The organism is Arcicella sp. LKC2W (assembly GCF_034931005.1).
GTDB lineage: Bacteria > Bacteroidota > Bacteroidia > Cytophagales > Spirosomataceae > Arcicella.
Genome location: NZ_JAYGIN010000032.1, coordinates 1 through 55551, shown reverse-complemented (window position 1 = coordinate 55551; position 55551 = coordinate 1). Strand labels below are relative to the sequence as shown.

At 32.2% G+C, this 55551-nt stretch carries 28 protein-coding genes; 14 read left to right on the top strand and 14 right to left on the bottom strand.

What is annotated here, in order from left to right:
• The first annotated feature begins 266 nt into the window (after positions 1–266).
• The 9 genes from VB796_RS21650 (at position 267) to dcm (ending at position 24323) form a co-directional block, all read left to right on the top strand.
• Positions 267–500, top strand: coding sequence for a hypothetical protein (locus VB796_RS21650; protein WP_323348680.1), 234 nt, complete (start codon positions 267–269; stop codon positions 498–500).
• Between the two features lie 838 nt (positions 501–1338).
• Positions 1339–1584, top strand: coding sequence for a hypothetical protein (locus tag VB796_RS21645; protein ID WP_323348679.1), 246 nt, complete (start codon positions 1339–1341; stop codon positions 1582–1584).
• 494 nt (positions 1585–2078) lie between these two features.
• Positions 2079–9695 carry a SpvB/TcaC N-terminal domain-containing protein gene (locus tag VB796_RS21640; RefSeq protein WP_323348678.1) on the top strand — a complete coding sequence of 2539 codons (7617 nt, stop codon included), beginning with the start codon at positions 2079–2081 and terminating at the stop codon, positions 9693–9695.
• Positions 9696–9918: 223 nt separating this feature from the next.
• On the top strand, positions 9919–10473 hold the full coding sequence (locus tag VB796_RS21635; RefSeq protein WP_323348677.1) for a hypothetical protein: 555 nt from the start codon (positions 9919–9921) through the stop codon (positions 10471–10473).
• Between the two features lie 5 nt (positions 10474–10478).
• A complete protein-coding gene (locus VB796_RS21630; RefSeq protein WP_323348676.1) occupies positions 10479–11522 on the top strand; it encodes a hypothetical protein in 1044 nt (347 codons plus the stop codon).
• Between the two features lie 32 nt (positions 11523–11554).
• On the top strand, positions 11555–20989 hold the full coding sequence (locus tag VB796_RS21625; protein ID WP_323348675.1) for a neuraminidase-like domain-containing protein: 9435 nt from the start codon (positions 11555–11557) through the stop codon (positions 20987–20989).
• Between the two features lies 1 nt (position 20990).
• Positions 20991–21311, top strand: coding sequence for a nucleotidyltransferase domain-containing protein (locus VB796_RS21620; protein WP_323348674.1), 321 nt, complete (start codon positions 20991–20993; stop codon positions 21309–21311).
• A 140-nt stretch (positions 21312–21451) separates the two neighbouring features.
• The gene (locus VB796_RS21615; protein ID WP_323348673.1) at positions 21452–23104 is read left to right on the top strand and encodes an Alw26I/Eco31I/Esp3I family type II restriction adenine-specific DNA-methyltransferase; all 1653 of its coding nucleotides are present in this window, start codon (positions 21452–21454) and stop codon (positions 23102–23104) included.
• Positions 23097–24323 carry a DNA (cytosine-5-)-methyltransferase gene (dcm, locus tag VB796_RS21610; protein WP_323348672.1) on the top strand — a complete coding sequence of 409 codons (1227 nt, stop codon included), beginning with the start codon at positions 23097–23099 and terminating at the stop codon, positions 24321–24323. The genes VB796_RS21615 and dcm overlap by 8 nt, the downstream gene beginning before the upstream one ends.
• Here the strand turns inward: dcm and VB796_RS21605 are convergent.
• Positions 24320–26017, bottom strand: coding sequence for an Alw26I/Eco31I/Esp3I family type II restriction endonuclease (locus VB796_RS21605; RefSeq protein ID WP_323348671.1), 1698 nt, complete (start codon positions 26015–26017; stop codon positions 24320–24322). The genes dcm and VB796_RS21605 overlap by 4 nt on opposite strands.
• Positions 26014–26241: a helix-turn-helix transcriptional regulator gene (locus VB796_RS21600; RefSeq protein ID WP_323348670.1), complete on the bottom strand. Its 228-nt coding sequence runs from the start codon at positions 26239–26241 to the stop codon at positions 26014–26016. Before VB796_RS21600 ends, VB796_RS21605 begins: the two co-directional genes overlap by 4 nt.
• A 543-nt stretch (positions 26242–26784) precedes the next feature.
• On the opposite strand from VB796_RS21600, the gene VB796_RS21595 reads away from it, so the two are divergent.
• The 4 genes from VB796_RS21595 to VB796_RS21580 all read left to right on the top strand — a co-directional run bounded on the left by VB796_RS21595 (position 26785) and on the right by VB796_RS21580 (position 38742).
• Positions 26785–27696: a hypothetical protein gene (locus VB796_RS21595; protein WP_323348669.1), complete on the top strand. Its 912-nt coding sequence runs from the start codon at positions 26785–26787 to the stop codon at positions 27694–27696.
• Between the two features lie 30 nt (positions 27697–27726).
• On the top strand, positions 27727–28971 hold the full coding sequence (locus tag VB796_RS21590) for a hypothetical protein (protein WP_323348668.1): 1245 nt from the start codon (positions 27727–27729) through the stop codon (positions 28969–28971).
• 3 nt (positions 28972–28974) lie between these two features.
• Positions 28975–37995 (top strand): hypothetical protein, encoded by a 9021-nt coding sequence (locus VB796_RS21585; RefSeq protein ID WP_323348667.1) that lies wholly within the window; start codon positions 28975–28977, stop codon positions 37993–37995.
• A gap of 180 nt (positions 37996–38175) precedes the next feature.
• A complete protein-coding gene (locus VB796_RS21580; RefSeq protein WP_323348666.1) occupies positions 38176–38742 on the top strand; it encodes a recombinase family protein in 567 nt (188 codons plus the stop codon).
• A 43-nt stretch (positions 38743–38785) separates the two neighbouring features.
• Here the strand turns inward: VB796_RS21580 and VB796_RS21575 are convergent, their stop codons facing one another.
• From VB796_RS21575 to VB796_RS21520, 12 genes are all read right to left on the bottom strand, one after another.
• Positions 38786–40576 (bottom strand): hypothetical protein, encoded by a 1791-nt coding sequence (locus VB796_RS21575; RefSeq protein WP_323348665.1) that lies wholly within the window; start codon positions 40574–40576, stop codon positions 38786–38788.
• 2 nt (positions 40577–40578) lie between these two features.
• Entirely contained in the window at positions 40579–42135 is a 1557-nt protein-coding gene (locus VB796_RS21570; protein WP_323348664.1) for a response regulator, read from the bottom strand.
• Between the two features lie 4 nt (positions 42136–42139).
• Positions 42140–42640, bottom strand: a complete 501-nt coding sequence (locus VB796_RS21565; protein ID WP_323348663.1) for a hypothetical protein — start codon at positions 42638–42640, stop codon at positions 42140–42142.
• A gap of 5 nt (positions 42641–42645) precedes the next feature.
• A complete protein-coding gene (locus VB796_RS21560; protein WP_323348662.1) occupies positions 42646–46263 on the bottom strand; it encodes a hypothetical protein in 3618 nt (1205 codons plus the stop codon).
• Between the two features lie 2 nt (positions 46264–46265).
• The gene (locus VB796_RS21555; protein ID WP_323348661.1) at positions 46266–46610 is read right to left on the bottom strand and encodes a cupin domain-containing protein; all 345 of its coding nucleotides are present in this window, start codon (positions 46608–46610) and stop codon (positions 46266–46268) included.
• Between the two features lie 37 nt (positions 46611–46647).
• Positions 46648–47763, bottom strand: a complete 1116-nt coding sequence (locus tag VB796_RS21550) for an ABC transporter substrate-binding protein (RefSeq protein WP_323348660.1) — start codon at positions 47761–47763, stop codon at positions 46648–46650.
• A gap of 70 nt (positions 47764–47833) precedes the next feature.
• Entirely contained in the window at positions 47834–48478 is a 645-nt protein-coding gene (locus VB796_RS21545) for an ATP-binding cassette domain-containing protein (RefSeq protein WP_323348659.1), read from the bottom strand.
• Between the two features lie 14 nt (positions 48479–48492).
• Entirely contained in the window at positions 48493–49302 is an 810-nt protein-coding gene (locus VB796_RS21540) for an ABC transporter ATP-binding protein (RefSeq protein WP_323348658.1), read from the bottom strand.
• Between the two features lie 9 nt (positions 49303–49311).
• Positions 49312–50181: a branched-chain amino acid ABC transporter permease gene (locus VB796_RS21535; RefSeq protein WP_323348657.1), complete on the bottom strand. Its 870-nt coding sequence runs from the start codon at positions 50179–50181 to the stop codon at positions 49312–49314.
• A 2-nt stretch (positions 50182–50183) separates the two neighbouring features.
• The gene (locus VB796_RS21530) at positions 50184–51053 is read right to left on the bottom strand and encodes a branched-chain amino acid ABC transporter permease (RefSeq protein WP_323348656.1); all 870 of its coding nucleotides are present in this window, start codon (positions 51051–51053) and stop codon (positions 50184–50186) included.
• Positions 51054–51422: 369 nt separating this feature from the next.
• The gene (locus VB796_RS21525; RefSeq protein WP_323348655.1) at positions 51423–52409 is read right to left on the bottom strand and encodes a Tn3 family transposase; all 987 of its coding nucleotides are present in this window, start codon (positions 52407–52409) and stop codon (positions 51423–51425) included.
• Positions 52393–54516 (bottom strand): DUF4158 domain-containing protein, encoded by a 2124-nt coding sequence (locus tag VB796_RS21520; protein ID WP_323348654.1) that lies wholly within the window; start codon positions 54514–54516, stop codon positions 52393–52395. Before VB796_RS21520 ends, VB796_RS21525 begins: the two co-directional genes overlap by 17 nt.
• Before the next feature lie 151 nt (positions 54517–54667).
• Between VB796_RS21520 and VB796_RS21515 the strand changes: the two genes are divergently transcribed.
• A complete protein-coding gene (locus VB796_RS21515; RefSeq protein WP_323348653.1) occupies positions 54668–55267 on the top strand; it encodes a master DNA invertase Mpi family serine-type recombinase in 600 nt (199 codons plus the stop codon).
• The last annotated feature ends 284 nt before the right edge of the window (positions 55268–55551 follow it).

Sequence of the window (55551 nt, the reverse complement as noted above, 5' to 3'; positions counted from 1 at the left end):
ATACGAGTGGCTTGAATTTAATGCTTACTTGTCATTCGATAGACTCAAAAGGAATCTAAAAACAATACTTGATAACGTAGGTAAGAAATTTAACATTCAATTTGTCTAATTACTTATGTACCAGTTTAGAACAAAACAGGGCGATAAATTCTATACGTTTTTTAGTCCCGAAGAAATTAGTAAATATATACATTTTGATAGTTATGATGAGGCAGGTAATTCAAAAGTGATAGAAAGAAAAAACGTGAATTTCGAGAGTTTTAAATATGATAAATGCTTTTGAGGTGGACACTAATCAAAATATAATCCTTGTGAACGTAAACGGTCAAACCGTTCACGTTTCAGAATCTGATAAAACGTTATCCTTTGCCCTTAAAATTCAAGAAAAACTTGAAAATTGTAAAAGTGATAACGGATTAGGAAGCGAATTGTACGATTTTGCAGCAGACCTGAGTAAACAATTAAGGCAAATGAAAACCAAACAGATGATTGAAAACTAAGATGATAGTTAATCTGTTTTTAATTTGAAATAAAAAATGGAGATTTAAAGGAATGGCTCAACATCAATCCTTTGAATTTCTATTTGAAAAACCGCCCGCACGCTGTGCCAGTCTGGCTGAATGTTTATGTTTACCGCCCCATCCGTTTTGACAGAGCCACCGCACAAAAGCTATTCAAAACCAATGGGGCGGAGAAAAAACGACCTTCAAGAAAACCGCTCATTATCTATGCTATACCTATATTTTCTTGAAAGTCTAAAAATGCCCTCGCTAAATTGGCGGTTAAAAACGAAATAATGTTCCCTTTCACAAGCCCTACAATACACTATTTCATTCTTAGCATCCAATTTTCCTACGCTCAAAAGCGGTTTTCAAAGGCAGAGTCTTTCGTGTGAGTTTCAAAACCATTTTCTCAGTGCCACCGCTAGAGCCTACGAAAACCGTTTTGGAACATAATTACGAGCATACTCCCACAAACTGCATCCACACAAACTTTCCAAACACATCCCACCGCAAGTTTTGAATGGCAGCATTTTGTGTGAGCAAGCTCTTTGCCTACGCACAAGCCTTGTAAATCGCATTACATTTAGGGAAAATCCAAAGACCATCTTCTCAGAACCTTTGCAAAACCTTACGAAGACCGTCTTTGAATAAAAAAAGCAAACGTAAATTCCTTGAAATATACGCACCTGCCACCGTTCAATTTACAAGGAACATACCCTTGCTTGCCTGACTTTATGCCCAGCTTACAAATTGCCATTAAATGCTGTTTTTACTTGAAATTAAGCAATTTTTTGAGTAAATTTAAGGTAGAAAATATCTCAATATTTAAGGAAAAATGAGTACCATATTCAGCAATATCAAACTTCTGACACTTTACGATACCAAGCGTAAGAAAATTCGTGTTCGCCCGATGGAGGGACAGAATATTCCTGAGCTTTGGGTGAGTTTTTCGAGAAAACAAAGAAATCAAATGAATATTGGGATGGTGTTTCAAATGGATGTGAAATTGATTGAATCGGAGAGAAGGAAGCCCTACCTCATAGCGACAAAGAAGATTTTAGGGCAATTGAGTTTGTTTTAAAAAAAGCAAATCAAAATTTGTATGAATATTCTTCCTTTGAAAAATATAACTTAAAATCTTTGTACTGTATTTCAGATATTTTTGACAATATCTCTTTTTCTACCTAATTTTTTCTGTCGGGTTTTGGAATGGAAACCCGTTTGAGAGAATGTGATACTATTGAAAAAAATTAATGATTAGGTTCAACTTGATTACCATGCGAATACCCCAAATTGAAATAGAAAGGCTTTTCAAAATCAAAAAATAGAATATATGGTCGCTTTAACCTGAAGAGTTATTCTAACATTACTCTTTAGGTATGAAGTAAAATAGTAATTGCTAACAAAATTTGAAACATAAAGATCTGTTGTACAAACAAATTTTGAAGTGCTTTAAAACACTTAAATCCTGAGTAAATTAAAAATACCTACCATTAAATAAATATTAGATTGGATATTTAAAAGTTTATTTTAGATTTATATCATCTTATTTCCTACCTCCCTAATTGCTAAATTATGGAATCATACAACAAGCAAAATACAGGTAATGATAAAGGGGCAGGGAATAAACCTTCTCCACAAAATAATTCTAAATTAAATACTTTAGAAACCCCTCAAATATCCTTACCCAAGGGTGGTGGAGCAATAAAGGGTATTGAAGAAAAATTTCAAGTAAACGCTGTTAATGGCACTTCTTCATTTGATATTCCTCTCCCATTAAGTTCTGCTCGACTTACACCAAGTATTGGTTTAGGATATAGTTCAGGAGGTGGCAACAGCCCTTTTGGTTTAGGTTGGCAGTTAGGAATCCCATCAATCACTCGCAAAACAGATAAAAATTTACCTAAATATCAAGATGAAGTTGAGTCCGACACTTTTATTCTTTCAGGAGCTGAGGACTTGGTAAGGATTTTAGAGAAACAACAAAATGGCGAATGGAAAAGAACTATCAAAACCAAGGCAGATAATGATGTCAGCTATACAGTGTTTACCTATCGTCCACGTGTTGAAGGATTATTTGCACGAATAGAACGGTGGGTAAATAATTCGACAGGTGAATCACATTGGAGAACCATTTCTAAAGGTAATATACATTCTTACTATGGACTTACTGAAGAATCAAGAATAGCAGACCCCAAAAACCCTAAAAACGTATATGAATGGTTGCTTTGCAAAACACATGATGACAAAGGAAGTATCTGCATATATAAGTATAAGAAAGAAGATTTTGTAGGCATAAATAATAAACTAAATGAGAAGTACCGTAAAAACAGTTGTACTCAAACGTACTTAAAAACTATTTTTTATGGAAATAAAAAACCTTATTATTTAGGAGAAACACTGCCCCAAGAGGATGAAACGGATTATATGTTCAAAGTCGTTTTTGACTATGGAGAACATGATATTTCTGAGAATATCCCTCAAAATATTGACCAAGAAAAAACAACATGGACTTGTAGAAAAGATCCGTTTTCAACTTATCGTTCTGGTTTTGAAATCAGAACGTATAGACGGTGCAGTAGAGTTATGGTTTTTCATTGCTTTGATGAATTGAACCATAGCCCTTATTTAACTAAATCATTACAACTTTTTCATGACGATAATTTAACATTAGTAAGCTCAAACCTAAAAATTGATGGTTTTTCTTTTTTGGTTAAAGCACGGCAGAATGGTCACTTGTGGAATACTACGACCAATACATACAAAACTAAATTTTTACCAGAAATTGAAATTAAATATCAACAGCATGAATGGAACACGGAAATTAAATCTTTAACGCCAGATAATCTTGCCAATTTACCCGTAGGGCTTGGCGATAAACGATATTTATGGATTGATTTATTTAATGAGGGTATCTCTGGAATTTTGACTGAACAAGCTGGATCATGGTATTACAAAACGAACCTTGGCAATGCAACATTTTCAAATGTACAACCAGTTGCCTATACTCCTTCGTTCCGTGGCTTAGGGAAAAACCTTGCGATTCAAGAATTAGAAGGTAACGGTATTAAATATTTGGTACAATTGGACAATGAACCGAAAGGTTTTTTCAAGTTTTCGGAAGAAGATAATTGGGAGCCTATGCGAACTTTTGAAACACTTCCTAATATTGAAGGGGCGAATATGAGGGCATTAGATTTGAATTCGGACGGAAAGGCTGATTTATTAATTTCTGATGAAAATGGTTTTCAATGGTATGAAGGTTTAGGGGAAAAAGGATTTAAGATAGGACAAAAAGTCTTCAAAGAGATTGATGAAGAAAAAGGTCCTGCCATCGTATTTGAAGACAGGCAACAGTGTATTTTTTTAGCAGATATGTCGGGAGATGGTTTAACTGATATTGTTCGCATAAGAAATGGCGAAATCTGTTATTGGCCAAATTTAGGTTATGGTAGGTTTGGAACTAAAGTTGGAATGGAAAATGCTCCTCACTTTGATTTTTCAGATACTTTCAATCCAATCAATCTTCGTTTAGTAGATATTGATGGCTCAGGAACTACTGATATTATTTATTTGGGTAAAAATGATTTTAGAGTTTGGATGAATCTCAATGGCAATGAATGGACAACAGAACCTCAAATCATAAATCCTTTCCCAGCCATCCATAACCTTTCTGATGTAAGCGTTTTGGATTTTTTAGGCTCTGGTACTGCAAGCATTGTGTATTCTTCATCAATTGCCACTGAACCTTTACAATACATTGATTTAATGGGTAGTAAAAAACCGCACGTTTTCAATGGTTATCAAAATAATTGCGGTAAAGAAGTATCTATCGAATATAAACCTTCTACCTTTTTTTACCTAAAACATAAAAAAGAAGGTAAAAAATGGATTACCAAACTCCCATTTGTAGTGCATTGCATTTCAAAGGTACGATCAGAAGATAAAATACGAAAAACTGTTTTTACGAGTTCGTATTCTTATAGTCATGGTTATTTTGATTTTGTTGAAAGAGAATTTAGGGGTTTTGCCAAAGTTGAACAATTTGATACAGAAGATTTTGAGCATTTTAAATTAAATGATGCCAAAAATGTAGTAGAAGAGCAGTTTCATCAACCTCCTGTTAGGTCAGTTTTCTGGTTTCATACGGGTGCGTTTTTAGGTGGAAAACGTATTTTGCATCAATGTCAAGAGGAGTATTTTAAAAACACAAACTTTGCCGAATATAATGTACCTGAACCCATACTTCCAGTAGGACTTTCTTCCGAGGAAATCCGAGAGGCTTTAAGAGCCTGCAAAGGCTTGCCTTTACGAAGTGAAGTTTATTCTAACGATAATACCGATAAAAGCCTTTTACCTTATTCTGCTTCGCAATCGGCTTTCGAGATACGCATAATACAACCACAAGGCGAAAATCGTTTTGCTTCATTTTTGATCGTTCCTTCCGAATCAATCAGTTATGGATATGACCGAAATCCTGCCGATCCACATATTTCCCAATCATTTGTTTTGGATACTGATGATTTGGGAAATACTACTAAATCTGCCTCAGTAGTATATCCTCGTGTAACTCGACCAGCAGACACCCCAGATAAAGTTTGGGAAGAACAAAATAAAATGCACATCAGTTATGGTGAGGCATTGTTTACGAAAGATATAGACACTGATACGATTTACCGACTTAGAGAAGGTTATGAATCTCAATCCTTTGAAATAGCAGGCATCAATCAGCCCGCATATTTTTTCTTCAAAAAAGAAAATTTAAAAACCCTAATAACAACTGCTAATCAAATTCTTTTTGAAGAAGAATTTACAAATGGTGTCCAAAAGCGATTATTAGCTCATAAACGAGCCTATTTCATGAACGATGGTTTTTCAGGAGCAAGACCTTTGGGCGAGCTTTCTCCTCTGGGAATTGGCTTTAAATCACATCAATTAGCTTTCACTAAAAATTTAGCAACAAAATATTATGGTGCAAAAGTTACTAACCAAATGTTAATAGATGCCAAATACATTCATTCTGAAAATGATGAACATTGGTGGACACCTTCAGGTGATTATATTTTTGCAGATGACCCTAAAAGTAATTTTTATACACCTGTTGGAGCAAAGGATTTGTACGGAAATAAGGGTTTTGTTGAATTTGATAAATATACTTTACTCACAAAAAGTACTATTGATGCAATAGGCAATAAAGCTACGGCAAGAAATGATTATCGAACGCTTTCTCCAACTTTAATGACTGATCCCAACTTGAATCGGGCAGCAGTAGAGACAGATGAATTGGGAATGGTTATCAAGTCGGCTATAATGGGTAAAGAAGGAAGTAACGATGGTGACACCATAGCTGACCCAACTGCAAGGCTTGAATATGACCTATTTAATTGGCAAAACAATGGTAAGCCAAATTTTGTCCACACTTTTGCCCGTGAAAAACATGGATCTGCTAATCCTCGTTGGCAAGAAAGTTACACTTACTCTGATGGGGGTGGTGGGGTAATTATGGGTAAAAGCCAAGTGAATGCTGGTAAAGCAAAACGTTGGAATACCCAAACCAAAGTAGTTGAAGATGTTGAAGCAAATCCTCGCTGGATTGGTAATGGAAGAACTATTATTAACAATAAAGGCAATGTTATCAAGCAATTTGAGCCGTATTTTAGTACAACTTTCGAGTATGAAAGTGAAGATGCTTTGGTAGAGACTGGCATTTCGCCAATTATGTATTATGATGCCGTTGGTAGGAATATCAGAACCGAAATGCCCAACGGGACATTTACGAAAGTGGAGTTTGATGCTTGGCATTTTAAATCATTTGATGTAAACGATACTGTAAAAGACAGCCAATGGTACGTTGACCGTGGCAGTCCCGACCCATTGGTGTTTTTGGCTGAGCCCTCTGACACTGAACAAAGAGCAGCTTGGTTAGCAGCTAAACATTACAATACCCCCGCCACAGTTCATACTGATTCTTTGGGTAGAACTTTTTATGCTATTTCGGATTATGGAAATGGTAAAACAAGTGTGGTTTTCTCAGAAAATGATGCCACAGGAAGATTTTCAAAGGCTTTTGACCAATTAGGACGAATGGTTTCAGAAAGTTATGTAAATCTTTTGGGGCAAACTATGTATGGCAAAAGTGCTGAAAAAGGAGAAAATTGGGTATTTGCGGATGCAATGGGGCGTTTGGTGAAAATTTGGGATAATAACGTTAGGGAGTTTCGTACCACATTTGATACCCTACACCGCCCAATTAATACTTATGTGAAGGAAGGTGCAAAGGAAACTCTCTTTGGGCGAATCGTATATGGCGATTTATTTCCAAATGCTGAAGCACAGAATTTGAAAGGCAGAGCCTATCAAATGTACGACCAAGCAGGTGTAATAACCGTAAAAAACATTGATTTTAAAGGCAATGCTACAAGAGCAGAACGAAGATTAACCAAAGAATACAAGCAAATAATTGACTGGCGAATTTTAGAAAATATTAATGATATTAATAATATTCAATCAGCAGCAAATACTTTATTGGAAGATGAAGTATTTGCATCATCAGCAACAGTAGATGCTCTGGGCAGACCTATTTTGGTTACTTTACCAGATAATTCTGTGATTCAACCCAAATACAATGAAGGCAATGGTTTGGAGTCTTTGGGTGTGAAAATTAAAGGAAATGGGGCATTTATCAATTTCTTGGAAAGTCAAGATTATGATGCTAAAGGGCAACGACAATATGCTAAGTTTCACAATGGAACGATAACCAAATATTTCTACGACCCTCAAACGTTTAGATTAACCAATTTGGTAACTATACCAAATGTTGGAGCGAATGTTAATCAGGCTTTTCAAAACTTAAAATATACTTTTGATCCAACTGGGAATATTACCCAAATTAGAGATGATGCACAACGAACACATTATTTTAAAAATGACGTAGTATATCCTGAAAGTAAGTTTGAGTACGATGCCGTTTACCAACTAACTAAAGCCACTGGAAGAGAACACGCTGGCTTAGGTGGAAACGTACAACGAAATGACCAAAATATACCATTTATTAACCAACTACCACATCAAAATAATACAGATGCAGTTAGACTTTACACAGAAAATTATGAATATGATTTATTGGGTAATATTAAACGCCTCCAACACCGAGCCGATGGAGCTAATTGGAATCAACGCTACCAATATGCTTATGATTTAGACCCTAATAACCGTACAAACCAACTAAAAGCCACCAGCACTCCAGGCGATGCCGATGGGGTATTCTCCAATAATTATACTTACGATTTTCATGGAAATATGACCCAAATGCCACACTTAGGTCAATTAGTTTGGAATTTTATGGATCAGTTGAATGAGGTAAATTTAGGCGGTGGCGGCAAGGCTTACTATAATTATGGACAAGGCGGAAACCGCATTAGAAAGGTAATTGAACGCATTGGAGGGAAAAAAACAGAACGAATTTATCTGGGAGCAGTAGAGATTTATCGAGAAAGACAAGGCAATAACCCTATAAATTTAGAACGATACACCATTAACATTGCTGACAATACAGGCAAAATAGCCCAAGTTGATACTAAAACGATTGATGCTAACAACAGCGACACTTTTAATTTACTCAACCAAAACAATATACGCTACCAATATGGTAATCACCTTGGCTCGGCAGCTTTAGAAACCGATGAAACAGGGCAAGTAATTTCTTATGAAGAATACCACCCTTACGGCACATCAGCCTATCGAGTAGCAAAGCCCGATAAAGACGTTAGCCTAAAACGCTACCGTTTTAGTGGCAAAGAAAGAGATGATGAAACAGGCCTCTATTATTTTGGAGCAAGATACTACGCCGCTTGGCTTGGCAGATGGACAAGTAGCGACCCAGCGGGGTTTGTAAGCGGGTTTAACTTATATAGATATTGCAGTAATAACCCAGTTATGTTTTATGATCCTAATGGAATGGAGGAAAAAAAACAGGGGAAGTTAACACATAAATCTGTTGAAGGATATGATGGACTTTCAGATGATCAAATTAAACATTTGCAATCAGGTGGTTTTTTAATAGGAGGAAAACCATACTCAAAAGAAGATGGTGATAGAATAATTCAACAAAGATTAAAGTCTGGTGTTGACGTAACGGTACAAAAAAGAGGACAGTTTGAAGATTCAAGTACTGGAGATGATGAAGCAGTTACAGTTGTAACAGCCCGGAGTAAAAAAGTAGGAGGAGATTCAACAGGTTCTCAATCAAGCTCATTAACAGATATTCCATTAAGGTCAGCCTTGCAATCTGCTCCAACAGATACTGTAGCTACGCCTTCTATACCCAAAGTAGATTTACCACAAGCACCTCCAGGGACTGATTTTGAAGGTGCGGAATCTACTGCTAGAGCAAATTATAGAGCTAATGCAGCCTCATCTGGCAACCCAATGCAACCTGGTGAACAAGTACAGCACTGGTTTAAATGGAGAGAAGGTCGGAGAACAAATTTAGACCCAGCCATTACCAATGACCCAAGAAATCTCAGTCCTATCCAATCAACTAATGCACGAAGTTTTGGTACTTTTTCGATTGGAGGAAGAACTTTTGGTAATCCACATACTTATGCCGATAAGGGATTGATTCCTGCAATTCAGAGATTTTACAACAGAACTATCAGTGGTTTTACTACTGATAGGACTCGAAGTGTTATGGCTGGGAGAGGAGCAAGAGGTTTAATGGAGGGAACCATGGGACCTAGACCGCCTTATATGAATGTTGGAGCAATGATAGGAGGAGTTGTCGGAGGAATTGGCTTAGGATTAGCACGAGGTTTAGTCCCCTTATTTGCAGAGGCAGAAATTGGTATTCAATATGCTGGAATGGTTGCTGTTGCAAATGGTGTTGGAGCGGGAACGATTATAGGAAAAGTAGCTTTGGTTGCGGAAGCTGCACCTGCAGCATTAGCTAGTACAGCTTTGGCTGCTGCTGCGGGCGGATATATTGTAGGAGATGTTGTAGAAAACTATGTAACGAATGCAACGGGTAGCCGAACAGCGGGTGTTGCAGCAGGAACTGGTGCAGGAGCATTGGCTGGTGCAGGGATAGGGGCAGCAATTGGAACGTTTATTTTTCCTGCTGTTGGAACAGCAGTAGGAGCTGTTGTGGGTGGGATTGCTGGAGGGATTGCTGGCTTTATAGGCTCATTTTGGTAAAAAAGGATACACTTAATAAATTACAATCAAAGATTTGAAGTATAACAGTTTTTCGTGTTAATGAATTAGGTTGTAACAGCGTGATTGTTGAAATGGGTGTTTTACAATGAAACTAAATTTTCCTAAAATAAACAATAATATCATGCAAGACGAAATAAAAAATCTAATAACCAAATATTTGTCGTACCAAGATGCAGTTGTTCCTGAAAAAAGGAAAGAGAAAATGGTAGCAGATGGTCTGGCTCATGAAAGTAGTCCCCAATACGCCTACTCATTAAAAGAATTATTTGAAAAATATAGTGAATACAGGATTCATGAACTTGCCAAATCTCTGCATAACGATCTACTGAGTAAAATTAAATTTTTCGAAATTATCTCAGAATATGGTTTAAGCCTTTCATGGGTCTATTGGGATATTGCCAAGCAATATTATTTTTACAAAAACCCTCATCTTCAAAAATCTCCGATATTATACCCACCTAAAAACCCTATGGAAGATAAAAATATACAGGAAGAAATCGTTTTGAGGCAGTTAGGGTGGGAAATATTTCGTCAAAGAGAAAATGAAGAATTATTGAAAAAGATTTCAAATGAAAAAATTGTAATGGATTACATTAAAAAAACACCAAAAGAAGGCGGTCAATTGAGGTCTTGGGACTACAAAAATTTTGGTGGTTTCTTATCAACAGTGGAAATAAGTTTTAAAATTAACAGAAAAGTTGTAACCAACGGATTTACAGAAGTAGCAGAATGGATTCCCGTTCAATTTAAAAAATAATTACCATGAAACCATCAGATTTTTTCATAAGCGTAACAGATTTCTTCTCGGTATTGCTACCAGGGGCAATGCTTACATGGTTTTTGAATGGAGTATTTTATTCACATTCGCTATCTGTGATTTTTCCAATTCCAGTCTCAGAAACTGGTAAATGGGGAGCATTTTTGGTAGTAGCTTATGTTTTAGGAAATTTGATATTTATGCTTGCTTCCTTTTTGGATAAATTTTATGATAAAAATTTAAGAAAACTAAACCAAAAAGACCCGTATGATTTGGCATACAAAACGGCTCGAAATATTCAATCAAATTTTATCAATTCAGATGAATTAGCTTCGGAATTGACCAGAAATGGCTTTATTTCAATAAGTCACTATAATGAATGGAGAACAAATCCTAAAAGAGAAATAATCAATACTTTTAAATGGATTCAATATTATTTTCAGTTCAAACACCCAGAAGCCTTAGCCGAAATAAAGCGAACCGAAGCCGACTCCAAGTTTTTCAGAAGTTTGGTCATTACTTTTCTCATGTTCTCCATTTTCTTATTTAGGGAGCAAAATTCACTTTATGGAACAATATGTTTTCTTTTTGCCTTGCTGTGTTTTTACAGATATGGTGAGCTAAGATTCAAAGCAACCGAAAAAGCCTATCAATTATTTATTACATACGGAAATTTAGAACCAAAAGAATTCAAAATACCAGTTGATAAAACCTTAACACTAAAGGAAACAGAATTAAAAAAAGAGCTTAAAAGTGATTTTACCAAAGAATTTGCTGCTCAAATTGAACATATTTCTGAGGCTGGATTAGTACCACTAAAACAAGTAGTATTTGAAAAAGGGATGTTTGCTGATTCAACATTTAAAGTTGAAAAAGACCAAAATTGGTACTGTTTATCTGGCAAAGGAATATTTATCTTACATCAAAATAATCAAAAAGTTGAATATTTTATTCAACCAAACTCAATAACTTATTTTTCAGCGAATAGTGAGTTTTCAATCGCTAATTCCCACGACGATTCTCTAAAGTTTTTGGTCAAAGATTTTTAACCTTTTATTCACATTGTAAACAATTGATTATCATGGCAAATAGTAACCATTTATACATTGTCAGTGGTTGTATCACTGATAAACAAAACAAACAACCAATAGAAGGTCTAAAAGTATATGCATTTGACTTAGATCCTAAAACTCCCGAGAACCCGCTTGGAACATTTGCTATGACTGATGTTCAGGGAAGGTATAAAATTGAATACACTGAAAAGGACTTCCGAATTGATGACATGGAAAGCGGTGGACCAGATTTAATTATTAGAGTTTTTGATGGTGACACTTTATTAGGTGAATCAAAGATGAGACGTAATTCTAAAAGAGAAACTACCATAGATTTATCAGTAGAATATGTCAAAAGTGACCCAAATGAACCCAAACGAAAAGTTTTTGGAATTGTTCGTGATAAATTTGGGAAGCCTCTAAATAATGTCATTTTGAACATATTTGATAAAGACCTGCGTAATCAAGAATTATTAGGAAAGACTCAAACGAATGAAGGTAAATACGAAGTTTTCTATACAAAAAGTCAATTTAAGAAATCCGAAAAAGAATCGGCTGATATATTGATTGAAATTCATAACCAAAAAGGGGAACGTATTTATAAATCATCAATATTTTACAATTCCCCTGATGAATTTGAAAAAAATATTAGCTTGGATAATGTTGAATTTAAAGGAGATTCGGAATGGGAGACTTTATCAAAAACACTGACTCCATTATTGGATAAATTATCCCCTCTCGAACTAAGAGAAGATGATAATTTTCAAGATGTTTCCTTTCTTTCGGGTGAGTCTGGGCGGAGTTTACTAATAATTGGGACATGGATAATTTCTCATCATCTCGAAGACAAAACAAATAAAGAAGGATTAAAAATTAAAGCATCTACTTTCTTTGGATTTATGCGTCAAGGGCAGCCAGCATTGTTATATGATTCATTGTTAAAAGATATTCAAGACTTGGATAGGGTAGAATTAATAAAGGATACTTTACTTAGAAAATTGTGTGATATAAATCCAGAGATACAAAAACAATTGATAGAAAAAGCCCTTATTGACAATTTGATACCTGCTGAAACAAGTAAAAACATAGATGCTATACTTAAAAACCTTAGCGATTTCAAGTTGCGTTTTGCGGCTGATAATTCATTTGGTGCTGGAAAAGGTACTATCAAGCAACTTCTACAATTAACTCCCAATGCTGATAAAAAACAAACAGAATTTGTTAAGTCTTTTGTTGAACATAATGGCTCAATGAGTGACTTTTGGGAAAATGTAGAAAAAGAAAAAATATTTACACCAGAAATAATAAAGGATGTAAAGTTGAATTTTGAATTAGGAGCTTTAACGCAAAATCATATTCCTTTGGTTGCTGAATTAAATAAACAGTTTAAAAAACAAGAAATTTCTTCTAAAAGAGCTTTAGCAAAATTTAATAGCAATGCTTGGATAGAAATTTTTAAAAGGGAAGGAGATAATGGAAAACCGATTGGTGTTCCATCAAATATCGATGGGAAAAATGAAGAAGATAAATACAAAACATACGGGGCGATTTTAGAGCAACGTTTTGAGCGGTCTTATCCTACCACTTCATTTATGGCAAAATTGGAACGGAATAAAGAAAGCCCAGTTTCAGAAAAAGAAGGTGTGGTGAAATTTTTGGACAATAATCCTAAATTTCATCTTGATCGTTTTCGTATTGACCATTACATTGCTGAAAATGAAGAATCTTTAAAGGACATAAAGAACAAAGACCTTGTGGTTCAACAGTTAAAATCTATACAAAGGGTTTTTAAACTTAGTCCAAAACATATAGTTGTTGATGCCTTATTAAGTAAAAATATAGAATCTGCACAACAAATTTATTTCATGGGCAAAGAACAGTTCGTTGCTTCATTAAAAGATACTGGTGTTAATAAAATAGAAAGTAAAAAACTTTACCATAAATCTGAAAATGCCTATGCAATGGCTGTTAATTTATATGGCAGCTACAATCACACCGTTAATGGAGTAGCTCCAGCGGGAGCTGCTCAGTATTTTCTTTCAGCGGAAGACCAAGAAAAGATAAAAACTTTGCCAAACCTTCAAACACTTTTTGGCTCAATGGATTATTGTGAATGTACACACTGTCGTTCTGTATATAGTCCTGCCGCCCATTTTGTGGATATTTTACGTTTTCTTGGAGAAAGAAATACAAATGGAACAGGGATTAACCTTAATAAGAAAGTCAATCGAGTTTTATTAGACCGAAGAGCAGATTTGGGGGAAATCGAATTAAGTTGTGAGAATACAAACACACCTATGCCTTATATTGATTTAGTTAATGAAATATTAGAGGATGTTGTTTCTCCACCCGTTCCAAAAGTGCTAAACAATGCAATTGAAGGTGATTTGTTATCTGGTACAATCAAAGTATCAGTTCTAAATGAGTTAAATGCTAAAGCATTACCTATCAGTGTAGCAGCAGATGTTTATACACAAGATAGCAGAAATCAGTGGGCTATAAGAGACAAGAATAACGCCTATAAATTATTCAAACCAGCAGGGGGTAATTTGCAAATTTTACCTACGAAACAAACTCATTTAAGTGCAACTGAACTAAGAGCAAATCCAGAATATACAAACATAGGTACTTATGATAAATTGTCTCAGCAGGTTTTTCCTTTTGGTTTACCTTTTAACTTGTGGTATTTACAATCAAGAACCTATTTAAATCATTTGGGTTTATCGCAATTTCGATTATTTGAATTATTCCAACATAAATTGGATGATAATGTAACATTTGTTCCTGAAAATTTACAAATTGACTGTGCTTGGTTAGGCATAAATGAGACTGAGCGTAAAATTATCACTGGTACACTTGTGGGGAAACAATCTTGGGATTTTTGGGGATTATTGCAAAATGGTAACAATTTACCCCACCCATCAACCCCAACAGATATCACAACTAATATTAGAGGAACATGGACTGCAGTGTTACAAAATGTTTCATTAATGCTTCATCGAACAGGATTGACTTACAAGGAGTTATTGCAATTATTGGATTTGAAATTTATTAACCCAACTCAAAGTATAAAAATAAACGATAATATAGATGTTAATGCCTCAAACTGTGATACTACTAAATTTGTTATTATTGGTTTAACCCCAAATGCACTTGACAGAATACACAGATTTATTCGATTATGGCGAAGATTAGGGATAAGTATGTGGGAGTTGGATATGTTATTACCAGACATGAATCCTGATGCAAATATAACGGACAAACAAATTACAGATACCGCACTTCAGGATATTTCTAAAATGAGTCATATCAAGGAGAAGTTTAGTTGGGAATGGAGTGAGGTAATGGCACTTTATAATAATATTGACCACAGCATATATCTTGATAGAAATAAGTCAGAGGAACAGACAATACAGACACTTTATCAGAAACTATTTCGCAATAAACTGGTGGATGCTACAGCAGTATTTCCTGAAAGCCCAAAACTGATTAGTGGTCCAATACAAGGGGACTCCTCAAATTCTATTTCGGATAAAATCCCAGGAATTCTTGCTGCATTCCGTATTAATGAAGAAGAATTAAATTTGATATTATCTGATTTAACATTGAATACAACAAGTCAGCTTGATTGGGCAATTTTGAGTCAAATTTACCGAATTACAATCTTAGCAAAAGGGTTGGACTTAAAAATAAATCAATTTTTAAGTCTAAAAAAATTAGCAGTATCAAATCCTTTCGATAGTACCAGCAATACTTTAGCATTTATTGAATTATCAGAAACAATTACTAAGTCTGAATTCTCCGTTTTAGAATTAGACTATTTACTTGCCAATAAATTTAAGGTTAATTCTGGGCTTGCTTTGGAAGATAAGGCAATAATATCTACTATAAAAGCGATTCGTGATGGATTACAAAAGATTGTTATTGACCTTAGTTTAAAATCAGAAGAAACACTTGAAGCCTATATAAAAAGCAAGTTAGGATTATTACCTACTCTTATAAAAGATAGTGACCAAACTAAAGCACTTGCTATAATAAATGGTACGTGGGTTGATTCGATAACTGAAAATAGAGATGATTTAATAGATATTTATTTTAAAGATATTTTAGATTTACCTATCGCCAAAACAAATTTTGCTTCAATTCCACCTTCTGGTACTGGAATGACAAGCGAAAACAGATTTAAATATTTTCAGCCTGCTCTACTAAGTTTCTTGTTGAAAACTCAGAAAGAAATATACATTAAACAGAAGATTTCGGAATTATTTCAATTGGAAGTACCTATTGCAGATTTTTTGCTTAGTACATTAAAAGTTGAGGGCTCTACTCTCTCACTTTTGGAGAATTTGAATACTGAAAAACTCCTTCAAAAAGTGGATAATGATTATCAATTTTCAATCAACGAAGTAGAATTTTTAGATTGTTTTAAATCTCTAAAAATGATTCATAAAAATTCATTGGTAATAAGTAAACTAAAAATTAAAGTCGAAGAACTAAAATGGTGGATTGAAGGAACTCATGCAAATGACTTAGGGTGGCCACATCCTAAGGACTTCCCTATTGAAGCAACAGTTCCAGTACCAATGGAGAAATGGATTAATATGTCCGTATTTTTTGCCTGGAAAAATCAATTACCTCAATCAGAATTAACAGCCTTTGAGTTTTTAAATAAACTTTTGGATGGAACTGTTGATGCTAATGCAACTACAACAGCTTTGTCCAATCTTGCTACTTGGAATAATGTAGATATTTCCTTTTTGATTACTTCTTTTAGATGGGATGTCAAAAATAAACTTAAAGATTCTTCTGCAATTATCAGGCTTTCGAAATGCGTTGATGCACTACTTCGTTTAGGCATTAATGCCGAACGAGCGATTGATTGGGCTATTCCAGAACCTACCTTCGAGATTGCTGAAAACATGAAACAAACAGTAAAATCTAAGTACGATTTAGTTCAATGGCTGGAAGTAATCAAACCTTTGCAGGATGTATTTCGGGAGAAAAAAAGAGATGCCTTGGTAGGGTATTTGATTTATCAGCCCGACCTGAAATGTATGGATACTAATGCCCTTTATAGTTATTTTCTTATTGATGTAGAAATGAGTGCTTGTATGCTTACTTCAAGATTAAAGCAAGCTGCTGCATCAGCCCAATTGTTTGTACAACGTTGCCTGTTGAACTTGGAGGAAGATATTATGGTAAGGGCAGAGAAAACGGACCCCTCTGATACATTAGCTGATTCTAAATGGAAACAATGGAAATGGATGAAATATTATAGAGTTTGGGAAGCTAATCGTAAGGTATTTTTATACCCCGAAAACTGGATTGAACCAGAACTTAGAGATGAAAAATCGCAATTTTTTAAAGACCTTGAGAATGAATTGATGCAGAATGACATAAACCGAGATACTGCTGAACAAGCCTATTTAAACTATTTAGAAAAATTAGATAATGTAGCTAATCTTGAAATACGGACAATTTATAATGAAATTAATGGTGATGAGTCCATCATGCACGTGTTTGGTAGAACTCGTAGTAGTTTAGCTCCTGAATATTATTATCGTAAAAGAATTAATAATGGACGATGGACTGCTTGGGAAAAAACTGGATTAGAAATAGCTGGGAATCATTTAGTAGCTGGTATTCACAACCGTCGTCTATATTTGTTGTGGCCCCAATTCTTGGAAAAAGCAATAGAACCTACTTCTTTCAGCATTCCAGATAGTAAAGCAGGAACACAGATAAATGCAAAACCTAATAGATATTGGGAGATTCGATTGTTTTGGAGTGAATTAAAAAAAGGCAAATGGACTCCCAAAGTTCTCTCAGATACCTATGAAATAATTTATCAATCTGAAACCAGTCAAGCAAATCCATCAAACATATCATTAAGAACCAGATTAAAACCACATATTGAGGTTAGAATGTATAACCAAACCGCCTTGGATAGTGCTCCGATTGGTCAAATAACAAACGTTTTTCAAAAATTAGGCAAACAGCTTGTTGCAAATAATAATGAAGTTAATACTGAACATTTAATATCTGCACCATATAGTATTTTTAAAAATGGTTTGTTGAATCATACTTCTAACTCTTATTTCTTTTATAATTCAATAAAGGAAGAATTTGATAAGCCTCACATTCTTCAAGCTACACAGGATGCTGAGACAATTCGTTTACTTAATGCAATTTCACCTGATAATAGTAATTCAGTAATTGACTCAAAGGCGGCTATTTTTGAAAGTAATGGGACATTTTCTTTTTGGGATAGTGCCAGGACTTATTTCGTTGATTATAGTACCGTTAATTCAGTGGAATATATCTCAGGAAACCCTCATAACAAAGTATCATCAAACTTTAATTTCTATATCCATTATCATCCGTTTGCTGAATTATTTATAAAGGAATTGAATATTTGGGGAATAAAAGGATTATTAAATCGCCGTATTCAAGTGAATCCTGAAAATATTCCAGGTTGTCCTCCCATTTTTGATTTTAATTCTTATGTTCCTGATGCTAATAATATTGGAAAAAACTATGAATTACCAGATAAGACAAAATCATATCCAATAGAGGATGTTGATTTTTCGTATAATGGAGCATATTCAATTTATAATTGGGAGCTATTTTTTCATGCACCTTTTCATATTGCTAATAAGCTGGCAAATAATCAACGATTTGAAGAAGCATTAGAGTGGTATCATTATATTTTTAATCCGACAAATATTGATAATGCTGTAAATGATCCAAATACTCCACAACAAAAATATTGGATTACTAAACCTTTTTATGAAACTACCAAAGCGGATTATTACAAACAAAAAATAGAAACTCTGATGCTTGCGATTGCAAAAGGTGATGCAGAGTCTCAAAATCAAGTGAAAGAATGGCGTGATAATCCATTCAACCCCCACTTGATTGCACGTATGCGAACCGTTGCTTATCAAAAAAGTATTTTGATAAAATATATACAAACCATTATTGCATGGGGTGATCAATTGTTTCGTAGAAATACCAGCGAGACGATTAATGAAGCAACACAACTTTATATTTTAGCCGATGTAGTTTTAGGTAATCGTCCCAAGAATATTCCTAAGAAAGTTAACAATCCAATAAAAACTTTTTATCAGTTAGAAAAAAGTGGGATAGACGTTTTTGGTAACGTGTTAATGGAAGTTGAGAACCTATTGCCAAGCGTATCTTCTTCAAGTTCTATGGGAGAAGAAAGCCCTGAGTTACCGCATTTGAATGTTTTATATTTTTGCATTCCAAATAACGAAAAACTCCTTACATTATGGGATACTGTGGCGGATCGCTTACTCAAAATACGCTCTTGCATGAATTTTGAAGGAAAAGTGCAGCAATTACCGCTGTTTGACCCACCCATCGATCCAGGTGCCTTAGTGAGAGCCGCCGCAGGAGGATTAGACCTGAGTTCAATATTAAATGAATTGAATGCTCCTTTGCCATTATACCGTTTCAATTTTATGATTCAACGTGCATTAGATATGTGTAATGAGGTAAAATCTCTTGGAGCTGCCATGTTATCGGCATTAGAGAAAAAGGATGCGGATACATTTTCTCTTTTACGTTCGACCCATGAATTAATAATGATGGATGCTGTTAGGGATGTAAAAAATAAACAAATTGATGAATCTTTAAGGACTTGGGAAAGTATAATTGAAGGGGAAAAAGTTACTCAGGAACGAAAATCTTATTATGAACGACTTAAAAATGATGGATTAAGTGGATTTGAAAAGGCCAGTCTCTATTTAACAGTAGGTGCAATAACTGCAGAAACTGTTGGAACAGTTCTTAATTTTTTAGGTTCTGGAACAAGCCTTATCCCAGAAGTTACTGCAGGAGCTGCAGGATTTGGTGGGTCACCTACTTTACATGTGACTTTAGGAGGTAAAAGTGTAACAGATGGTTTGAGTAAAGCTGCAGATGTCTCAAAAGGAATAGCTCAAATTTTACAAATGAGTTCAGGGATGACTGCAACAATGGCAAATAACAATCGACGTGAAGAGGAATGGGATTTCCAAAAACGCCTTGCAGAAAAAGAATTACCTCAAATAGATAAACAAATTGTAGCAGCAGATATTCGCAAGCAAATGGCTGAAACGGAATTGCGAAATCATGATAAACAAAAAGAAAATTTGGACAAAGAATTAGAGTTTATGCGTTCAAAATTCACAAATCAAGAATTGTATGATTGGATGATTAACCAAATTTCGACGGTTTATTTTCAAAGTTATCAATTGGCGTACGACATCGCAAAAAGAGCCGAACGTTGTTTTAGATATGAATTAGGATTGAGTGATTCTAATTATATCCAATTTGGATATTGGGACAGTTTAAAGAAAGGCTTACTTTCAGGAGAAAAACTGTATTTTGATTTAAAACGCCTGGAAACAGCCTATTATGAGCAGAATAGACGTGAATATGAATTGACGAAACACATTTCATTATCGCAAATTGATCCAGTTGCTTTATTGAAGATACGTCAAAATGGGGAGTGTATCGTTGATATTCCAGAGACTTTATTTGACATGGACTATCCAGGGCATTATTTTAGAAGACTCAAATCTGTTAGTTTGTCAATCCCGTGTATTGTTGGACCTTTCTCAACGGTTGCTTGTACACTAACACTTACAAGTAATAAACTTAGGAAAGACTCCTCTTTACAAGGAGGTAAATATGAACGTGATTTTACAAATGATGATATTCGTTTCCGTGATGAAATCGGTGCCATTCAATCTATAACGACAAGTGGTGGACAAAGCGATAGCGGAATGTTTGAATTGAATTTTCGAGATGAAAGATATTTACCATTTGAAGGTGCAGGAGCAATTAGTAATTGGCATATTAAATTAAACAAAGACTTCGCTCAGTTTGATTTGAATACTATTTCAGATGTGATTATTCATCTAAATTATACCTCAAGAGAAGGCGGTGAATCTTTGAAGACCCAAGCTATTAAAGAGTTCAATAAGAAAATGAATAGTATAGCTTTAGCTGAAAATAAAAAAGGTTTATTTCGAGTGTATGATATTAGAAGAGAATTTTCTAATGAATGGCATACTTTTTTAAATCCAGCCATTGCAGCAGATGGACAGCAATTGGTGATGAATAATTTGCAAGAACGATTACCTTATTTTACAAAAAACTTTAGAAATAAAAAAGTATCTAAAATAGAAGTAGTTGCATTAATGAAGGATAATACCAAAATATATAAAGTAATGGTTTCACCTATTGGAAATACTGAGGCGGATTTATTGAGTATGTCTAAGGGAGAAGTATATAAAGGTCTTCATAATGTTTCGAAAGACTTGACGGGAAGCGAAGTTGACTTAAATAACTGGACGATTAAAATCAAAGAAAATGGTATTAATGATTTTAAATCATTACCCCACGATGCTATTCAAGAATTATTTTTAATAATCAACTATTCAATTTCATAAAATGCTAAAAGAAATAGAAATACAGAGCTTAATAGATAAAATTGTTCAAAGAATTCATCCAGAAAAGGTGATAGTTTTTGGTTCTTATGCAAAAGGTTTAGCTACCAATAAAAGCGATTTGGATATTTTTATTATTAAAGAAACGGACTTGCCTATGATAAATAGAGGGAACGATTTAAAGCCGATACTATCGAATTATCTTATTCGAGTTGATATTCACATTTATACCCCAGAAGAGGTTACGGAATACGGCTCTGAGGATTATTCATTTGTACATTCAGTTATGCAGACAGGAAAAACGTTTTATGAAAAGACAGTTTAAAATTTTCAGGGTCGGGGAAAGTATTTTGGCTAAAAATTAAATGCTTTTGAAGGCGCAAAAATATAATTTTATTGACGTGTACTTGTTTGTTTATCTCGTGATTTATAGTTATTTTTGCATACTATAAAAGGCATATAATTTTGAATCACATAAAAAATATCAACTCTTTAGGAAGTCAAGTTTCTGAGAGTCTAATAGATAAACTTACAGGTCGCTATTTTACTCATGAAGTTTTGGCTAAAAATGCTATTCAAGATTTATTAATTCATTCAAGGAATTCAGTATTTTCAAATAGCCTCGTTAAAATAGCCGATCCATTTGCTGGAGATGGACGAATGATTTATTGGCTGATTGAAGAGTGGGGAAAGTTAAAACTACCAGTAGTTCATTGGGAGGTGTACTTATGGGACATAAATGAGATTGGTCTTAAGGTTGCTGAAATTAAGATGGAAAAATTAATAGAAAAAGGATTTAAGATAAACTATTTTATTGAAAATGAGGATGCTTTTAAATTAACGTCAAACTATAATGATACTTTTGACATTGTGATAACAAATCCTCCTTGGGAATTATTAAAACCCGACAGTAAAGAACTAAGTTGTTTATCAGAAAATGAAAAAGCTCTTTATATAAAAGAGTTAAAGTATTATGATGATTTTCTTGCAAAAGAATTTGTATTATCTCAACCAACTAATAAATTTGCTGGTTGGGGGACTAATTTATCAAGAGTAGGGTTAGAAGTAAGTTCATTAGTTGCCAAACCCGATGGATTAGTATTAATTGTTTTGCCAGCATCTTTTTTTGCAGATGATCAATCAAGAAATCTTAGAGAATTCATTTTTTCAAAATCTACGGTACTCGATATTTCTTATTATCCCGCTGAGGCAAAATTGTTTGGCAATGCAGATATTAGTTCATCAACAATGGTTTTTAGAAAGAGAGAAAAAAGTGCTATTAGCATTAATATCTCTCTATATAACAAGTTTCTTTCTCTTGAAAATAATGATGTATTGAATCTTAAACATTCTACACTAAGAATGACAGGATATACTATTCCGATTAGTACTGGTTCACAAGGAATTCTAATTTTAGATAAAATAAATGCAAAGTTTAAACGATGGAAGTCAGTAGAAATTAACGAAAGCAATTGTTTATGGGCGGGAAGAGAGATTGATGAGACTGGTATTCAAAAATGGTTATTCGAAGGGATAGATGGAATAAAGTTCTTAAAAGGACGTATGGTTAATCGCTATGAAATTAAAACAAAGCCTTTTCAAATTGTTGTGAAGGAAGGTTGGAAAATACCGCAATCTGTTTATTTTGAGAAAATAGTTTGGAGAGACGTGTCTCGCCCAAGTCAGAAAAGAAGATTGATAGCTACTCTTGTAAATGAACAAATCGTTGCAGGAAATTCATTAGGGGTGTGTTACTATAAAGATGGTGATGGAAATGCTCTAAGAATTTTACTGGGAATTATGAATTCCCTTTGTTTTGAATTTCAGCTTAAATCCTATTTAGCAACAAGTCATATTTCACTTTCAGCCATCAGAAAAGTGTGCATTCCAGATAGAAATGATTTTATTAATTATCAGAACCTTTTACCTCTTGTAGAAGAAAGTTTATCTGGTGCTACTTCTTCAGTAGTAAAAATTGAAGCCTATGTTGCCAAAATAATTTACAATCTAAATGAAGAAGAATTTAACTTTATATTGAACTCTTTTGAAAAATTAACCATTGAAGAAAAGAATTGCTTAAAATACGAATTTAAAAATTTATCCCAAAAAAATGATTAATAATTTAAATGTTACAATTAAAATACCTAATCACCACACCTCTACTTTAAGCGATTTGGATATGTTAATTGTAAATTCTGTTCCACCAGGAGGAAATTGGAAAAATATTCCACTTGATGTACCTTCAAGACGGATTCAGCAGATTCGGGATAGTTTTTCAAAAGGCGAAGGTAGCCGGTCCACTTATTACGGTAGACTTCTTCCAAATAAACCATCTTATACAATTAATACATATTTCAATAGACCTGGAAATGGATGCCATATACATTATAAACAAGACCGAGTTCTATCCCAAAGAGAGGCAGCAAGGCTTCAATCATTTCCAGACAAATTCTTATTTTTAGGCTCACAGGGTTCAATTAATAATCAGATTGGAAATGCTGTTCCGCCTTTGTTAGCTTTTCAAATAGCTTTACAAATTAATGAAGCTATTGGACAATGTGGTGTATTTATTGACCTGTTTTCTGGGGCAGGTGGTATGGGGTTAGGTTTTAAATGGGCGGGTTGGCAACCAATTCTTGCAAATGATATTGATGCAAAATTTCTTGAAACCTATTCACAAAATGTCCATGAAAATACATTAGTTGGAAGTATAACAGACCCAAATATTTTTTCAGAATTGGTTGATCGTACACTTGAAGCGAAACGAAAATACCATAATCGCCCTTTTTGGGTTTTGGGAGGACCTCCATGCCAAGGTTTTTCAACAGCGGGGAATAAACGTACAATGGACGATGAAAGAAATTCACTTTTTTTGAATTATACAGAATTCTTAAAAATTGTGAAACCAGATGGTTTTGTTTTTGAAAATGTTGCTGGACTATTAAGTATGGAAAAGGGTAGCATATTTAATCAAGTTAAAGTTGGATTTGAAGGAATAATGCCTCATGTTAAAGGATTTGTTTTTAGTTCTGAAAAATATGCTATTCCTCAAAGAAGGAAAAGAGTTTTTTTAATCGGACAGAGAAAAACTCAATCTAATATCCTTCCACCTCCAATTCTTACTTCATTAGGAGAATCAAAAGATTTGTTCAATAACTATTTTGAATGTGTTAGTGTGGAAGATGCCTTATCCGACCTTCCAGAATTAAATGCTGGACAAAATGGCTCTATTTTGAACTATCAACACTCCCCAATAACTATATATCAAAAATTAATGAGAGGGGTTATTTCACCTTTTGAATACTTGGATAATTTCAAATTCAAATTATCAGTTTAGTCTAAAATGAACTCAGTTCTCAAATACCTATCATTTTCCCACATAGCGGAAATATAGGTGGCAATACTTATCATTTCTGTAGTAAGAATTTTTTTGGCTGTTTCAAAAACTTCAATTTTATTAGAAGTAATTGTTGTAACTAATAATCTTAGCTCATGTTCAATTGTATCATTTGAGTACAATAAAATATGTTCAAATTGTTCATCTAAGTACTTACAATCGTAGTTTTCGTCACGAATTAGATTTACCACATTATTAACAGTACTTCTAACGGAATCTTCATTAACTAACAATAGGTGTCTATTTATTTTGTCACGATAAGCAAATAATGCTTCAAAACCAATTCTAATTCTTCTTGCTTTTTGTTCAATGGTATATTTTGTGTATTTTTTTTCTTTAATGATTGAATCATAAACAGTTAAAAAGTTCTCTATTCTAAGATTAACAAATTCTAATTTGAAATCTGCATATCCAAGCTCAAGAAAGTAAGTTAAAAAAAAATACATTTTCTTTTCAAGTAAAACTGAAAATAGAAATAATGCGTTTCTTTGATTGTCTCTGAGCATTTTTGATAATCGTAAGGCTTCTTCATCATTGGTAATATCATTTTTTCTCAAATCCCAAAGAGGTTTAGCGTACCAAGAGACAACATCCAATCCTTGTTTCTCCGCTTTAATTAAATCTTGTACGTCTTGCAAACTCATTCTATTATTTTTGGCTGAATTTGCTTTTTTGCTGAGAAGCCTAAATTCGGGTCTGTGGCAAAAACCTAACGATAATGGACCAATATGATCTGCTGTTGGTAACCCTTCTCCACCGTCTGCATTTATTTCATTTTTAAAACGTGTACGAATTAATCCCATTAAATCATCTGCTGCAATCCAATCTCCATCAGACCAATATTCAAACACCCTTCTATCAGTAGTATAACTTTTTAAGTTTTCAGAAGACCTACCTTTGTCTGCTTTTCCACGACAACATTTGTTGAAAGAATGAAACCCATCAAGGCGATCTGGAGGGTTGGACATTACACCTGGGCTAAGAAGGGATGATTCTAATGGAATATAGTCACTCTTTACCCAGTTAATAAAGGTTTCAATATCAGAACTAAACTGGGGTACTTTTATCGTGGGTGTGCTTAGTAATTTAGAAAATATACCAATTACTTTATCCCCAAATTGATTGAAAGCGTTTAGAATAATATCATTTATTTGGTCAAGAGAGGAGAATATAAAATCATTACCTAAACTCTTCTTTATTTTGTTGATGAGAATGTCGTTTGGATACGCATAACCTATTCGTAATATTCTACCGCATCTTTTACATGGTTTTTCACCTGTTGGGTGTATTAACTTGGCAGTTCTGCTTATCCATTTGTCAGAATTTGAGTCTATACCAACCTCTTTTGCTTTTTTAAGCCACCAATCTCTCCTTTTTTGATGAGTAAACTGATATTTACCAGACGACCTATTTGAAGGGGCTTCCCATTGAATTTTCCCATCATCCTTTATAGCATCTGGCATATTTGCGTAGGTGGGATGATTTACAATTTCCTCCATATAATTTACAAAAGGAGTTGACCATTTTTCCCCCTTACTCCCATATACATTTGGAATGTCAGTAGTCGATGTCAATTGTGAATCTTCGGCATTACTTTCTTTTAATAGTAGTTTGGTATTTATTTTTTCTTTCATTTTAAATCAATTAACAAATCTGCTGTAGAGATTTCTAAAGCATTAGCAATTTTAACTATGTTTAGAAGAGATATATTTTTTTCAGCTCTTTCTATCATGCCTATATAAGTCCTATGGAGATTCGCTTCGTGTGCTAATTCTTCTTGAGAATACCCTTTCAAAAGTCTAAGTTTTCTGACTTTTTCTCCAAATTGAAGCAATAGTATATTGGGTTGAGTTTTCATTCGTAATTTTTTTCAAAGCTAATTATAGTATTCACAATATGCCACATACTATAGTTGGCACTTATCATTCAAAGATGAAAAATATTCACAAGTTATTCTTATCACAAATATTTGATTTACATTGAAAAACTAACTTATGGTCTTGAAAGATAATTGCAAGGAATTTACTTTTATTAACCAGTTTTGATAAGAAAAATTAAAAAAACTTAGGAAAAAGATGTGGTGAAAATTACCGAATAATAAGATTTTTACAATAAATACCTTTTTTTCTTGGAATATTACTAATTTAGATTTCATTTCTTACGGTAATCCTTCAAATACCTTTAATATACTGTTTCACCTGAGATTTATAAAGCACGAAACATTCATTTATTTCTAATTTTAAAAGTGCAGGTAGATACTCTAACTTCCTTTGTTCAAATTTAAGATTTTGCAACAAATAGTCTCATTAAATTCAAGACATTTTCTAATTTGAATACAATTTGAAACTCAATTTTTTAATAATACTTATCTCATTTTTTCACATTTAATAATATTAACAAAATGGTAAATCTCCTTAAAATAATTCCGTCTCTTCTAATTTCAGGTTTGATAGGAGGGCTTGTTTCATATTTTGTAAATTTTAAAAATCTCAGGTTATCTCCCGAACCGAAAATAAATTTATTAACCGAGGGAGATATGACGGAAATATCCTTTTGGGGTAAAGCCTACGAATTTATTAGAGTGCATTGGGAATTTTTTGCGTATATAATTATAGGTGTTGCTGGAGCAATGCTTGTTCCATTAGTAGATGCACTAATTGATGGATTAAAAGGACTTCCGAATTTAAGAATCAAAAGTAACGACATAACACCTTGGGAAACGCTCATCCTATTTGGGTATGGGTTTGTTTTTGCATACGGAAGTAATAAATTTTTTATAAGTATAATAGATTTAATTTTGGGTAGGATAACTTCTTTAAACACTCCCCCTCCAACTAATCAAAAAAATTTATTAATTATTAAACCTGCGACAATAGGGGAACATAAACCAAATGTTGCCGAGGTCGATGCTACTGCATCTGGACCATTTAATAAAGTTATTTCAAGAGGCTCGGATGAGTTTAAGAATTTACAAAAAAATGAAAACCCTAAAATTGTATTTAAGAGTGAAGAACCCAATCCAGATGATGACAAGATGATGACCCAAAATCTAAAAGAGAAGGTTGATGAGTTAGCCGATTTGGTCGAAGCTAAATGGGGAGTAACGATAAAATTAAGAATAGTAGAAGCATGGGATGGGCAAATGGAACACTCTTCAAAAAGCCTTCATTATGAAGCAAGAGCGGTAGACATTACTACAAGTGATAAAGATAGCAAGAAATTGGGTGATTTATTTGATCTTGCAGTTACTGCTGGATTTGATTGGGTTTGGTATGAAGATGCTTTACATATTCATGCTTCTGTAAAGAAATAGATTTTACTCATTAATTTCAAAAATCTGATTATGAAAAATTATATCTTAATTCTCTTTCTTTTTACATTTAATAAATCATATTCTCAATGCAGCTTTAGAATAAAAACTTTGGATTTCAAAAATGGGAGTATTGATTTTATTTTACCGCCTAAATCAAACCTTGTTTTGAACGAAAAAGGAGTCTTCCGTAAAAATTTGAGGTATCATTCTATTGAGGTGGAAAATCTGAATAGTAATTATTATGTAAGTCTCAGCCAACTTGATAAAGCTATCTATTGCCACACAAAAAAAACAAAAATACTTGATAGTAAAGAGGGTAACATATCTACTGTGACCTCGTTCTGCAGAATCCAATGGAAGAATTCGGGATTCATATTAGAAATTGACTATAATGATTTTTTAGATAAGTCACCAGATTCAATTAAAAAATTATTTGAGGATTTATCTAAAAAATTACTTGTTGAATTTGCAAAAAAAGAAGTTCAAAATACCTGGGCAACAAGTATATGCCAGAATATAATAGAAAAGATTTTTGAAGTAATTCCGATTCCAGAAGAGGCTTCTCTCGCAAGGTATATAAGTGAGTACGATGTTTCCTATGGACATTCGTTTATTTTGTTAAATTCCAAAATAAAATTAAGAGTAGATGCCGTAGATATCGATACAGCAATAAATGGAAATTGGAGTTACAGATTAATAGGTACTTCAATGATTTCAATATATAGAGATAAATGGGGAAGAATTATCCAAAATCCATTTCATAATTTTCAAAATAAAGGTATGCCAGATAATTTGATAAATAATGATGGGAAAATTGTTCTCCAGGCATCCACGGAAGACATACAATTATCGAATACACTTAAAGAGTGTGATTATATATTTTTGTATCAAAATAACTTAAAAAAAAATAATAAAAGTTCATCCCCAGGGGGATGTAATTCATCTTCTGAAACAAGTACTGTTAACTGTAATTCTCAATTATGGCATTTTAAAAAGAATAGTATCTCCCAATTTTATTTGAATGATGATCTTAATTTTTCGTCTGTTAATTATATTTCATCTTTTGGTTTACGAAATGTAATCTACCCATTAATAGAGATAGTGGTTAACAACAAATATGTGTCCATTCCAATAGGGATAAATTTTAATCAATTGAAGCCCCAACTCTCAATAACTAACTCGACAAATATTTTTCGTTATTGGAATGGGAAATATAAAAAAATAAATTTAAGAAATGAATCAATTTTACTACCCAGTGATAAAATTCAATTTTAGAAAATGGAACTAAAACAAATTGCTCAGAATAAAAATTTTTATCTTCCTGTTGATTTTGAGGAATCAAAGTATTTTATTTTTTCGGAGGATATTACAAATGATACATTCGATTTTCAAAAAGCATTTAAGAACTATGCTTTTAAATTCCTATTGATTTTTTATAAAAATGATAATCCTGTTTTTGATAATAATTTAAAAAATCAATTATTGGTTAAGGTACAGAGTGGGAGGGGGATATTCTGGATAGATTTTTTAGGGAAGTCAAATATTGATTTATCACCATCAATGGCGATATTAAATAAAAATCAACTTGTTCAATATAATAATATATCTTTTGGTAAAGATGAACATATTTTAGAATTAACCAATTCTAATGAAGTTGGGCAAAGCAGTAAGGCAATCATTTCATTTGATAATACAAATGAAAGCCTGTTATTTAATGTAGAGAATGATAAGAAACATCGGTTAGCATCAAGAACTCTGCAAAATGAATATGTAGAGTTTATAATTCCTCTAAAAAAACAAAAAACTATTTTTAATCTCTTTTCAAAAATATCGGAAAAGTGTATTGGTTCAATATGTTTAAAATTTATTAATCTTTCCGAGAGGATTTTTATCCAGCCACAAACGGCACTATTAACCAAGTCAAATTTACATCATTTTGAATATTTTGAAAGAAGTAGTTTTGCACCAAATATGACGATGCTTGGCATAATCTATCCCGTGCTTGAATTCGACCAGAGCAATGATGAATTTCGCTCCTATTTAGAGTTATTTCCTAAAAATGACCTAATAAAAACTAATTTTCTTGACGAACTTGGCAATAATTTTACGATTAAGAGGTCTAACTCATTACTCTCAAAAATCACTTTTGTCAACGCTAATCCGACTACTTTAAATAGAAGAAACTTCTTTTTTTCGCCGTCAGATGGTGAAAAACTAACATTAATTTCAAAAAGCTCAAAAAAACTTTTGGCTGGTAAATCTGGTACAGAACGTTTCGAGGACACAATTATTAAGTTTACAACAATTGATAAAGTTAAATTTAGTGAAAATAATAAAGGAGAAGTAATCGAGGAAGCAATCGGAGGTTCCATAACTTCTGTCGCTATTATTGATGGCAAAAAAGGATATTTCTTAGATGCTGAAAAAGCACCCTATTTCAGCAATGAAAAAGAATCTAAATATAAAGCAATAAAAGTAGGAGATGCCAATAATCAAGTAATTTCCCCAATCATCCCAACATTAGAATTTAAAAATAAAAAAAGCCTTTCAACCTTAGAGAATTTATTAGTTAAAAGACGAATTGCTACTTATGCAAAATCTGATACCGATTTAACAAAAAAAATCTCCCCACAAGGTTTTCTCAAAGAAGGGAACAACTATAATTTTATAAAAAATGATAATAATAATCCTGCATTATTAGCAAAAAATATTGCTGCGGGAACAAAAACTCCCCAATTTAAAGTAGATACCAAAGGAGATTTAGCTTTTCAGCTTTCAATTTCAAAAGAGGATGTTTTCTTTGTGCTTACTCCAAAGTTGATTAAAAATGTTACATTGGATATATCCGTTTACTTCAAAATAAGAGAATTTGGGGTAGATTTATTTGATTTTGTGCAACATAGTGAGTTATCAGATACCCATGAGGAAAAAATACTAATTTTCAAATTCAGTAGTAAAAAAATTAATGAATTAATTGAAGATGTTAGCCTTTGGAGCAATTTTGATGGTTCTAATGCTGGACAATCAAATTATAGAAATGGATTAGAAGATATTAAAAATTCAATAAAAAATAATATTACACCTGTCCCTGATAATATTAAAAATAATAATAATTGGAATGGAGTGTTAATACTTAACGTGCCAATTGCAGATAATAAAGATTTGCCATCTATATTTAATGGTTTACTCGCCTCACAAAGTATAAAAAAATCAGAAAACCCTTCAAGCGATTTATCAAAGCCATTAGAGTTTAAAACAGGATTGAAATTTCAATACGTAGCATTCCCAGTCAATAAAACTTTTGTTGATGCTACTACTTCAACGGTTAGTATTCAATCAACGTCTTTTAATGGATTAATAGATTATGATGTTTTAAAAGAAAAAGAAGACTTGAATCGTGTTACAAGTTATTTCAATATAGCAAGTAATGAATACAAATTTATATTATCCAAACTTAAAATAAACTTCGAAAATTCTGAAATAAGAGAATTTAACTCAACAGCCTTATTAAAAATCTCCAAACTTTTTGATGATGATGTCATAATTGAAGGAATAAAACTGTCATCTGACGGGGAAAAAATAAAAAACTTAATAAAATTAGATGGCAAGTATCAAAAAAATAGTTCTAATCAAGATGAATTTACCTTTATCCTTAGTTCGAAAATTAAAATTAATAATGTAAGCACTATTATTAAAAAAATCTCTATTGAGAAACTCCTTTTTGGTGTTGATGTAACTGAAAAGAATAAATACCGATTTGATATTGATGCTGATATAGATTTTAATAAAGATATCATAGGGAATATTCTATCGTTTGAGCAATTATCTCTTCAAAATATAGGCTTAAATTTTGAATTAAAACCTTTAAAGCTACCTGAAATTAATTTTGATTTGTCAAAATTAATCCCACTACCAAAAATAAAATTCGATGGGAAGGGCTTTTTAAGTAGTTTTCCAATCAAATTTAATCATTTTAGAACCTTTCAATTCAAAAAAGAAATTGGAAAGGAGATTGAATTTAAAAGTCCAGACTTTGATTTTCTAAAAATTAGTGACTTTAATATTCCAACAATTGAATTAGGTAACCTTTTCTCTTTTGTATTTGATTTAGACTTAGGTACATTAGGTGATTTAGCATTACTTAAAGCTTTGAAAGGCAAGTTACTGGTGAGCTGGTCATTTAAAGGAGGCCTGGTTTTAGGTTTTAAACTTGATGGACCCAAAACTGATTCCATCCACATTGATTTTGGAGCGTTTAAATTTGATGTTGATAATTTTGAACTTTGTAAACTAAAAAATGATGACCAATATTTTTTAAAACTTATAAATCCAAGGCTAACTCTTTTTGGTACAGAGTTACCAACCAATAAGGAGGCAAAGTTAAATGCCTTAATCTTTGCCAATCCCCTTATCGGAAGTAAAGTCGCTTGGTTAGTCACCTATATGGAAGGCACAAATCCAATTATAGAAAAAAATAAATTAAGGCTTGGTGTAGGCCAAGGTATCGGTATAGACAATGTTCCTAATAATGTCCAAGGTGCAATTGATAAAGTGAAAAATATATTTAAACCTGATATCAAATTTTGTGATGAAAAAAATATACCACCAAATATTTACAAACCCGAACGCAACTGGCTCATAGCATCAGATGCAATATTACCTGCTGATTGGCCTGTTGACTTTAAATTTATTTTTAATGATCCAGATTTGTATGGGGCATTTATAGGTATAAAAGGCAATGGGGACAAAAATTTATTTTCTTTAGAAATTCTTTATAAAAAAGTCTCCGATAATTTAGGTGTTTATTCTACTGATATACAGCTACCTGATTCTATTCGAAATATTGACGCAGGTGGAGCGGCAATAACAATTCCAAATATAGGCATTGACATTTTTACAAATGGAGACTGGAAAGTAGATATTGGTTTCCCGAGAGGTATTGATTGGAGCCGCTCGTGTTTAGTTCAAATTCGTCCATTTGTAGGGTGGGGCGGATTATACTTAACAGCCCTTCGTACAGCTTCTTTGACATTATTTGGAGATAGGCTTCCAAAAGACAATGACAAATATAATATTATCCAATCTGGTATTGCTCTGCGGATAGGAATTGGAGCGTACATAAACAAAGGCATTTTCTATGCTGGAGCCTCAATAAGTGTATATGGAATCTTAGAGGGGGCATTTGCATTTGATAAAGATAAATCTGGACTTAGCAAATTATTGCCAGAACACTTTGCATTACAAGGTAGAGTTGGAGCAAGAGCAGAAGTGATAGGGTACATAGATTTTAGTATTATTAAGGCTTCAGTACAAATAATTTTGCAAGTTGAAGTAGGATTTTTATTCATGCTTATTAGTGGCAAAATACAGTCTGTACCGCTCTATATAGAAGGTCAAGTAAGCGTAAGTATTGAAATCACAATTGCTTGCGTAAGCGGATTTGGTTTTAGCTATTGCATAAGAGTGAATTTAAGTTTTGAAACTACAATTAGATTTTCCTATACATTAGGTAGTAGTAGTAATACTACGAAAATTTTAAACGAACGTACTTTAAATGAATCTAATTTTAATAAAAGTAAATTTGTAAAACTTGCAAGTCCAATAACTATTAAGCTCGGTGAAATTCCAATTATTTATGTTCCTTCATTTACCAACTCTTCAGAAGGCAAAAAGTTAATTCATCAGTTTGCAATCAACATCTTTGGTTACTTTAATAATGAAGGTAAATTTAAATTTTCAAAGGAAAATATTTTAAAAACACGTATTATAAAACCAATTTTTGAAGGCATCATAGCGAGCGGGCGAAAAGATTACGATTCGATTCGTAGTGTATTATTAGGAGGTATTGAAGGTTCAAAAACAGATATCAATATTTCTTATACACCTACAATATTTGTCAATACTAAAATAACAGATGAAGATTTTATTGAACAAACCTATGGATTTGGAAAGGATGAATTTACAAGTTTCTCGAAAGCAGTTATAAACAATGAATGTCAGACGAATCCAGCTAATTGCCCTTATAGAGTTATTACAGCACCTATTACATCAATAATCAATGTGATAGATAAAAAAAATAACGAAAATTTCACAACAACTTCAAGTGGCTTTACCATAAAATACTCTAACATTATTAATGGAGAAGAATCAAAAATAATCAAAAGAGAAGGTGGGTTTTCGGACACACAAATCAGTGCATTCGAAGGGCAATTTGATAATTATATGTCTCAGGCTTTTATAAGGGATAAGAATATAAAATTAGCAACAAAAGATAATGATCTGAGAGAAGACTTTATTATAAGAGATTATTTTAAACTTATTGGGTTGTTAGTTTTGGAAGAATACTATAATTTCAGAGTAGATGAAGAGAATAAAAACAGCTCTAACTTCAATCCACAAATTGAGTTAACTAAATTAATAGATGGTGATGGTAAATGGGATTTAAATGAAAACCTTGATGGCATCATTGGTAAGTTAAATTATTTTTATAATAACGGGTTACGTTTTGGAGCAGGATTGGACTCAAGGGCATTTTATGATTTACTTTTACAAACTTCAAAAGTTGATAGCTTAAAAGATCTTTCTCAAACATCAAAAATTGAAATTATTAATAATGTAAACTTTGGTAAATCGATTGACATATCCAAGGAAATTTTGAGTCAAAATTTTGTTGCAAATGGTAGGGATAAAATCAATTTTGATTTCAATAAACTTGTCGCTGAATTTGGTGAATTTAAGGATGAAGAACCTTATGAATTAGTAAATTTAAGAATAGGTATTACGAATAGTCAATATAAAATCGGAAAAAATGATGCAGCACGGATGTTTGAAATACCAAATCGACTCAGAAGACCCGAAAGACCCGAATTAAAAAAGGGCTTGAAGTATACATTAAAGTCGATAGGATTAAACGATAGTAAATTTGAAACTGCTGCAATTATTTCAGATTTTAGCTCATGTACCAATGTAGAATTAATAGTAAAACCGTTCATTGAGATTGATGCTACCCAAAAAAATATAATTAAAATTTTGGAATTTGCCAATGTTAGGATTCAAGATTTAGAATTAATGAATAGAATAAAAGAAAGTGAGGGTTCGTTTAATTCTATTAAATTTTATCTTAAAATTCAAAATAACGATAACACTCTAAATCTAATTGATTTAGACGCAAATGACAGTAAAATTACAATTATAAAAACTAATCTTAGTCCAAGAACTTTTCCGCCTATCGTTATTGAAAATAAAATTAAATCGGTACAAGTACACGATTTATTTATTGCAAAGTCAGACGAGCCTCATTTTAAGACACTTTTATGGGAAGGAATGACTACTAATAATGGGGGTTATTTTTTGAAATTAGAAAACCCAATTGATAATAATGTTATTCCAATTAATAGTCAAATTTCAAATCAAACAATAATTATTTCTTTTGAACAGAAGAATGAGGAATTTAAAGTATTTAATAACTTCCTAAAAATTAATAATTCAGGTAATTTATTTTCAAAATTAGACGCAGTAATCAGTAAAGAATGTCTTTTTTTAGATGAAATAAAATACAATGGTCAACAAATTCAAGAATATCATTCTACGATTCCTGCTCATTGTTTTAACTTTCATATTGACAGAGTTATTAATAAGGCAAATGAAAAATTAAGCACACAATATTTACCAGTTGAGTTTTCTCTGTTTGATGACAAAGGTAAAGAAATTCTTCAAAGAGATAATATTATACCTTTGATGCCCCAGCAGAAAAAAGAAGAGCCAGAAAAACTATTTTATAAGCACATTACTCCTATTACAAAAGGTGTAAATCGCTATGATGCTGTTGGAAAGAGGTTTAAGCTAAAATTTGGACTTCGTGATATTTTTGGTTTCAGAGCTTTGAATAACATAGGAGAAATTAATCATACTCATCTATATTTTGATAAGTTAATTTCTTTGGATTCATGGCCACTTACAAAATTTTCTTATTGGTTAAATTCAATTGATACTAATAAGCAAAAAATCAAATGGGATTTTAAAGCTTCTATAATTTTTGAAGAAGTTCTTGATTTGGCTGGAATAGCACGGAAGTCAGATGGAAAATATACTGATGATGATTTCAAAGAAATCAATAGAGTAATTGGGGAGTACTCTGAAAAAATAAACACAATCAAAGATCAAATAGACGATAAGCGAGTTACAGTTTTGGTTAATGATTCGGGAAATGGTACTATTCAAAAATTCCTGCAGAAAATTATAACTGAGTTATTAAATGGTTTAAGTTTAATCAAAACTAATAAAGTAATTCCCAAGAGTAATAACCAATCAGCTTTATTAGAGTTTGATTTAAAATCAGAATTAAGACAAGAACTAAAACTTGAAATAAAGATTGAAAGACCCAAAGACTACTGTGTAAGAACGAATGATACTGATAATGTTTGGGATGATAAGTTTATCAGAGAAGTAAAAAGTATAATTAAATTAGAAAAAGAGCCTTCAACAGCACTCTTGGAGCAGGATATAAAAATAAAATCAAATGCCAAATACTGTATTGGTATTGGTTCGGATGGGATTGGAAATAAGCAATTATTTCTTATTGATAAAACGATTTTGATTAAAGCAATGCCTAAATCAGATTCATTTTTAGATAAAAATGGGTTTATCGGTATTAAACCTTACAGTAATCAATTATGGTCTGGAACATATAATCGTACTATTACAGGAATAATAGACCCTTTAATTGAATCTTTCAGTAATATTGATTTAGATAGTAGTTTGCGTATAATTTTATCAAAGGTAGATGAATTGCTTTCTGCAAAGTCAATAAGTAAAATAGATTTAATACTGCTTGAAAGCCTAATAAATTCTAAAATGATTCTCTCGAGCGAAGGAAATGAACTTGATTCCAAAACTGAGAAACTAAGCGAAGAAAAAGCTATTAATGTAATTGAATTTAAAAACCTTTTGAAAGAACGACTTTCAAATTTTTATGATTATGATGGTATTATTAATGTTTCAATGAAAAACATCATAGAATCAAAATTGGGAGGATACCGTTTTACCGTTAGTGCAGACAAAAGTCCAACCGATTATAAAATTTTTATGTCAAAGTTAGACTTCATTGATTTTAAGAATCCAAAAGATTTTACATTACTTTTTGACTTTTTAGGCAATAATAAAATATCAAGAAGCACTTTCACTACTTACGATTTTATAATAAACCCACAAATTACTCATATTGAATATGATATTGATATTATTAAAGAAACAGACGATATCGAAAAATCAAATTGGATTCAGTTAGTTACTCCTTTTAAATCTAATATGATTTATGAAGTAAAAAAATTCCCTAAAATAATTCGAGAATTCCCATCTAAACCAAGTATTATTAAAACAGAAATTATTACTAATCCTCTAACTGAGTGGTCAAAAGCTGCCGGTGCTTGGAATCTTAAGTTTGGTATTGATGATAATAATGATATTTATCAACCTGGGGATAAACTATTGTTATCTATTGAAACTAAGAGTTTAGAAAACAACCTCAAAGATGCAGATGTCGTAGAAAAAAGAGATTTTAAAGCCTTCATTGCTTATTGGTCAAAACAAATAGTTTTGACGGATGAAAAAGGAGAAAGTTTATTTAATCAAGAACATTTTATAAACTCACTTAAAAAAGAATTAACCTTAGATGTTAATAATTTTTCTGAATCAAATGGTGTTATTTCAAAAGTTGTTGAGAAGAATATTTTTGAATTTGAAAAGCAAGGAAATAATCGATGGAAATTAGTACGTTCTTCAAGTAATAACCTAAAAATTGTAGTCGATATTCCAACGCAATCTGTGGATATTGGTTCATTTGTAATTGAAGGTGCGAATATATTCACAAACCAAATTGTAGCTATGCTTCCAAAAGTATTAATAAGACGAAATGATAATGTAAATAATTCAAACTTTAAGTACCAAACTGAAGAAGTAAAAGCTCCAAATTTTATAACAGTTTATATACAACACTTGAATAGAATTAACATTAAAAAAGGAACAACATTTGATAAAGAAGTATTTGGAATAATTAATAAATTCCCGTTCAAGACTTCTGGAAAATATTTAATAAATATTGAGGATACCTTGTTACCAATAATTCCTGTTTTGCAAGCAGAATTTAACACTGGAGATATTTTCGAAAGCCGTGATATACAGTTTAAGGATTATGATACTGAAAATGGTTTTCCAGCATACTCTTTAACACTTTACAACCCAAATAGTGGAGAAAATGAACTGCCTGTTTTTTATGCGGATTGTATATTTAAATCTAAGTAATTTTTAAAGTAAATCGAGAGTGTTTGAGGTGTAATTTCCCGTCTCATATAACGACCGTTTTATGAGATTGAAAATCAATAAGGTTTAATTATAAATTTATATTATTTTTTAGTCTCAAATTGTTATCTTGTGAAACAAAATCAAAATAATAAATTATCGATGAGTTAATGAGACAAAATTATGAAGATAGGCTATGCACGAGTTTCGACTCAGGACCAAAATTTAGATTTACAAATTGACGATTTAACAAAAATAGGATGTGAGAAGATTTATCATGAAAAAGCATCTTCTGGAAAAGAGCGACCTCAATTAATGAAAATGGTTGAGAATCTTCGAGAGGGTGATTCGGTGACGGTTTGGAAGTTGGATAGATTGTGTAGGTCATTAAAAGAGTTGATAAATCTTGTTGAATTATTTCAGGCAAGAAAAGTGAATTTTATCTCCATCAAAGATTCTATTGATACATCCACTGCACAAGGGCGGTTATTTTTAAATATTTTTGGTTCATTAGCAGAATTTGAAAGAGATATTATTCGTGAACGAACCAAAGCTGGACTTTCAGCAGCAAAAGCTAGGGGCAGAACAGGTGGAAGAAAAAAGGGATTGACTCCTGAAGCCACAAAAAAAGCAGAAGCCGCTGTAATGTTATACAAACAGAAAAAATCAGCCGATGAAATTGCGGGAATTATTGGCGTAGGAAGGGCTACCGTTTATAGATATTTAGCAGAGATGGATAATGAACGGTAAGTATAAAATATTGAAAATCAATAGTATTATTATTTTTAAAATGTTACAGAGGGTCAGTAACAGGTTTATCATCAAAAAGTAATGTTAAGAAAATACCACTAAATAATGCAAAAGCGGCAGTTAAGAAAAGGAAACCTGGAAATAAATATAAATTACATTCAATAAGTGGCAATCTATATTTATACAAAACTTTATACTCTTTATTTTCGCTCAGTGAAAAAGTATCAATTTTTGTAAATAATTTCTTTTTATCGTTATAAAAAGTATCTTGTTCTATCTTAGAAAAATTATTGATTAAACCAATAAGCATTGCTTTTGACTTGTTTAACGTTCTTTTTTCATCTATTTTTAATGGATGAATTGGGCTTTCTGACAGTTTACTATATGACTTAATTAATTTTTCTAAATCTCCCTTTTTATTATCATACTCATTTAATGCATTAATGTGTTCTCGAACAATTTTTGTTTCAAGAAAATCAGAATGTGTAAAATAGTTTCTTGTTAGGAAGCTCATTCCAAATAACCCTATAAAGAGGGAAAGTAGAAAACCAAATCCAATTACATTTGCAATTTTTCTTATAATGTAGGTTTTAAGAATCAGCATTGTATTTCTTTTAATCTCAAAGTATAGATACAAAGAAGAGGCAAATAAAAAGAAAACTCCAGCAAGTAATCCATCTGGATAGAAAATCGTATCAAATCGATACTTCCAAAAATCCAGGGTTGATAAAAAGGCTATCCAACTTGTTAATAATGCCATCTGAAGCCTTGGCATAATTATATTAATTGCAAACGACTTAAAAAACGAGGCGAATAAAATTGAAGCACCAAATATTGATGAGACTAATATGATAGAATATAATACAAAAGGTAATGTATTATATGAGAACGAAATGAAGGCTAATATGAAAATTATAATAACTAAAATAACCGTTACTCCTATTGATTTGCTTTTTAGGGGAAGGGTGCTTAAAAAAAAACTGAAACTACGATAGACTTCATAGTTTTTGACTAACCAGTTTGAGATTTTTCGCTCTAAATTAATTTTATCTTTTTCATCAAGTAAATCTTCGCATTTATATAATTCTTTAAAATCTTTATCACTAATTATTTCTTCCAATTCATCTTCTGCAATAGCAAGCCATTCTTTCTTGTTCTTTTCCTTAGAGAAATATTTATAGTTTTCAGTATCTGTTGTAAATTCTATAAATTTAATTCCAGATTCTACATACGATTTTTTTATCTGAGTTAAATGGTTGTCTTCAAAAAGGTCTTTTTTTTGTAAATAATCGTACTTCAGGTAGATTCCTTTAAAAATTTTATTACTGTCTAAATAACTTTTAATTTCCAAGAATAATGAAGATTTATGAAAAACTTTGGAATGATAAAAATCTTCAATAAAATCAAGAAGCAATTTCTTATAGAAGTTTTTTCTTATGTTTTTATGTTTTTGTTCGTCATTACCATTCTGTGTATGAAAATCATATTCGATTGAAAAGGAGTATTTTTTTTGTTCATCCCAAATAAAAGAAGAATCAAAATTATGAACTAATTCTCTCTCATAACATTTGATAATTTCATTTGAAATCTCACTCTCACTAATTTGCAAAATTGGAATAGTAAGTAGTTGAAAACTCCCAAAGCGTGATTCGTCGTTTTTTCCAATAAAATTAAATTCGATTGTTGACTTTTTAAAAACTACGGATATTGGAAATTTCTCAATATCCGTAGTTTTATTTTTATTACATAGCTCCAAGTATCTAAAAATATAGATCCCGTTGTTAACGTCAAAAATAGTTTCATTATCAGCTTTAAAGAAATGCCCTTGATTCATTTTTAATTATTATAATGTTCTTTTTGCTTTTCAATATAGAGAATTACTTTTTTTAAACCTTCTATACTCTGTTCACTACCCAATTTTGAAACCTTTGATTGAACTAATCTTAATACAGTTATCATTTCTTGCCATTCGTAACCATCTCGGAAGGCAAGTAAAAATAAAAGATGTGATAAATATTCATAAATACTTATTTCTTTTTCATCTTCAATTTGGAAGTTATCAATTATTGACTTCACTAAGATTGAATCTTTTATCTTTAAAAGATCATTAACCTTTTGCTTCTTTGATAGTACTTTCCCAAGAGTTTCTGCAGACCACTGTCTTACAGAGTCTTCATTTTCCAATTTTTGTAATTCGTCTGTCCATAATTTTTCCATTGGATATTCGTCGTCAATATCAATCGAATATAATTGACTATCAATAAAACTCAGAAAACTATAGAGAAAAGCATTTGGAGTATTAAGTGGGTTCGCTCCTCTATCAATTATCCAGTTTTCATCACTTAGGGCGAATCCCATTTCACGAATGTGGTCAATAAAAGCTGATGGAAAAGCAGTAATTGGATAAATCCAAAATTTACCATCAATACCTTTTTTATATTTCTCCTTATGGTCAAACAATTCTTTAAGAATGTCAATACCCAAATTCCTGTTCCTACTACTTTTATCAATTTTATCAAGTAAATAGTCTAACATGATAATATCAAACCTTTCATTTTCTAAAAGACGTAATGCTTCCGATTTTGTTGATGCTTCAATAAAAGTAAAATAGGAGTTGATTTCGAATGGTTCATTAATTTCCTTTACATTATATGTTATCCATCTAACTAAGAAATCAATTTTAGTCTTTGCATTATCATCAATAACTAAAATCTTCCACTTCAACTTTTTATGAATATTTTTTTTTAAAGCATCTTCTAATTCAAAGCTAAATTTAGTTTCTTGAAAAAAAGGAAATGGGACAACATAATGTGAATGACTTTCACCGTCTTCTTGATATATGTAAGAGTTTTGGTAAATTCTTGTTACAAATTCTATAAACTCTTTAGATGATTTTTCAGAATAAACGTTAGATTGTAGATGGAAGCCTATCTCGGATAGTGTGTTTTTCAAATTCTTCTCATAATTAGTATCACTTGTATCAACCCATCTTTGCCAACTGGAACAATCCCAATATTGAAATCCGAGAGTACGAATATTTCTTTTTACATTCTCTATCTCAGTTTTATTACAAAGTAGTAGAATTGGCAAAAACTGTTCAGAGCTTCTGCCTTCTTCAAAGTAAGTTTTTTCATCAGACCCTAAAAAAGCAATAGGTCTATAAGTATCTAATATTTTCGTTAAATATTTTTTCTGATAAATTTGATTATTCTGATTAGCATTTATGATAACAATATTTGGGGTTTGTCCTTTCTTAGCTAATTCAAAACTGTATTTATGGGTATTAAATGTAAAAGAATCTAAGGATTCTTTTAATATACTTTTTTGAGGGAAAGTATACAAAACTAAGTTTTCATCCACAAAGTGATAAATTTGATAGTAAATTTTACCCATAAACTTATGAATTATCATCGGGGATTATGAAAAAATGATTCCAAATTGATGTTAAAATTAAACCTAATTTTCCTTGATTACGACAAAACTCTCCTGCTGTTGTAATTAAATCTTGTAAAATACCTTCATGTCCCCCAGAAAAAGCCTTAATAATAGAATTGTTCAAATTTAAACTTGTAGGAACATTATAAAAAGTGGTTCTTTTAGGATTATGCTTAATGAAATCACTATAATGAAAGAGGGCTAATTTGGGGAAATCAGGCTCAATGGTATTGAACAAGTTATAAATATCATTTATAATCTGAGTATCCATTAAAAAATCTATTTTTACTTGATGTTTTACTGTACAATAGTATAAATTGAATTCCTCAGATGAGAAGCGACAAATTTCAAGTGTATCAAACCCTTCTACTATTGAAATCTCAAATTCAGAATTCAATTCTAAAAAATTTTTACTAAACAGTTTGGTATTTATTTCTTGATAAAAAAAAAGTATATTTTTCATTTTATTTATCCCATTAGTGTTTTGCAGATATTATATTTTAATTGAAAGTCATCCTTAAAATCTATTGCATCAACTACTGCATTAGTTAAACTTTCAATTGGTTTAAAAATGACAAAAGGTAAATATTTAGGAGATATTTCTTTTTTATACCATTCATCGTTGCCCCTTCCTGATACAATACACAAGGACATCTCATGATATAATATTCTTTCTCTCATCAAAAATGTCTCAATAAACCAATCAATATACAAATTTGATTTATCTTTTTGTAATCGCTTTTTATACAAGTCTTCGATTAATGATAAATGTACAACATAGATGGTATGATTTGTGAAACTTTCGTCATGGACAAACTTTAGTTCATCTGATTCTGTAAACTCTTCACTATAAAACCACAGTCTAAGAGATTTTTGATATTTGAGTATGTTGTCTTTGGGTATTTTTTTTGCAATTCTATTATCCCAAATTTTCACTTGAACCAACAAAGTTTCAATAAACTCATCTATTTTATTGCTTAAAACACCAAGCATTATATCTTTTATACCATAGCTATTAATCTCAGCAAACTTTTCTATCAATACCCCATGACTTCTATAATTCAAAACTATATTTTTATAATTCTTCGGCACTTCTTGTGTACTTCCATGTGTAAATACAATATCGCCAAAATCAATGCTATCGTTTAGCTTCTTTTCTCCATCTGGGCTACTTCTGCTGCCATTCAAATCATATACATGAATGGGATTTAAAGATGGATTTTGAGAGTCAGGTAATTCAAAGATTGTTATTTTATTGTTCAAATCTTTGAGAATGCTTCTATTCCAAACTTTGTACGCACTTTCTTCATAAAGTTCTGAGTTTGGTTTTACAATACGTTTCTTTGTAATAATACTTTGCTGTGGTACGGCGGTATTGTTTATATCATTGAGTCTATTAAATTCAGCTTCAAACTCAACTTTTTCAATGATTCTATAAACATCTCTCTCTCTTAACTTTGACGTATTTTGACCAAGTTTATCAATATGTAATTTAACAGAATCAGCAATAACGAATGTAAATCTCGAATGGTTATCAAATGAATCCATGAATTTATCGGATAATGAATTATCAATATTAGGTTGCAAATGTTTAATCGTCTCACCTCGCCAGATATTAAAAAATTTGAATAAATACCCTTTATTAGACATTCCATCTTCGGCATATTTATAGCTTTTCCTTTTGTTTTCTATCGAGAAGATATATTCGTTAAGCATATCTTTTCGAGATTCTATACTATAATTTCTATTGTATGTTTTGCCTTCTTCAACGTCATCATCTGTTAACATTCTTGGATGAGTCCATGGATAAACATACCAGTCTCTTGCGTTATTTATAGTTTCGACACTTGAAAATTTATTATTAAAGAGCATAGCAGAACAAATCTTATCCTGAGAAGTACCTCCAAGCATAGGTGCTCCTGTATCAGAATCTGTTATACCTTTAAATAGTTTTTCTTTGATTGTACCAAAAGGTGAAGACATTTTGTCCTCAAATTCTAAGGGCTTTATTTTATGTCCAATTGCAATTCCTGTTCGGTAGAGCCTATGTTTTCCAATATAATTACAATTCAATCCATCGTTACATGGCAATTCTTCAACAACTTCTTCAAATTTTATATTGAACACATCAAACTTTTGAAATGTAATAATGAGAGTTAATCCATTTCTTCTTATATTATCGAAATCATGCTTAAAATGCTTTACATTACGAATGGTATTTTCGATAATAGTTAAAAAAGCATGAATACCAATAATAGAATTGGGCATATAAACAATCTCCTTTGAAAGTGTACGCCTCAGTTTTTCAAAATCTTTACCAAATCTTAAAAAACCATATCCTGAATATTTTATATTATCATCAACTAAAAAATCATTTGAGCATGAATCGTAGCTATTTTCCTCATTAATTATTTCTGTATTTATTTGGACAAAATCATATATTTCAAGTCCAGATTTATCATTTAATTCAAATTGTTTATCTAACCCTATTTTAATATTTAGCTTATATATTTCTTCTGTGGCGGCAATTGTACCAGCATAGAGCGAATTCTCAGCAAATTCTTTGAAAAGTAAGTTGAAAATAGAAAGGTGTTGCCCTCCGAAGTGTAAATCTCGTGTAACGCCACTCCAAAAAGCAGCTTTACCTTTAATAAATCGGATAAAATGCCACAAAACATTATCTATTGGAACTGGAAGTGTATAGTCCTTCCTTCCTCCCGTAACAAGATTGGTTTTACTGTCTAATGCATTCACTTCTGCAGTGAGTAGCTTTTCAATATTGATTCCTTCAAGCCGTATTAAGTCAGTAAATGTAAGGTATTGATTTGTATTGGTATGGTCATCTAACCCTAATTTCTTGTAGTATTCTTCTGAAATTTTTGAAATAGATTTTAAAACATGTCTATCAACGGTAGCATTCGGAAATGTTATATCTTGTGGATTGTCATTAACGTAGATAGGTTTTTCGAGTTGTAAAGTACGCTTTTTAAACCATGCCTCTAAGGCTACTAAACTATGAGCTGAGATGTTATGTGCATATGAATCGACTAAAATCGAGATAATTGCGGTACGAAGTTGATAGTGCTTAATTTTTTCTATCTGTCTAACGCCTACTCGATAAGTATATGACAGTAAAAGTGTTTTTATTAAATGATCTAAATGAATAGTAAGATTTCTCCATTTTTCAACTTCTATTTCCTTTTTTACAGTTACGAAAAGAGAACAAGCACCTATTCCACTCAATCCTGATTCATCAGAATTAGAAGCTCCGACAATTGGAAGTGAAAGGAAATACGACTTTACTTTTTCATTTGAATCGCATAATTGATGCCATAACTGATGCCAAACTAAATGTGTGTTTTCTATTGAAGGTTCAAATTTTTCAGGTATTCCTTCTTTTAATTGTACTGTTATTTTTGATTTTATTTTGTCATATTCCCTATTGAAATCATTATTAGAAATTGAAAATGAATGATTATCAACATATATATGATTTTTAACTTCTTTTAGCTTGATTAGCTCTTTTTTGCCTTCTTCTTGCTTCGTAATAATCGCTAAAAACTCTCCAAATAATACACTAAGTTCATCAATTTCTCTCCCACTCTGTTTTGGATAAATTCTTATTTCATCTTTATCAAAAGAATAAGAGGTTTGTTGATGAAGTTCTGTTAACTGTGGAATGATACTTTGTGGATTGTTAAAAAAATCAGGGTGGTAATAAATAGGATATATTCTTTCAGTATCAAAATTGAAGGCAAATACATATTCTAAAAACTCTCTATTTAATTTAATTTTTGTCTTTTCGTTTTCCCAAGTACATACGAATACAGTAAACTGTTCATCTTCTATTGTGGATACTTTTGTTGAATATTCAAAAAAAATATTATCTAAATTATCTTCGCCCAAAATTTCAATAATTGATTGTAGAATGTTTTTTAGCCCAGAAATCTCAAAAAAATGTTCGGAAGTAATATTTGGTGACCTCCCAAACTTTTCAGCTTCAAAGAGATTAACTCTATTAAAACTATTTGATAGTTCTTCTTTATCGAAAAACAATGTTTCATTAAAGATATTTTTGATAGACATAATTAGATATCTCCTCCATTTAAAATCAAATCTTCATATTCACTACTTCCAGGCATAACACAAACAAGAAACGACACATTTTTATCTGTATCATTTATAAAGTGATGAGGTATCCCTGCATTGACAGAGAATGCTTCTCCCTGTTCTAAACAAATAACACCTTCACCAACTCTAAGTTTTATTGTGCCATCTGTCACCTTAAAAGTTTCTGTTAAATTAGAATGTATATGTTTTTTGTTTTCGAAATTAGGTTGTACACTTACCTTTAAAAGTGTTAAGAGTCCATTTGTTTCGATTTGGCTCTGCACCATTTCGATTTTTATACCTTTATCATTAAATGTTTTCATTTTGCTATCTTGTTTATTTCATTATTTAGATAATATTTTACTTATCTGGTGTGAGTTTTCCATTTTTATAAATGCAAATTTCAAGGTTTAATTTCAAATCTCCTGTGGAATCAAATGCAATTGGACCTGTAATCCCATCTAATTTTACACTTTTCAACTCATTTTCGATGCTACCTTTTTTACTAATTTTATTTAAAATAAGTGTCATGTCATAGGCATACGCATCTGTATATTTTGGTTCAATATTAAATTTAGTTTTGAATTTCTTTCGCCATTCAACAAATTTTGGTTCTTCACTCCTAGAATTAAAGATTGGAGCAGTGCATCTTAATCCTTCAACAAGTTTTGAATCTAACAGAGGTGCAGCATCTAACAAATCCGTTGAACAAAACGTATTATTGTCTTTAATACCATTAATTGTTTTTAGTTCTTTAATCAGTTGTACAAGATGAATATCATATCCATTTAACAATAATACATCCGCTTTAAATGAATTAATTTTCTGAGCTAAATCCTTAAAGTTATTTTTTTCATAACCATATCCTTCAATAAATATATTTTTTACTCCCATCTGATTTATTGCGGGTTTTATTATTTTATCAAATTGTGTTCTAGAACCAGGTTCATCTACAAAAACCATAGCAACTCTTTGTGGAGAACGAGATTTTACAAAATCAATATAATATTGAGCTTCTCCCTTAAAGTTAGTCCAAATTCTAAACGTATTTTTATTTTCTTCGCAAATAAACGGCTCAAATGTCCAAACAAAATGAGGAATATTCGATTGACTTACTTGTTTTATTATTGAAGCAGTTTGAACATCTAAACCAGAAACATATATATCGGGCTTCCCAATTAATTGTGACCTTAAAATTGAATTTGCTTTTGAGGAATTGCCTGCATTATCTTGGAAGTCAAAAACAATCTTTGAATCTATTTTTGAATCTTTCAATTTTAGATCGTCCAGAGCTAATTTAATACCCCTACGAACAGGCTCTCCATAAGAAGCTAAATCACCTGACAGAGGAAGATTTAATGCTATTTTCAAAGTCGAATCTGTTTCTGATGTTTTATCTTTTTTACTATACCAATACCCAAAGCCAATTAAAGAAATAGCTATTAATCCTATCCATAAAAAGTTATTATTTTTCATCTTTACTATTTTATCTATCCCGAAAGGGTGTATTTATGATATATCATACCATTATGGTTATGACATGAGTTTAAATTATATTTCCGTCTGTAAGTATTACTTGTTTACTTGTCGTATTCAATGCCAGGTTTTGGTTTTGTTCTATCAATAAAACACTTAGGTCGGCTTGTCTTACATATTCAAGTATAAGTTTGCTTGTAGCTTGGGTAACACCAGCACTTGGCTCATCAGCTATCAAAAGTTTCATATTTGGGTTTCCAGCAAATACCATTGCTAAAGCCAACTGGTGTCTTTCTCCACCACTTAAATAAGTAGCTTCTAAGGCTAATCGGCGTGGATTTTCAAAAAAAACAAATTCATTTTGTATCTTTTCAATTTGCTCCTTAGCAATTGTATTTTCTAAGTTTGAGGTTGCTACTTTTAAGTTTTCAAGAGCATTCAAATGACCGAAAACTCGTCCGCCTTGCATAAAATATCCAATCCCCATTCTTTGCAATTGTTGAGGTGTTTTATTTATAATACTTTCTCCATCTAAACTAATGTCTCCTTTTATATGTGGTAATAAGCCCATAATTGCTTTTGCAATAGTAGATTTACCAGAACCATTTTGTCCAAAAATCGCTATTTTTTCATTAGATTCCAAACGCAAATTTAAGCCTCTTAGTATAGGTTGTTCTTTAAAATAGCCAGCATATAAATCCGTTAATTGGAGCATGATTTAATTTAAATTTATTTTGTCATGGAATTTGTAATAACTTCAGCGTAAGTCCCTTGTAAAGAAATTTCCCCATTCTCTAAATAATAGCAATAATCAGAAATATCTTTGACAAAATCAAGGTTATGCTCAATTAATAGCACAGTTTTACCTGTTTCTCTTAAATAATGAATAATCTTTTTTAGTAATTCGGCTATGTCTGGGTTTACACCTGCACACGGTTCATCCAAAAGTATCAATTCTAAATGATTGTTCATAAAAAGTCGAGCCAAAGCCAGCAACCTTTGTTGCCCATAAGACAAAGAACCCGCTAAATGTTCCCTCTTTTCCCATAGTGGGTTAGCTTGCCCCAACAAGGAATTAAATATTTTTTCAGCTTCTAAAACTCTATTCCCCTCAATTTGTGCATTTTTTTTCGAGGAAAACATACTTACAAAAGGAAATTCGCCAAAAGTATTTTCATCAGCCAAAAGCATATTTTCAAGTACGGTCATATTTTTAAAAATATGTGTTCCTTGAAACATCCTCCCTACACCTGCTTTAGCTGTTTTATAAGCTGGAATTTTGGTCAAATCTAAATAGCCCTTAGATGAGTTAAACAATATTTTACCTTCATTAGTAGGCAAATATCCACAAATTATATTAAAAAGTGTACTTTTTCCCGAACCGTTGCCTCCGAGTAAAGCAGTAACTTTACCTTTTTGTATTTTAATGTTTACATCGTTCAAAACATAAAAATATTCATTATCCGTTTTTCCAAGTAGGTTAATGATTTTTTTACTATAAGTTTTTCGTACATTTTGTATTTCAAGTATGTATTCCATCGGCTTAACTTATTCAAATTTAAACGCCCCTGCTATGCCCTGTGGACGATACCGAGCAACTAATATCAATGCTAACCCATAGATTATTTGTTTCATGGGTGCTGCAATGCTGTCAGGAAGTCCTACAAATCGTAACAATTCAGGTAAAATAATTACGAAAATAGCTCCAACAATTGGTCCTTTCAGGTTTCCAGTTCCGCCAATCAATACTGCTGCCAATATAAAAATAGATTCATCCAAACTAAAACTTGTAGGGTCAATGTAAGAAATATAAGAAGCAAATAAAAAGCCTGCAAAGCCTAAAAACATACTGGACACAACAAAAGCCCAAATTTTGAAAGCAACAGGGTTTCTACCCAAACTCGAAAGAGCAATTTCATCTTCTCTTAATGCCATCAAGACCCTTCCAAATGGTGATTTTAACAAATGATAGAAAACATATAGACACAGAGCCATCAAAAGGCTACTTAAAATCAAAAATCCACCCGTACCACTTATTTCAAAACCAAAGATTGTTGGTGAAGGAATGCCCGAAATACCATAAGGTCCTTTTGTAACACCTATCCAATTATAAAGTATTGTATATATGATGAGTTGGAAGCCAAGGGTACCTAATATAAAATAGTCACCTTTGAGACGGAGAGTTGGAATAGCGATTATGATACTCAAAATGATGTTGGCTACCATTACAAGAAGTAAAGTAGGCAATAATGAAAAATGAAAATACATCAATGATAGGGTGGTTACGTATGCACCCACTGCATAGAATGCTGCCTGTCCCATAGATACCAAATTTGTCATACCTACCATCAGATTAGTAGTAGTACACAAAATGATATAAATATTTATCATTATGATAATATGTAGTAAATAGTCCATAGTTAAACTTCTCTACTTTTTTCTCCTAAAATTCCTTGTGGTCTAAAAATTAAAAATAATAATAAAATACCAAAAGTAATAGCATTTTCCCAACGAGATTCAAAATAATAAATTGCGATGGCTTGTAAGACACCCAGAATAATTCCACCAATTAGAGGTGCTTCAAAACGACCTATTCCACCTATTATTAGAGCAACCATCGCATTGAGCAAAATAGGCATTCCAATATAAGGATCCATACCAACATCATAAGAGTTTAAACAACTTGCAATAGCAACTAAAGCCCCAGAAAGCCCAAAAAGTACGTATCTGACACGAAAAATATCTATACCAAAGATACGACTTAGTTCAGAATCATCTCTGATAGCACGTGTTTGTAAACCTAATTTAGAATATTTCAACAAGGCAAATAATATTATGATTGCAAAAAGGCTAAAAACTGCTTGATAGATTTGATTATTTGTAATGAGAATTTCTCCAAGTTGAACTGATGAAGAAATATTATTATTTATGACCTTTGTATCGTTACCATAAATTAAAGCCACACAGTTGATTAAAATAATAAACGTACCGATAGAGCTTATTAAAATTAAGTTATTCGAGGTTTTCTTAACTTCTAAAGGTTTGTAGATGAAAATTTCTATTAGTATGCTAAAAAGAGTATTGAATAAAATGGCTAAAAAAACAGAAAGGTAGATAGGCAATCCAAACTGATTTGAAAAAGTATAAAATAAATAGCTGGCAATAACATATAAAGCCGCAAATGCAATGTGAAAAATACGAGTGGTATTATATACTAACGCAAATGCCAAGGATGTTAAGGCATAAATTAAACCTGTGACTAATCCGTTAATGATGAACTGTATAAACATTTTTCTGAGAGTTTAGTAAATTTATTTAAAAGCCCTCACTAAAACAAACTGAATTACATACTATTTGACGCAAGTTTAAAATAGACCACGGATGAAACGGATTAGACTGATTTTCACGGATTTTATCAGCGTATATCCGCCTAATCCGTTTCATCCATGGGCCAAATACCAAATTTGATAGAGAAAACTAATTTTGCGTCAAATAGTATATAGTATATAGTTCCGAAAACAATATAAATACTTTAGCAACAAATATTTGAATTTCAATTCGAATTATTACAGTGGTGGTTACAACTAAAGAAAAGTGCGAGTTTCACCACGACTTCCGTATAATTTTTCGAGTCGGATAAAATCACGTTTGAGCGATTCTCAGCGGCTTAATTTTATTTTCGACAGTCTATCCAAGTCAAAAAGTAATTCTTCTTCCTTTTTTCCAAAGTCAAAAGACCCTTTCAGGTTGATATGCGACCATGTGTGAGTATTAGTTTGTAAAATAAGTTTTAGATTCTCTTTTTGCTCCGATACTGTGGCACAACCATCTAAAATTTGTAACATCAACAAGTGATTATAATAGTTTATAATATTCATTATCAGCCGTTTACACCCTTCTGCTGTGAGTTGTTCTCTTTGGGTGAGCCAACGATAATCTTCACTACCAATCACCGCTCGGGCAAAAGCGTTGCCATGCTCTCCATTGGCTAATACTTCTTCCACCGAAGCCCTAATTTCGGGGTCGTCAATATACCTGAGAATATAAATAGTTCTTAAACTTAAAAGCCTGCCTAAATCAGATAGAGCCTTGTATAATGGATTCTGTCGGTCATAGGAATTAAGTCTTCTAAACAAGTCTGAAACCTTGGTATGTCCCAATTTGATACTGCAAACTACCCTCAAAATATCGTCCCAATGTTCAATAATATTGTCAATATTGACCTTTTCATTAGGTACAATTTTATATCCCTTTTCTTTGTAAGTAGCAACGGCATCAATGGAAAACAACTCTTTATGTTTAAGATTGGCAATCCGAGGTCTAAGGTCAATTCCAATGAAATAAGTAATGGCAAAACAAGGTAACGAATGCCCGTGGTCATCGGTTGAGTGGGCATCGGGCATGAATAATTCATTATGAGTCAATCCATTCAAAAGATAGGCTGATTCGGGTTCATCGGCTGAAAACACCGTTGAAAATGTTAATTGCCCAGCTTCGTCAAGATGCGAATAAATCACCACTCCTTTGCCATTGCCAAAATATTTGTAAGACTCTGCAGCTCTCAAACAAGGACCAGAAACATTAACTTTCATCCCATCACTACTGGTATGAACAAAACCAGAAACACGTCTAAAAAGGTCTTCCAAAGGTAATTGATTGATTGATTAAGCCTACGATATAATCATTGACTTCCAGTAAAGTATCAGCATCAAAATAGTGCGTTGCTACGGTATCTAAGGCATTTTTATCAATATTCTCTGAGATATTTCCCATTGGAAGAATCCCAATATTTTCACCATATCCAATCAAGGCAGCATAAAACAATCGCTCGGGCGGTCTTTTAGGATTCATCAAAGGACTATGATGTTGAAAAAAGGATAGATAATTACTGAGTTGATGGACTTGAGAAAGTACCTTCAAAATAGGGATAGAACGCTCTGGGGGATAAAGTAATTTAGTCAATCGTTGTTTCTCTTCTTTGCCAAAATCATCCTCTTGTGGCTTATGTGTTTTCCATTTTCCATGACTATCAATACTGATAAAAAGGTTAATCGGTATATTGTTATTGACTCTTTCAAATTGACGATTTAAGGTCTGATTAATGTCCATTAATGTTTTCCCAGCTTCTTTAAAATGTGCAATTCCTGCCTTTTGTAAATAGTCCTCACGATGTTTCTCCCATTGAGCCATCGGAATTAAAAAGTGCGTATAGGCTTGATAGTTATACGAATTTTCTATGTGCAGTTCCCCCGATTTTAAGTGTTCTTGAATTTGTTTGAAGAGCAACATTTTATAAAGGGAAACTTTTAGTTTTCCTTGGTCAGAATAAATTCTTTGCTGTTCATCCATACTCAGAAAATCAATCGGTAAATCCTTTTTCTGGATAATATTAGCCTTGTTTTCTTGAAAATAAGTAATGGATTTAAGTAAGGGATGATTCATGTTTTGCATAGAAAACTGTAAATACTCCAACATTCCTGATAGTTTTAATTGCAAACGAAACGATACTTTTTCTAATTCTTTGTAATAATCATCGTTGTTTTGAGTGGAAGAATTTAACTCTTGTAACTCCTTAATTCGCTCAATATCAAGCGATAGCGTATTTTTGTCAATCTTTTTCTGTCGATAAAGTTCTTGGATTTGTACAATTTTTACTTCTGCCGTCAATAAGATTTCATTGGAAATTCTTTCAATTTCAGTGAGCATTTCAGCATAAGAAATTCCACGAGTAGAAACCGTTGCGGTCAATTTTGTTCTAACGGGTTTAGTATTCCAATAATGACCTTGTTGGCGGTTCTCACTACTATTCAACGCCATCTTAACGGCTTTTTGGAAGGTTAAAACTAAGGCATCTCCCAGGCTAAAATATTGATGAATAATGAACGCAATAAGCCATAAATTACGCTGAGAAAGATTATTTTTGAGTTGAGCGGTTTGGGTATCAATGACGTATTCAGCGTAGTATCGAATAGTCGTATGGGATAGGTTAAGCCGCTTAATGACAGGTAGGAGCTGTTCATACATCGCTTTAATTTGGATAAACATTTCAACCCTTTTCAGAATTTCTTGGTTCTCCATCGACTCAGGTATCTTTTTGAACAAAGTTAAATCGTATTTTACCACTCCAGACCCTACTTTGGTCAAGGGAGATTTTTGGAATAAATTATCCAACAATAAAATATCTTGCGGAGTCAAATGTCGTTTTAGAATATCATTAAGCTCTTTTTCAACGGTTTCAAGAGCTTCTTTAATGAGGCTTTTAAGTTGATAATATGCAGGTATTTCTATACGCTTCTCCCATAAGCAAGCCACTAAATTATCAAACATCAGATTCGGCTTTGTTTGATTTCTTGCCATTCTGGTTGCTTCTTCCAGTAAATTTTTATGAATACTCCCATCACCAGAATACGCCTTGAAGCCAAATCCCAGCAAGATAATTTCTCGATGCCGATAACAAGAAGTTAGCTTATATTCATCAATATCAACTTCGTTAGGGTCGCCAGAGAATTTTTGAACAATAAAATCAATATCTTTTTGTGGATAGGTTTTGGGGTGAAAAAACCTACCCATCAAACGGAAATAACCCAATTGCAATATGAAGCCCGTTTTATTGGTTGAACTTGATATTTGGTCAATCGCCAATTTTGCCCAATGCGGTATCACCAATAAAGAAGACCTTTCGGTTTCGCTGAGTTGGGGTGGTTCTTCAAAACGCTTACGGGCTTGTTGCGAGATGAATTCTTTATTTGCCATAGTATTTCTGTTTAGAATAATATAAATCGTTAAGATTAACCTCCTTTGGAATTGACTAAAAATAGATATTGATTAATTACTACATTTTTAGCCGATTATTGTATAAATTTAATGTAATATTGGGTATTATTTAACATTAAAGATTTTAACCATGATTTACGCATATTTACGAGTCTCTACCGATAAACAGACTGTTGAAAACCAACGCTATGAAATTCTCAAATATGCTGATACTAAAAAACTTTCCATTGACCAATGGATTGAAGAAACGGCATCAGGGGTTAAGTCTGTCAAAAACCGAAAAGTGGGAGAATTAGTATCACGTTTGGAGAAAGGAGATATTTTTTTAGTGAGTGAGCTTTCACGTTTAGGAAGAAATCTGATGGAAGTGATGGCGATCCTTCACGACTGTATGGAAAAAGACGTGAAGGTTTTTGCCATTAAAGAAGGCTATGAGTTAGGTAATAATATCAACTCAAAAGTGTTAGCTTTTGCCTTTTCACTATCGGCTGAAATTGAAAGAAATTTAATCTCTCAACGAACTAAGGAAGCCTTAGCCAGAAAGAAAAGTGAGGGTATGAGATTGGGTCGTCCGAAAGGTTCTCAAAATAAAGAAGTGAAACTAACAGGCAAAGAAGAAGATATTAAAAAGTTGTTGGACAAAAAGGTGGCGGTGGCTGCAATTGCAAGAATATTAGATGTGAATCGTTTAACCGTGAGAAGTTTTATCAAAACTCGAAAAATTGGGTAGAAAAACAAAACCATTTAACTTGAAAGCTCTGAGAATCATTTAAACGTGATTTTGTCCGAATCAAAAAATTCTGCGGAAGTCGTGGTGAAACTCGCACTTTTCTTTAGTTGAAACCAGTGGTCAATAAATCCTATCGAAAATTACTTTTGTGGACACAGTTCAAGATAAGTAATCTGTCATAATAAAAGTATATTTTTCATATCTTCGTCTATGCGTTATATCAAGCTCAATGAAGAAGAAATACAGCAACTCGTATCCATGGAGTTAGCCACGATTAGTCAACC

Excerpts from the sequence above, each read along its gene's own strand:
- VB796_RS21650 (WP_323348680.1), top strand. The coding sequence starts at position 267 with ATGATAAATGCTTTTGAGGTGGACACTAATCAAAATATAATCCTTGTG.
- VB796_RS21645 (WP_323348679.1), top strand. The coding sequence starts at position 1,339 with ATGAGTACCATATTCAGCAATATCAAACTTCTGACACTTTACGATACC.
- VB796_RS21640 (WP_323348678.1), top strand. The coding sequence starts at position 2,079 with ATGGAATCATACAACAAGCAAAATACAGGTAATGATAAAGGGGCAGGG.
- VB796_RS21635 (WP_323348677.1), top strand. The coding sequence starts at position 9,919 with ATGGTAGCAGATGGTCTGGCTCATGAAAGTAGTCCCCAATACGCCTAC.
- VB796_RS21630 (WP_323348676.1), top strand. The coding sequence starts at position 10,479 with ATGAAACCATCAGATTTTTTCATAAGCGTAACAGATTTCTTCTCGGTA.
- VB796_RS21625 (WP_323348675.1), top strand. The coding sequence starts at position 11,555 with ATGGCAAATAGTAACCATTTATACATTGTCAGTGGTTGTATCACTGAT.
- VB796_RS21620 (WP_323348674.1), top strand. The coding sequence starts at position 20,991 with ATGCTAAAAGAAATAGAAATACAGAGCTTAATAGATAAAATTGTTCAA.
- dcm (WP_323348672.1), top strand. The coding sequence starts at position 23,097 with ATGATTAATAATTTAAATGTTACAATTAAAATACCTAATCACCACACC.
- VB796_RS21605 (WP_323348671.1), bottom strand. The coding sequence starts at position 26,017 with ATGAAAGAAAAAATAAATACCAAACTACTATTAAAAGAAAGTAATGCC.
- VB796_RS21600 (WP_323348670.1), bottom strand. The coding sequence starts at position 26,241 with ATGAAAACTCAACCCAATATACTATTGCTTCAATTTGGAGAAAAAGTC.
- VB796_RS21595 (WP_323348669.1), top strand. The coding sequence starts at position 26,785 with ATGGTAAATCTCCTTAAAATAATTCCGTCTCTTCTAATTTCAGGTTTG.
- VB796_RS21590 (WP_323348668.1), top strand. The coding sequence starts at position 27,727 with ATGAAAAATTATATCTTAATTCTCTTTCTTTTTACATTTAATAAATCA.
- VB796_RS21585 (WP_323348667.1), top strand. The coding sequence starts at position 28,975 with ATGGAACTAAAACAAATTGCTCAGAATAAAAATTTTTATCTTCCTGTT.
- VB796_RS21580 (WP_323348666.1), top strand. The coding sequence starts at position 38,176 with ATGAAGATAGGCTATGCACGAGTTTCGACTCAGGACCAAAATTTAGAT.
- VB796_RS21575 (WP_323348665.1), bottom strand. The coding sequence starts at position 40,576 with ATGAATCAAGGGCATTTCTTTAAAGCTGATAATGAAACTATTTTTGAC.
- VB796_RS21570 (WP_323348664.1), bottom strand. The coding sequence starts at position 42,135 with ATGGGTAAAATTTACTATCAAATTTATCACTTTGTGGATGAAAACTTA.
- VB796_RS21565 (WP_323348663.1), bottom strand. The coding sequence starts at position 42,640 with ATGAAAAATATACTTTTTTTTTATCAAGAAATAAATACCAAACTGTTT.
- VB796_RS21560 (WP_323348662.1), bottom strand. The coding sequence starts at position 46,263 with ATGTCTATCAAAAATATCTTTAATGAAACATTGTTTTTCGATAAAGAA.
- VB796_RS21555 (WP_323348661.1), bottom strand. The coding sequence starts at position 46,610 with ATGAAAACATTTAATGATAAAGGTATAAAAATCGAAATGGTGCAGAGC.
- VB796_RS21550 (WP_323348660.1), bottom strand. The coding sequence starts at position 47,763 with ATGAAAAATAATAACTTTTTATGGATAGGATTAATAGCTATTTCTTTA.
- VB796_RS21545 (WP_323348659.1), bottom strand. The coding sequence starts at position 48,478 with ATGCTCCAATTAACGGATTTATATGCTGGCTATTTTAAAGAACAACCT.
- VB796_RS21540 (WP_323348658.1), bottom strand. The coding sequence starts at position 49,302 with ATGGAATACATACTTGAAATACAAAATGTACGAAAAACTTATAGTAAA.
- VB796_RS21535 (WP_323348657.1), bottom strand. The coding sequence starts at position 50,181 with ATGGACTATTTACTACATATTATCATAATGATAAATATTTATATCATT.
- VB796_RS21530 (WP_323348656.1), bottom strand. The coding sequence starts at position 51,053 with ATGTTTATACAGTTCATCATTAACGGATTAGTCACAGGTTTAATTTAT.
- VB796_RS21520 (WP_323348654.1), bottom strand. The coding sequence starts at position 54,516 with ATGGCAAATAAAGAATTCATCTCGCAACAAGCCCGTAAGCGTTTTGAA.
- VB796_RS21515 (WP_323348653.1), top strand. The coding sequence starts at position 54,668 with ATGATTTACGCATATTTACGAGTCTCTACCGATAAACAGACTGTTGAA.